The 57,671-nt window shown below is 63.9% G+C and carries 40 protein-coding genes and 1 pseudogene (1 of these 41 cut by a window edge); 14 read left to right on the top strand and 27 right to left on the bottom strand.

The features are described from left to right. The 3 genes from ACYOEI_RS07510 to ACYOEI_RS07500 form a co-directional block, all read right to left on the bottom strand. A protein-coding gene (locus ACYOEI_RS07510; protein ID WP_462848755.1) for a glycosyltransferase crosses the window boundary here: on the bottom strand, positions 1-250 show its 5' portion. It extends 533 nt beyond the left edge of the window; the window shows 250 of its 783 coding nt (coding positions 1-250); its start codon is at positions 248-250; its stop codon lies beyond the left edge, outside the window. A 303-nt stretch (positions 251-553) separates the two neighbouring features. Further along, complete coding sequence (locus tag ACYOEI_RS07505) at positions 554-4,324, bottom strand: PVC-type heme-binding CxxCH protein (RefSeq protein ID WP_462848754.1); 3,771 nt, start codon at positions 4,322-4,324, stop codon at positions 554-556. 284 nt (positions 4,325-4,608) lie between these two features. Further along, a complete protein-coding gene (locus ACYOEI_RS07500) occupies positions 4,609-5,406 on the bottom strand; it encodes a glycerophosphodiester phosphodiesterase (protein WP_462848753.1) in 798 nt (265 codons plus the stop codon). On the opposite strand from ACYOEI_RS07500, the gene ACYOEI_RS07495 reads away from it, so the two are divergent. Beyond that, entirely contained in the window at positions 5,405-5,623 is a 219-nt protein-coding gene (locus tag ACYOEI_RS07495) for a hypothetical protein (RefSeq protein ID WP_462848752.1), read from the top strand. The genes ACYOEI_RS07500 and ACYOEI_RS07495 overlap by 2 nt on opposite strands. Positions 5,624-5,849: 226 nt before the next feature. Here ACYOEI_RS07495 and ACYOEI_RS07490 read toward each other — a convergent pair whose 3' ends face one another. Next, positions 5,850-6,500 carry a hypothetical protein gene (locus tag ACYOEI_RS07490; protein WP_462848751.1) on the bottom strand — a complete coding sequence of 217 codons (651 nt, stop codon included), beginning with the start codon at positions 6,498-6,500 and terminating at the stop codon, positions 5,850-5,852. Positions 6,501-6,738: 238 nt separating this feature from the next. Here ACYOEI_RS07490 and ACYOEI_RS07485 point away from each other — a divergent pair, with 238 nt between their 5' ends. The 7 genes from ACYOEI_RS07485 to ACYOEI_RS07455 all read left to right on the top strand — a co-directional run bounded on the left by ACYOEI_RS07485 (position 6,739) and on the right by ACYOEI_RS07455 (position 15,388). Further along, positions 6,739-7,098 (top strand): hypothetical protein, encoded by a 360-nt coding sequence (locus ACYOEI_RS07485; protein WP_462848750.1) that lies wholly within the window; start codon positions 6,739-6,741, stop codon positions 7,096-7,098. A gap of 192 nt (positions 7,099-7,290) precedes the next feature. Beyond that, positions 7,291-8,493 (top strand): S1C family serine protease, encoded by a 1,203-nt coding sequence (locus ACYOEI_RS07480; protein WP_462848749.1) that lies wholly within the window; start codon positions 7,291-7,293, stop codon positions 8,491-8,493. Between the two features lie 550 nt (positions 8,494-9,043). After that, positions 9,044-9,754: a hypothetical protein gene (locus ACYOEI_RS07475; protein WP_462848748.1), complete on the top strand. Its 711-nt coding sequence runs from the start codon at positions 9,044-9,046 to the stop codon at positions 9,752-9,754. Positions 9,755-10,140: 386 nt separating this feature from the next. Next, positions 10,141-11,109: an RpnC/YadD family protein gene (locus tag ACYOEI_RS07470; RefSeq protein WP_462848747.1), complete on the top strand. Its 969-nt coding sequence runs from the start codon at positions 10,141-10,143 to the stop codon at positions 11,107-11,109. A gap of 380 nt (positions 11,110-11,489) precedes the next feature. After that, positions 11,490-13,160, top strand: a complete 1,671-nt coding sequence (locus ACYOEI_RS07465) for a CRTAC1 family protein (RefSeq protein WP_462848746.1) — start codon at positions 11,490-11,492, stop codon at positions 13,158-13,160. A gap of 294 nt (positions 13,161-13,454) precedes the next feature. Further along, positions 13,455-14,873: an efflux RND transporter periplasmic adaptor subunit gene (locus ACYOEI_RS07460; RefSeq protein ID WP_462848745.1), complete on the top strand. Its 1,419-nt coding sequence runs from the start codon at positions 13,455-13,457 to the stop codon at positions 14,871-14,873. A gap of 86 nt (positions 14,874-14,959) precedes the next feature. Next, complete coding sequence (locus ACYOEI_RS07455) at positions 14,960-15,388, top strand: YidH family protein (RefSeq protein WP_462848744.1); 429 nt, start codon at positions 14,960-14,962, stop codon at positions 15,386-15,388. 320 nt (positions 15,389-15,708) lie between these two features. Here the strand turns inward: ACYOEI_RS07455 and ACYOEI_RS07450 are convergent, their stop codons facing one another. The 18 genes and pseudogenes from ACYOEI_RS07450 to ACYOEI_RS07365 all read right to left on the bottom strand — a co-directional run bounded on the left by ACYOEI_RS07450 (position 15,709) and on the right by ACYOEI_RS07365 (position 33,793). Continuing rightward, entirely contained in the window at positions 15,709-18,093 is a 2,385-nt protein-coding gene (locus ACYOEI_RS07450) for a phosphoketolase family protein (RefSeq protein ID WP_462848743.1), read from the bottom strand. Positions 18,094-18,146: 53 nt separating this feature from the next. Next, positions 18,147-19,409 carry an acetate/propionate family kinase gene (locus ACYOEI_RS07445; RefSeq protein WP_462848742.1) on the bottom strand — a complete coding sequence of 421 codons (1,263 nt, stop codon included), beginning with the start codon at positions 19,407-19,409 and terminating at the stop codon, positions 18,147-18,149. A gap of 46 nt (positions 19,410-19,455) precedes the next feature. Then, the gene (locus tag ACYOEI_RS07440; protein WP_462848741.1) at positions 19,456-20,349 is read right to left on the bottom strand and encodes a F0F1 ATP synthase subunit gamma; all 894 of its coding nucleotides are present in this window, start codon (positions 20,347-20,349) and stop codon (positions 19,456-19,458) included. Continuing rightward, entirely contained in the window at positions 20,346-21,905 is a 1,560-nt protein-coding gene (locus ACYOEI_RS07435; RefSeq protein ID WP_462848740.1) for an alternate F1F0 ATPase, F1 subunit alpha, read from the bottom strand. The genes ACYOEI_RS07440 and ACYOEI_RS07435 overlap by 4 nt, the downstream gene beginning before the upstream one ends. Continuing rightward, entirely contained in the window at positions 21,902-22,774 is an 873-nt protein-coding gene (locus ACYOEI_RS07430) for a F0F1 ATP synthase subunit delta (RefSeq protein ID WP_462848739.1), read from the bottom strand. The genes ACYOEI_RS07435 and ACYOEI_RS07430 overlap by 4 nt, the downstream gene beginning before the upstream one ends. Before the next feature lie 3 nt (positions 22,775-22,777). Next, a complete protein-coding gene (locus ACYOEI_RS07425; RefSeq protein WP_462848738.1) occupies positions 22,778-23,059 on the bottom strand; it encodes a F0F1 ATP synthase subunit C in 282 nt (93 codons plus the stop codon). Positions 23,060-23,093: 34 nt separating this feature from the next. Continuing rightward, positions 23,094-23,786 (bottom strand): F0F1 ATP synthase subunit A, encoded by a 693-nt coding sequence (locus tag ACYOEI_RS07420; protein ID WP_462848737.1) that lies wholly within the window; start codon positions 23,784-23,786, stop codon positions 23,094-23,096. Beyond that, complete coding sequence (locus ACYOEI_RS07415; protein ID WP_462848736.1) at positions 23,776-24,093, bottom strand: N-ATPase subunit AtpR; 318 nt, start codon at positions 24,091-24,093, stop codon at positions 23,776-23,778. The genes ACYOEI_RS07420 and ACYOEI_RS07415 overlap by 11 nt, the downstream gene beginning before the upstream one ends. Further along, on the bottom strand, positions 24,086-24,415 hold the full coding sequence (locus tag ACYOEI_RS07410; RefSeq protein WP_462848735.1) for an AtpZ/AtpI family protein: 330 nt from the start codon (positions 24,413-24,415) through the stop codon (positions 24,086-24,088). The genes ACYOEI_RS07415 and ACYOEI_RS07410 overlap by 8 nt, the downstream gene beginning before the upstream one ends. After that, entirely contained in the window at positions 24,405-24,797 is a 393-nt protein-coding gene (locus ACYOEI_RS07405) for a F0F1 ATP synthase subunit epsilon (protein ID WP_462849112.1), read from the bottom strand. Before ACYOEI_RS07405 ends, ACYOEI_RS07410 begins: the two co-directional genes overlap by 11 nt. Beyond that, complete coding sequence (gene atpD, locus ACYOEI_RS07400) at positions 24,793-26,343, bottom strand: F0F1 ATP synthase subunit beta (RefSeq protein ID WP_462848733.1); 1,551 nt, start codon at positions 26,341-26,343, stop codon at positions 24,793-24,795. Before atpD ends, ACYOEI_RS07405 begins: the two co-directional genes overlap by 5 nt. 43 nt (positions 26,344-26,386) lie before the next feature. Continuing rightward, positions 26,387-26,845, bottom strand: coding sequence for an RpiB/LacA/LacB family sugar-phosphate isomerase (locus ACYOEI_RS07395; protein ID WP_462849111.1), 459 nt, complete (start codon positions 26,843-26,845; stop codon positions 26,387-26,389). Then, positions 26,845-28,890 carry a transketolase gene (gene tkt / locus ACYOEI_RS07390; protein WP_462848731.1) on the bottom strand — a complete coding sequence of 682 codons (2,046 nt, stop codon included), beginning with the start codon at positions 28,888-28,890 and terminating at the stop codon, positions 26,845-26,847. The genes ACYOEI_RS07395 and tkt overlap by 1 nt, the downstream gene beginning before the upstream one ends. A gap of 13 nt (positions 28,891-28,903) precedes the next feature. Beyond that, a pseudogene (locus ACYOEI_RS07385) lies at positions 28,904-30,073 on the bottom strand (glycoside hydrolase family 130 protein); the annotation flags it as partial. Positions 30,074-30,105: 32 nt separating this feature from the next. Next, positions 30,106-30,849: an HAD-IIB family hydrolase gene (locus ACYOEI_RS07380; protein ID WP_462848730.1), complete on the bottom strand. Its 744-nt coding sequence runs from the start codon at positions 30,847-30,849 to the stop codon at positions 30,106-30,108. 57 nt (positions 30,850-30,906) lie between these two features. Continuing rightward, positions 30,907-31,899 (bottom strand): type I phosphomannose isomerase catalytic subunit, encoded by a 993-nt coding sequence (locus ACYOEI_RS07375; protein WP_462848729.1) that lies wholly within the window; start codon positions 31,897-31,899, stop codon positions 30,907-30,909. Further along, a complete protein-coding gene (locus tag ACYOEI_RS07370) occupies positions 31,892-32,803 on the bottom strand; it encodes a polyphosphate kinase 2 family protein (protein WP_462848728.1) in 912 nt (303 codons plus the stop codon). The genes ACYOEI_RS07375 and ACYOEI_RS07370 overlap by 8 nt, the downstream gene beginning before the upstream one ends. Positions 32,804-33,391: 588 nt before the next feature. Then, positions 33,392-33,793, bottom strand: coding sequence for a Na-translocating system protein MpsC family protein (locus tag ACYOEI_RS07365; RefSeq protein WP_462848727.1), 402 nt, complete (start codon positions 33,791-33,793; stop codon positions 33,392-33,394). Between the two features lie 509 nt (positions 33,794-34,302). Here ACYOEI_RS07365 and ACYOEI_RS07360 point away from each other — a divergent pair. The 4 genes from ACYOEI_RS07360 (at position 34,303) to ACYOEI_RS07345 (ending at position 41,508) form a co-directional block, all read left to right on the top strand. Continuing rightward, the gene (locus ACYOEI_RS07360; RefSeq protein WP_462849110.1) at positions 34,303-34,746 is read left to right on the top strand and encodes a Na-translocating system protein MpsC family protein; all 444 of its coding nucleotides are present in this window, start codon (positions 34,303-34,305) and stop codon (positions 34,744-34,746) included. Positions 34,747-35,762: 1,016 nt separating this feature from the next. Then, positions 35,763-39,107: an efflux RND transporter permease subunit gene (locus ACYOEI_RS07355; protein WP_462848726.1), complete on the top strand. Its 3,345-nt coding sequence runs from the start codon at positions 35,763-35,765 to the stop codon at positions 39,105-39,107. A gap of 84 nt (positions 39,108-39,191) precedes the next feature. Continuing rightward, entirely contained in the window at positions 39,192-40,637 is a 1,446-nt protein-coding gene (locus tag ACYOEI_RS07350) for an efflux RND transporter periplasmic adaptor subunit (RefSeq protein ID WP_462848725.1), read from the top strand. Positions 40,638-40,887: 250 nt separating this feature from the next. Next, positions 40,888-41,508 carry a hypothetical protein gene (locus tag ACYOEI_RS07345; protein ID WP_462848724.1) on the top strand — a complete coding sequence of 207 codons (621 nt, stop codon included), beginning with the start codon at positions 40,888-40,890 and terminating at the stop codon, positions 41,506-41,508. Between the two features lie 227 nt (positions 41,509-41,735). Here ACYOEI_RS07345 and ACYOEI_RS07340 read toward each other — a convergent pair whose 3' ends face one another. The 5 genes from ACYOEI_RS07340 to ACYOEI_RS07320 form a co-directional block, all read right to left on the bottom strand. Then, on the bottom strand, positions 41,736-43,514 hold the full coding sequence (locus ACYOEI_RS07340) for a TolC family protein (RefSeq protein ID WP_462848723.1): 1,779 nt from the start codon (positions 43,512-43,514) through the stop codon (positions 41,736-41,738). A gap of 47 nt (positions 43,515-43,561) precedes the next feature. Continuing rightward, the gene (locus ACYOEI_RS07335; RefSeq protein ID WP_462848722.1) at positions 43,562-45,268 is read right to left on the bottom strand and encodes a TolC family protein; all 1,707 of its coding nucleotides are present in this window, start codon (positions 45,266-45,268) and stop codon (positions 43,562-43,564) included. Positions 45,269-45,999: 731 nt separating this feature from the next. Continuing rightward, the gene (locus ACYOEI_RS07330) at positions 46,000-46,335 is read right to left on the bottom strand and encodes a hypothetical protein (protein WP_462848721.1); all 336 of its coding nucleotides are present in this window, start codon (positions 46,333-46,335) and stop codon (positions 46,000-46,002) included. Between the two features lie 110 nt (positions 46,336-46,445). Further along, the gene (locus ACYOEI_RS07325; RefSeq protein WP_462848720.1) at positions 46,446-48,113 is read right to left on the bottom strand and encodes an OprO/OprP family phosphate-selective porin; all 1,668 of its coding nucleotides are present in this window, start codon (positions 48,111-48,113) and stop codon (positions 46,446-46,448) included. Between the two features lie 528 nt (positions 48,114-48,641). Then, positions 48,642-50,399, bottom strand: coding sequence for an OprO/OprP family phosphate-selective porin (locus tag ACYOEI_RS07320; RefSeq protein ID WP_462848719.1), 1,758 nt, complete (start codon positions 50,397-50,399; stop codon positions 48,642-48,644). A gap of 1,002 nt (positions 50,400-51,401) precedes the next feature. On the opposite strand from ACYOEI_RS07320, the gene ACYOEI_RS07315 reads away from it, so the two are divergent. Both ACYOEI_RS07315 and ACYOEI_RS07310 read left to right on the top strand, forming a co-directional pair. Then, positions 51,402-54,743: an efflux RND transporter permease subunit gene (locus ACYOEI_RS07315; protein WP_462848718.1), complete on the top strand. Its 3,342-nt coding sequence runs from the start codon at positions 51,402-51,404 to the stop codon at positions 54,741-54,743. Positions 54,744-55,181: 438 nt separating this feature from the next. Then, entirely contained in the window at positions 55,182-57,455 is a 2,274-nt protein-coding gene (locus tag ACYOEI_RS07310) for a DEAD/DEAH box helicase (RefSeq protein WP_462848717.1), read from the top strand. Positions 57,456-57,671 lie beyond the last annotated feature (216 nt).

Genomic DNA, 57,671 nt, shown 5'->3' with positions numbered 1-57,671 from the left:
TGGCCAGCTCCGCGAAGATCGCCCGGACGGCGTGTCCCTTGCCTTGCGCCGGGACCTCGACGACCCGCACTCCAAGTCGTCGAGCGATGTCGCCGGTGCCGTCGGACGAGTTATTGTCGAAGACCAGGATTTCGGCTTCGGGCAAGGCGGCCCGCCACTGTTCGATCACCGTCGCGATCGCCGCCGCCTCGTTGAAGCAAGGGATCGCGACGGCGACTCTGGGGCTCGGCTCGACGGACGATGCAGGCAAGGTGGTTCATCTCGCGATCGGGGTGGGTCACGTCGCGCCGAAGGGCTCCGGCCCCGTGGCTCGCGAGGGAGATCGAGCCCCTCGGAGTTAGGGGTTCGCCCGTTTCGAGTCCCTCTTTACATCAGGAGTTTAACCCGCCTCTCGCGCTTCCACAAATCGGGCGACGCCGTCCTGTGCACAGAAGGCGGCGACTCGTGATTCCAAGAGAATCGGCCGGCAACCCCATCCTCGGGGAGATGCCGGCCGATCACGGACTCCTCTGTCTTCGTCAGGGGCGTAGCGACATCCCTCATGCCCCGGGCGTTAGAACTCGAGGGGGCGGTTGGCGACGAGGGTCGTCACGAGCGCGGCGTTCGGGCCGCCGACGACGCGAATGAGGAGGTCGGTCGAGCCTTTGGGGACTCGCAAGGTGACGGTCCGAGGCCCGGCCTCGCCGGCGTTCGGGAGCGTGAGCTCGCTCCCGTTGAACCAAACCCGGATTTCGGCTTTCGTGTCGAGCACGAGCCTGGCATCCTGCTCGAAGGGGGAGCGGACCGGGATGTGGACATAGGCGACGCGCTTCGGGTCATTGCCGACGATGGTGCTCAGGTCGGCCCGTCCTTCCGCGTCCGCGCCCGTCCGCCGCCAGGCGATCTTCTGCTCCTCGGGCCCGCGCAGGGTGGCCGTAAGGTCGACCTTCTCGCTCGGGTCGAACGCCAACGTCCCGTTCGACTCGGCCAGCGGGCCGATTACCTGGTACTGTCCGACCACGCTGACGGGTTGGCGGAGACTCGTGAGGAACGTGAGCAAGTCGACCAGGTCGTCGTCGCTCAACGACTCAGCCAGCCCCTCGGGCATGAGCGAGACGTCGCTCGAGCCTCGCTCTTCAATGTCACTCGGCCGGATCGTGACCCTCTGCCCTTCGGAAGTCTTGAGGACGAGCCGATCGGGGCCGTCCTCGACCGGGAGGCCGGTGTAGACCTGTCCCGACTTCGTGGCGACCACGGAGGACCGATAGTTGTAGCCGATCGCCGAGCTCGGGCTCAGGATCGAGCGGAGCAGTTCGTCCTTCCCGTACTTGGTGCCGATCGTCGAGAGGTCCGGGCCGACCCACTCCCCCTGCCCTTGCACGCGATGGCAGCGGCCGCACGCGGTTGCTGAGTTCTGTCCATCGAGCGTGGGGGTCGCCTTGAAGAAGACTTCGCGTCCGTGGTCGGCCTTGCCGTCGCGGCGGATCACCGAGGCGAAGCTGGTCAGGGGCCGGCCGGCCTTGGTCTTGGGGAGGGGGAGGACGCTCGCCGCCTCCTCGCGGACCTTGGCGTCGGGGTGGGTGGCGACGACCGTGCTCGCCTCCATCTTGAGGTCGTTGGGTAAGGTCCCTTCCTTCGCGAGACCGATCACCCGATGCCCCCCGTCCTTCAACCGGGCGAGCGTCTGGAGCGCGACGCGACGGAGGCCGAGTGGATAGTCCTTGGCGGTGACGAGCGAGGACATCCGCTCGCTCGGGTCGCCGATCAGGGGGAGGGTCCTTACGGCCGCGTCGGCGAGGCTGTTGGAGGACGTCTGCCCCTTGGCCTCGGCGATCAGGCCGTCGAGGATCGTGCCGAGGTCCGCCGGTTTGATCCGCCCGAGGGCCTCCACGGCGGCGACTCTTGCCTCCTCGGGGGCCTCCTGATCGCGGAGTCGGGCGAGGATCGCCTTGGCGTAGCGCGGGTCGCCGGTTGCGCCGGCGACCTGGAGTCCGGCCACCTGCGTCTCGGGGTCGTCGATCGCGGCCGCGACCACCTGGACGACTCTGGGAAGCACGCGTGCCTCTCGCCAGGCACCCTCGAGCTTCCTCGAGAGCAGGCCGAGGATTTGTCGACGCCGAGCCGGGTCGTTCTCACCCGTCAGGAGGTCGGCCAGGGCGACGGCTCCTGCCGGGTCGTTCACCTGCATCACGACGTCGTCGGCCGCTTGCTGCAACTCGGGGCTCTCGAGCTTGGGGGCCACCTTTCCCACGAAGGCAAGGACCTCGGGTCGATGGATTCGCCAGGCGAGGCCGAGTGTTTTGCTCAGGGCGGATGCGGGGAGGTCCTTCGAGCCCGCGGCGATGTAGGCCTCGTTTCGGTCGACGGGGAAGTACGGCGGAAGGGCGAGCTGGACGGCCTGCCCGGCCGTCTCCAGGTCGATCGCGCCGAAGAGCGTGCCGTCGAAGAGCTCGGTGACGAACGCCGAGTCGCGCGGCTCGATCGCCAGGCCGAGGGCTTCGAGGTACCAACGGTCCTGGCCGTCCCACATCCGGGCGAGGGTCTTCAAGGCCTCGCCGACGCGATTCGTCGGGAGGTTTCGGAACGCCAGGATCAACTCTCGCCGGACTCCCGAGTCGGGGTCCGCGGCCATCGGGAGGAGCGCCTCGAGGTTCTTCAAGGCTCGGGCTGGTCGCTTGGCCTCTTCCGCCTTGTACTCGACCTGGCCGTTTTCTCGATCGTCGCGGCCGAGGATGCGCACGGCCTGCTCGCGGATCTTAGGGTCGTTGTCGTTGAGGGCGTCGAGGGCGGCTTCGTCTCCGACGATCGCGTGGAGGACCCAGAGGGCCCTGGCCCGCTCGATCGGCTTGCCCGTCGAGAACAAGGAGACGAGCGCCGAGACGACCTCCTGTGTCTTCTCGATCCGGTCGGCCCTGGGGGCGGAATCGTCGGGATCGGTCGTCTTCAGGGCCGGATGGCCCTCGCGGGCCCGCTCGATCATGAGCCGACGCGCGGCGTCCTGCGAGGCGACGACCGGCGACTTCAGCAGGGCGATCAAGCCGTGGACGGTCGAGAAGTCGGCCCCAGGGGCCTTCGGCTTCGACCCCTGGGGGGTCACTCGGTAGATCCGGCCCGTCGTCTGGTCGCGGAAGCTGTGGCCGCCGACGGCGGAGTCGTACCAGTCGGCGACGAAGACCGAGCCGTCGGGGGCCGCCGTCATGTCGACGGGGCGGAACCACGGGTCGTCGCTCGCCAGGAAGACCTTGTAGTCCGTCCGGAACGCCGAGCCGTGCCGCGAGATCGGGAAGAGGTTGATCTGCCGGCTCCCTGCGTCGGCCTCGAGCACGGCCCCGCGGTATTCCTCGGGGAACAAATCGCCTTCGTAGACCATGATCCCGCAAGGGCTGCCATTGCCCGTGCCGACGAGCTTGGGGACATTCCCCGGGACATCCTCGCCCCAGTGCCGCGGGCTGCCCGGCGTCCGGTAGCCGTAGTGCCCGCCGTCCATGATCCAGATGACGCGCGAGCCTCGGTTACCGTCGTCGTCGTTGTCGCTGGTGAAGATGTTGCCGAACGCGTTCAGGCTCGTCTCATAGTTGTTCCGCTGGCGGTCGGCGAGGATCTCGAATTGCGTCCCGTCCCGGTTCACACGGAGCGTGTTCGCCAACTGGTTGGACGAGACGTGCCGGCCGCTCTTGTCGACGACGTCGAAGTTCTGGACCCGCTCGGAATGGTCCTGCTGGACCGAGCAGCAGCCGTCTCCGTGTGTGAAGTAGAGCTTGCCGTCGAGCCCGAGGACCATGCCGTGGACCCCGTGGTCCGAGTCGACGCCGCCGAACCCGCTGAGGAGGGGGTAGCGTTTGTCGGCCTTGTCGTCGCCGTCGGTGTCTTCGAACACGAGCAGGTCGGGGCTGTTGCCGATGTAGACCTTGCACCCGAGGTACTTGCCGTCTTTCCCGTATCGCTCCTCGACGGCCAGTCCCATCGGCACCGGGAAAATATGGTCGGCGAAGACGGTGACCTTGTCGGCCTTGCCGTCGTGGTCGGTGTCCTCGAGGATCTTGATCCGGTCGGCCTCGTCTTTCCGCTGGAAGTCCTTGTTACGGCCGCGGGAGAGGCGGTAGTTGAGGCCTTCCGTCACCCACACTCGCCCCTTCGAGTCGACATCCATGTTTGTGGGGTTGTGCACGAGCGGCTCGGCCGCCCAGAGGGTCGCCTCGAGCCCGTCGGCCGGCTTGAGCTTCCGGGCCGATTCCTCGGGGCCGACCTGGGCGAGCCCGACGCCCGGCCTTGCGAGCGCCAGGGCAAGGCAGCCGAGCGCCGTCCAGGCGACGGTCCTCGGTCGCGGCGAGTGATGTTGCGGCATGGGGATCAACTCCTGTTCGAGCGGCGAAGCGTATCCGTCGGGGTGCAACCGCCGTCTTTCGACGCGATCGCCCGATGAGGAGGAACGGTCATGGAGGGACGACGACCCGCCTCGATCGGCCCAAAGCACACATTGTGGCGGGCGCCGAGGGGGCCGTCCAGCCACTTGCCCGGCCTAATCGGCGGGCAACGACGTCGTGACAGGGCGACGATATTGGATTTGTTGAAGTAAAGGTTGAAAGCGTGATGTGTTGTATTGGTAAGTCGACGTGTCGGTGTCCTCGGTCATTTCTGGAGTTGGTCTTTCAACCCGGCCGCTTTGTTCGACGTGACTCCGTCGACGCCCGCCTCGATCAGTCGCCGAGCAATGGCCGGGTCGTCGACCGTCCAGGTGTAGACCTCGAGCCCGGCCGCTTTGATGCGGCGGACCTGGTCGCGATCGAGCGGTCCCTGGTGCGAAAGGTCGAGTCCGTCGGCCCGGATCGATTTGGCCTTGGCGATCAACTCATCAAGACTGGGCTGCCACTGCCCGGTCGTCTTGTCCTTGCGGAAGGAGGACAGGTAGTAGGCCTTGATCTGGGGCAGCTCGCGCTTGGCCTCGGCAACGGCGTCGGCCTGGAAGCTGATGATGGCCAACTGTTCGGGCCGCTTCTTCGAGGCCTGCACGGCTTTCACGAGGGCTGGGACCGCTTCGGGGCCAACCTTGATCTCGATGAAGCAACGGGATCCGTCCGGGATCGTCGGAAGGACGTCTTCGAGCGTGGGCATCTTCTCGCCGGCCCATTTGGGATCCTTCCAACGGCCGGCGTCGAGGCTGCGGAGCTCTTCGAGAGAGCTTTCTTTGATCTCCTTCGAGACGCCCGTCGTGCGTTTGGTGTTGGGGTCGTGGCTCACGACCAATGCGCCATCCTTCGAGAGATGGACGTCGAGTTCGATCGCGGCGACGTTCCGCTCCCAGGCCAACCGGAAGGCCGCCATGGTGTTCTCGGGGGCATCCGCCGACTCGCCCCTGTGGGCGATCCATTCGACGTCGCCCGCGGTCGCCAACGCGACGGCCAATCCGACCATCAATCCTGAGAACATGAAAACACTCCGGAAGTCTGGGTCGGGGGAACGGCCGCCACCCGTCGGGGGATTGATCCGCGACGGGTCTCGACGGGGGGCGGGGCCCGCTTCGAGTCTCCGGCTCGCGAAAGGCTCCCGCGACTACGGCTGGGATCTCGGCGGTTGTTGCAGGATCCGGGTCGCCTCCGAGCCGGCCGAGCCATTCCTGGCGGTGCTCGGGCCGGGCGAAGGTTAGCACATCGCTTCGATAGTACTCAACCTCCCGGAGCCAGCGACGAAGGATCGCGTCCCTCACCTCGGGCACGAGCACCGGGGCCTTGGCGCGGAGGAGATAGACCGGATTCGTATGCGCCTGGCGGTCCGGCTCGCCTTCGGCCTTACGTCCGACGACCCTCGCCGCGACCCAGACGCTCTCGCGTGCCGGGACCTGGGCCGACAGGGACAGGCGTCGTTGCTTGTCGTCACCGGCCTGCGAAGCAACCACTTTCCCATTGACGACCAACTCCAACCGCGCGAGCGGCCTCGAGGAGGAAGTTCCCCACCGAGAGATCCTCGGCCTGTAGCCAACGGAGGAAGACGTCGTCGTCTCCCGGGGATCGCGCCAGGTGGATGTGATCGTCCCCCGACATCCAGTCCCCCTGCCCCACGCCCGCGACCGGCTCGAGGACGAGCTCGACGCGTCGGCGTTCGCCGGCAACGAGCGAGAATGTGGCCGTCGCCGGCGCCGTCGCGAAGCCTCGGTAGGCCTCGAGCCGATACCGGCCCGCCGGCAGGTCATACTCGGCTCGGCCGTCGAGCAGGAGGAAATGGGATTCCCCGCCCAGCGTGACCTCGAGCGTCTTCGGCCTGCCCTCGCCCCGATTCCAGAGCCGTTCGCGATAGAACAGGTCGACGCGTAGTGGCAGCAGCGACTCGACGGGGCTCGGTCGGAAAGGGTGATCGTCCTTGAACAGGTAGAGACGCGCGGGCACGATGGCCTTCGTGTCGGCCCGGGTCGTGACGACTTCCAGCTTTGCGTCGAGGGTCGGATCCTCCTGAGACCCGACCCAAGCCGCTGCGGTCACCACCGCGAACGAGGCCAAGGCCATCGAGGGAAGACTTCGTCGACGCATCCGGGGTTCCTCCGACGCAGAAGGGGAGAGAGACGGCCGCGATTGAGTTCGGCGATGCTATTCGCCGGAATAAAGCGAGGGCCCGCGCGAATGACCTTCCAGGATAACCAGGCCTTTGGCGGAACCCTCGGGATGTCTCCCGGGACCTGGTAGGCTCCGCCCTCCCCGATTCGCATCAAGCGGCCGGGACGAGCCTGCCCAATGCCGCGACGGTGTCGACAAGAACCGTCCTCGATGGGTGAGCCATGCCCGAGACGGTTCCCGAGACGAAACCCGTGACACCGCCGCCGAAGAAACCGGGTGGCCCGATCTCGCCGACGGGGCCTCCGGAACCGCCGGGACGTCCTCCCGGCCCTCCCCCACCTCTCTACCCCCTGGCCCTCCCTCGCCGCCCGGTCCGGCCCACGGCCTGGGCCTTGTCATCCCCCCTAGCCGCCCCCCGGGGCTCTCCTCCCCCGCCCTCGCCCTCGCCCTCGCCCTCGCCCTCGCCCTCGCCCTCGCCCCCGCCCCCGCCCCCGCCCCCGCCCTCGCCCTCGCCGAGGCCCGAGCCGAGGAATCCCCCGAGGCCCCGGCCCGGGCCTTGGCGACCGGGCCCTAGCCCGACGCGCGACGATTCGTGGCCTCCATGAAGACCACCGAGCGTCTCTTGGGCGGGATCCCCGGCGGGCTGCGTGGTCTTCGTGGCTTTGCTCTCGACAGAAGGCGTCGTGCGTAGAATGAATAGGGCGTGCGGGAGAAACCTCGCGGAGGCTTCCGGAGGTCCTGATCGACGAGTAGGGGGCGAGGTCCGATGCCGAAGTCGACGTGGAAGACATTCCTGGCCCATCTCGCGACGGTGGCGACGACGCTTGCGATCGTGGCAGTCTTCGAGGGAGACTGGTCGTCGTTCCGAAGGAGAACGCCCCTAAACCAGATCCCTAGACCTCCCCGACCTCAAGCCCAGGCACCGGCCCGCGCCCCGTCCGCCAAGTACGAACTCCCCAAAGTCGAACCGCCAAGCTTGCCGGCCGAGGTCCTCAAGGGCTCGGACGCCGACGAACAAATCAATATTCGCGTGTACGCCGCGGTGAACCGGAGCGTGGTCAACATCACGACCGCCTCCGACGCCGGCGGCTTCTTCGGGGACGAGACGACCGGCGGGACGGGCTCGGGGTTCGTGATCGACCGCAAGGGGCACATCCTCACCAACTATCACGTCGTCGAGAACGCCGAGTCGGTCCAGGTGACGCTGTTCGACGGGACGACGCACGAAGCGCAGGTCATCGGTTCGGATGCGTCGAACGACGTGGCGGTCGTGCGCGTTCAGGCGCCGGCCGCGAGGCTCTTCCCGGTCCCGCTCGGCGATTCCTCGAACCTGGTGGTCGGCCAGAAGGTCCTCGCCGTGGGTAACCCGTTCGGCCTGGAGCGGACCCTCACCACGGGCATCATCAGCAGTCTCGACCGTTCGCTTCGCGCCAAGAACGGCCGGATGATCAAAGGGATCATCCAGACCGACGCGGCGATCAACCCGGGGAACTCGGGGGGGCCGTTGCTGAATTCGCGGGGCGAAGTGATCGGCATGAACACGGCGATCATCAGTCAGGTCGGGCAGTCCGCCGGGATCAGTTTCGCGGCGCCGATTAGCGCGATCCGGCGGATCCTCGCGCCACTCATCGAGCACGGCCGCGTCATCCGCGCGGACCTGGGAATTGCGAGCGTCTTCACGACTGGCGAAGGGCTCCTCGTACGTGGCCTGGTCGAGGACGGCCCCGCCGAACGTGCGGGGATCCAGCCGATCCGGGTGAAGCTCGTCCGCTTCGGCGGGGCGATCATCCGCAGGCTCGACCCCGAGTCGGCTGATGTGATTGTGGCCATCGACGGTAAACGGGTCGAGAACGTCGATGAACTCTTGACGGAGGTCGAGGCGCACAGCCCCGGGCAAGTCGTGCGCGTGACGGTCCTCCGCGGCGGGCGTTCGATCGAGGTCCCGGTCACGCTCGGCCAGTCGTCGTGATGCCTTCGGATGGGTCGCCGAGCGGGGTGTTTCCCCCGGCGGCGATCCGATTCACTCAAAGCCGGCTCCGCAACGGATGCAGGCTTGGCCATGCGGGCTGTTGGGGCGGCCATACCCTCGGCAAGCCCGGCCCGCAACGTGGTCTTCTCGCTGGTTGAATTAACCGTGCCTCCGCCGGATCTAAGGCGCAACGCTGTGGGCGCAAGGCGGCACCACGACCATCGTACGTCACGGTCCCCGTGCGACCCTCCTACGCACCCTTTCACGCCAACATTCCGACACCATAGGCCGTTCACTCGATGAAGTCGCTAAACCTGCCTGACGGGCGACGATCGATTTGTTTCAAAAGGATTTTTGAATTTCAAAATTGATGCTTTTACGTGTGGCGATCGTGGCGAATTGAGGACAGGGAAGCGATTTCGTTCGAGTGAGCCTAGACTTGTCGGCTACAGCATGGCCTTGCAACCGGATCAATTATACAATCGATGACTTCCCCATCAGATCCAACTTCGCCATTGATTCGAAACCAGGTCGTGAAAGGCGGGTTTCCATGGGCAGAACGAATGCGGACTCGGGCGGGATCGTCGGTTTCGGCAGTCGAGGGGAGTCCGTCAGGACCAAGAACTGGTTCCTGGCGATGGTGGTCGTTACCTCGCTCTCGGTCGGCCTGGCCGTGGCGTCGCTGGTCGGCTCGATGAACAAGTCGCCACAGACCATCTCGCCGCCTCCGGCGATTCCGAGGGCGCTCGAGCCGCTTGCCTGGACTCCGCCCTCGGCTCCTGTGGCCTGGACTCCACCATCCGCTTTGACCCCGGTGCCCGCGATCGACCCGAACGAGCCGATCAGGTCGGCCAATATCGAGTTGATCACCGCGAGGCGGATCAGGATCCTCGGCCGCGACGGCTCGTTCATCGAGATCGGCGAGGACTCGAAAGGGCTGTTAGGTATCACGATTGGCGACGATTCGTCCGCATACTCGCACGCGAAGCTGTTCATGGGAAAGGACGGGATGCCTAGCCTCGTCATGAGCGATGGCGAATCCTCGTCCGGATTCGTCTCGATCGGGATCACGAAAGAGGGCTCGAGCCTGGAACTCGACGAGAAGAGCGGGAACAGGGCCTTGATCGCCTCGACGAACGCCGGCACTCACGTCATTCTCGGCAAACCCAAAGGAAACTCCGCGGTCCTCACGGCGGACGATCCGTCTGTGGTCTTGATGGGTAAGGATGGACAGCGGAAGAAGATCGACCTCGGCCAATGACTTGGAGGTTTCGCCGATGACTCTGGCGAGATCAATGGCAGCTCAAAGTCGGTTCGTGTATCGAAAGCGATGAATTGATACCGGTACCGGCAGGCACGAAGGTTTGGTGGGTGACAGACGACAGGGTGACCGAGCAGATTAAAGCCTCGTGTCAAGACGTGTTGTGGCGAGCCAGGCGGAGGGATCCGCCTTCAAGGGCCCGAGCACAAGTTCTGCCAATTCGGGTTTTACAAAGCGGAGTTTTGGACTGGATCCTTCGCTGTCTGGGGACCCTTGGGTCTCAGGCCCGGTCGTTTTCCTTCATCGTTGTTCAGGTGTTCGCTCGCATCGGATCGATAATACCTCGGGTTGATCTGCGGAGGGGTCGAAGCGGAGACTCCCGGGGTATGCCAGTGACCGTCAACGTGTTTGACCAGGCCTCTCGGTTCGCGGTCCAGGCCGATCCGATCGGGTTCTTCCGGTGGCTGGCCCCGGGCCTTGATCCGACGCTCCGGTTTGAGGGGTGGCTGGACACGAGGACCCTGCCGTTTCCCGGTGACCCGGATCGTATCTGCGACACCGTCGCCCATCTTCGGGGGCATGGAGCGACTTCCCCGAGTTGGGCCGTTGTGACCGAGTTCCAGGCCGAGCCCGAGCCGGAGATGCTCGACCGACTTCTCGAATACCTGGCGCGTTTGCGCCGGGGGCTCCGTCATGGGGCTCAGCGACGTGACCGATTCAAAGTCGTGGCGGCGCTCGTCGGCCTGACCGGGGCCCCGCAGCCCGGAATGCTCGAGATGTCGCTGCCAGGGCTCTCCGTCCCGTCCCTCAGCTTTCGCGCCATCGTGAAGACCCTCCGCGACGAAGATGCCGCGAGCACCCTGCTCGACATTGCCGAGGGCCGTACCTCGCGCGGCGCCTTGTCCTGGGTCTCGCTGATGCATGGGGCGGGCGAGCCGGGTATCATCGAACGTTGGAAGCAGATCGCCGACGGAGAGCCGGATCTCGCGGCCAAGGCCGCCTATGGATCCATCGCACTCACCTTCGCGGAGCTGGTGGGGCGTGAGTCGACCTGGCGCGTGGGATTGGAGGGATGGAATATGCGAGAGTCGACGTTTGTTAACGAGTGGAGGGCCGAGGGAAGGGCCGAGGGAAGGGCCGAGGGGAGAGAGAAGGGGAAAGAGGAGGGGAAGATCGAAGCTGCGCGCGAGACCCTACTTCATCTGGTCGAGCTCAGGTTTCCATTGCCCCTCCCTGAAGAGTTCACTGCGGCGGTCCAGCGTCAGAAAGATTTGAGTCTTCTCGAACGTTGGTTTGATGAGGCTGTATTCGCGAAAACCCTCCAGGACTTCCTTAAAGCGATCCGGCCGTTCTGATGCCCCTCACGAATCCGAGGCGGAGCTGGTGGGCGAAAGTCGACCTGGCGAGTGAGATTGGAGGGTTGGAATATGCGGGAGTCGACGTTTGTCAATCAGTGGAGGGCCGAAGGTCGGATCGAAGGCAGGGCCGAAGGTCGGATCGAAGGCAGGGCCGAAGGTCGGATCGAAGGCAGGATCGAAGGTGAAATCGAGGCTACGCGTAACGCCCTTCTACGACTAGCCAGGCTCAAGTCGCGATCGCCTCTCCCGAACGACTTCAGTACGGCCGTCGATCGGCAACGGGATTTGGAAGTCCTCGCGCGATGGATTGACCAGGCCGCTCTTGCGACGACGTTTGAAGAGTTTCTCGATGGGATCCGGCCGTTCTGAGGCCTCGCATGATCTCGACGATTTGGTCTGTCGTCCAAGGCCTTTGCCAAGGGGCACGCCTCATCAGCCTCTTGGCCTTTGGTCCTTCCGTCGTCCTGGCTGGGCCCCCAGAAACAGAACCGATCAAGTTCGCGGATGTCGCCGAGGCCTCGGGGATTACGTTCCGATTTGAGGCCGGCTCGCGAGGGCGACATGACCTCCCCGAGATCATGGGCGGCGGTGTTGCTCTGATCGATGGAGATGGGGATGGCTGGCTCGACATCTTGTTCTGCAACGGTGGGCCGATCGTACCCGAGCGAGCACAATCCGATCCCCCTGGCCGGTACTATCGAAACAACCGCGACGGGACCTTCACCGACGCCACCCGGAGCGCGAACGTTCCGGGGCCGAGTTATGCGATGGGCGCGGCCGTAGGGGACTTCGACGCCGACGGACGCGACGACCTGTTCGTCACCGGCTGGCGCGACCAGCGGCTCTACCGTAACAAGGGCGGGGGCCATTTCGAGGATGTGACCGAACGGGCGGGGGTCGCATCGGGCTTCTGGAGCACGTCCGCAGCCTTCGCCGACCTCGATCGCGACGGAGACCTCGACCTCTACGTCGCCAACTATCTCGACTACGACCCGGCCAAGGCCCCGTTCTGCTCGGCCCCCGACGGCCGTCGCGACTACTGCGGGCCCGAGGATTTCCCCGCCCAGCCCGACCGGCTCTATCGCAACAACGGCGACGGCACATTCTCGGATGCTTCGGTCGAAGCCGGGATTGGATTGCCCGAAGGACGAGGCCTGGGTGTCCTGATCGCCGACCTGACCGGTGATCGCGGGCTCGACATCTTCGTCGCGAATGACGGGACAGCGTGCCGGCTGTTCGAGAACCGGGGTGGCCTGCGATTTGAAGACGTCGGCCTTGCCGCCGGCGTTGCGTTCGACGGCCAGGGGCGGCCGCTGGCCGGCATGGGGGTCGCGGCCGGCGACCTCGATGGTGACGGGCGCCTCGACCTGGTGGTCAGCAACTTCCTCGATCGCTCGACGGTGGCCTTCCGGTCGCATGGGGACGGAATTTTCGCGGATTCGTCGGCCGCGCTCGGCCTCACCGCCGCAACCCGGAGCGTCCTCGGGTTCGGCAACGCGGTCGAAGATTTCGACGGCGACGGCCGACTCGACCTGTTCCAGGTCAACGGTCACGTCCTCGACCGTGCCCGCCTGGGCATTCCCTTCGCAATGCGACCGACCCTCCTCCGCAACGTCGGAAGACGCTTCGAGGAGGCTTCCGACCACGCGGGCCCCTGGTTCGGTCGCCCGATCCTGGGCCGAGGGCTGGCGGTCGGTGACCTCGACCGTGACGGCCGGCCCGACGTCGTGGTCAATGCGCTCGACGCCCCCGCGGCCATCCTCCGCAACGTGACCCGTGGAGGTCGTCGCTTGATCCTCGAACTGGCCGGGCCCTCGGTCGGTGCCCGCATCCTTGTCACCTCCGAGGGACATACCCAGGTGAAGGATCTCGTCGGAGGGGGGAGCTACCTCTCGGCATCGGATCGCCGAGTGTTTATTGGAGTAGGTGTGGCACGTCGAGTCGAACGTCTCGATGTCGCCTGGCCGTCGGGTCGGATCGAAACCTGGTCGGATCTCGAAACCGACCGACTTCAGAGACTTGTGGAGGGGAGCGGAGTCCCCCGATAATCGACGCGTGAACGATGCGATGGTGTCGCCCATCCCTCACGAGAACGTCCGTCTGGCGGGTGGTCCCTCGGAAAATCCTCCCGATCGCGATTCAACCTGTTCTATCCTAGCAAAGCCGGGGCGAGGTGTTCTCATGAGCATTGCCCTCTCCGCGAGATCGGTCGGCGAGGGGAGACCCTTCGCGCAAGCCCGTGTCATCCTCAAGGAGGCCAGGTGTCTGGAGAGAGGATAGGGATCAAGGTGCCGCCGGTTGTCAAATACACTGCTCCTTTGCTTAGCGGAGGTCGATCGAACGTGTCCACCGAAACCGAGTCGGCTCCCGGTCGCCCGCCCAAGGTTCCTCAGGGACATGGGTGGCTCCCGATTGGCGCGTTCCTCGTGGTCATCGCGGCGGGCGTCGCCTGGTGGTCCCGATCGCCCTCGACCAAGTCTCCTGGCGTCGAAGAGTCGGCTTCGGGGGCTTCGGATGACGGCCAGGAGCGAATCCGGGTCGACGTCGTCCACCCCGAGCCGGGGGGCCTGAAGCGGACGTCGACCCAGATCGGGTCGGTCCATTCGTTCGAGTACGCCACGCTCTATGCGAAGGTCTCGGGCTACTTGAAGTGGCAGCAGGTCGACATCGGCAGCCTCGTGAAGAAGGGGGACGTGCTCGCCGAGATCGACGACCCGGAGGTGGTCAAAGAGGCCGACCGTTCCGCGGCGGCGTTGACGCAGGCGAAGGCCGCGGTCGGGCAGGCCGAGGCCCGCGTCGAGACCGCGCAGGCCGACGTCCACGCGACCGAGGCGCTGATCTCGAAGGCCCGGGCCGACGTCGCCAGCTTCACGTCGAAGCGGCAGTATCGCGAGAAGGAGCTTGCCCGTTACCGCGAGCTGCTCGCCCGCCAGGCCGTGCCGCAACAGATCGTCGACGAGTATCAGGATCACTTCCAGTCGGCCGAGGCCGACGAGCAGGCCGCGCGGGCGGCAGTCGTCGCGGCCCAGGCCCAGATGGAGGCGGCGAAGGCCAGGGTCGATCAGAGCAAGGCCGACCTCGCCGAGTCGAAGGCGAACGTCGATGTCACCGCCGAGACGCTCGCCAAGTCGCGTGTGCTCGTCGACTACACCAAGATCCTCTCCCCCTATACCGGTGTCGTCACCCTCCGAACCTTCCACGTCGGCGACTTCATCCGATCCGCGGCCGACAGCGCCGGCCCCCCCCTCCTGTCGGTGGCCCGGACCGACAAGATGCGAGTCGTCACCTACATCCCGGATCGCGACGTCCCCTACACGGACATCGGGGACGAGGCGATCGTCACCCTCGACGCCCTCCCCGGCACGCCGTTTCCGGGCAAGGTCTCCAGGTTCTCGTACACCGAGGAAGTCCAGAGCCGGACGATGCGCACCGAAATCGACCTCGAGAATCCGAAGGGACTGCTCCGGGAGGGGATGTATGGTGTCGCGACCGTGATCCTCGAGTCCAATACCTCGAGCTTGACCGTCCCCACGCTCTGCCTGACCGGGAGGGTGGAGGCGGGCAAATCCTCGGTCTTCGTGGTGAAGGACGGGACGGCACGCGAAGTGTCGGTCAACCTGGGGACCGACAACGGGATCCGGGTCGAGATCCTCAAGGGACTGTCCCGAGAGGATCAGGTGATCACAACCAAGGGGGCCGTCGCCGACGGTTCCCCGGTGATGGTCGCGCCGGCCGCGTCGCCGGCGCCGGCCGGACGTTGACCACGAGCGTCTCCGACGCGGCCAACACAAGGCTTTCCCGCGGCCGTCCGGCATCACAGGAGTGTGTCGGGGGCGGAGAGTTCGTCATGCCCGAAGCAGACCGCCTCCCTGCCCCAACCTCACGTTCCTCGACCAGGATTCGTGACCATCTCGCCAACGAGCGGACTTTCCTGGCCTGGATCCGCACGGCCCTGGGATTGATCGGCCTCGGGTTCGTCCTCGCCCGGATGGGACTCTTCCTCAAGCAACTCGCGGCCGTCGGTGCCCCCGAGCACTCGCGAGGGATCCGGGCTGGACACGAATTCCTCCTCGCCGGGGTCGTCTTCCTGATCCTCGGCACCGTCTTCGGCGGAGTGTCGGGATGGACCTACCAACAGGTCTGTCGAGCCATCGACGCCGATCGCTTCGAGCCCGCCCGGCGCCCCATCGTCGCATTGACCTTCATCGTGGTGGTCGGCGGCCTTGCGATTGTGGCCTTGGTCGTTCAGGGCACGCTCGCCCGGGGGGAACCCTGACACCGTGTGCCCGGCTCAACTCGCAAGACACTCCCGGACCACAGTATGAGTCGGCCGAGCCGGCGCCTCATCGGTTGGTTCTTGAAAACCTGGATCCCCAGCTTAAATTTTTTGCCGCTAGGGTTTACATTAAACATCTTCTCGTACATTCAGCAGTGATGGCAAAGCTCAACCACTTTCTGTCCTTCATGATACGCGCGGATTCACATTGCCGTTTCTCTTGAACCCTTCCGGGTTCCGGCGATGATCGGAGCGGACAGAGGACAGTCCGGCCATCGACAACAATTGTCGGCTTTCGGTATGTCTCCCTGGTTTCGCATTCATTTGAGGTTAACCCATTTCCATTCCCGGATTTCCGGCGTATCCACGCCGTGTTCTTCGATGTATCGCCTGTGCTCGACGAGCTTGTCCGCGAGTTGCTGCTTGAGGTAGGTCCCCTTGGTCCCCATCTGAGGCAGGCGATCGATCGTATCCATCACCAGGTGGAAGCGATCCATCTCGTTCATGACCGTCATGTCGAAGGCCGTCGTGATTGTACCCTCTTCCTTATAGCCCCGGACGTGCAAGTTGCGGTTGGCCCGGCGGTACGTCAGCCGGTGAATCAGCCAGGGGTAGCCGTGGAAGGCGAAGATGATGTGCTTGTCTTTGGTGAAGAGCGAGTCGAAATCGGTGTCGCTCAACCCGTGCGGGCTCTCGGTGTCGGGCTGCAGCTTCAGCAGGTCGACGACATTGATCACCCGGACTTTGAGATCGGGAAGGTGCTCGCGGAGGATAGAAACGGCGGCCAGCGTCTCCAACGTGGGGACATCGCCGCAACACGCCATCACCACATCCGGATCTCCGCCTTGATCGTTGCTCGCCCATTGCCATATGCCGATCCCTTGCGTGCAATGCACGACGGCGGCGTCCATGGTCAGCCACTGGGGGGCATCGTGCTTGCCGCACACCACGAGATTGATGTAGTTCAGACTGCGCAGGCAATGATCCATAGTCGACAGGAGGCAGTTGGCGTCGGGCGGGAGGTAGACACGCACCGTCTCGGACTTTTTGTTGATGACGTGGTCGATGAATCCGGGGTCCTGGTGAGTGAATCCGTTGTGGTCCTGCCGCCACACGTGTGAGGTCAGGAGGTAATTCAGCGAGGCGATAGGCCGCCGCCAGGGCAGCTCCAGGCTCATCTTCAGCCACTTGGCATGTTGGGTGAACATCGAGTCGACGATGCGGATGAACGCCTCATAGCTGTTGAACAGCCCATGACGTCCGGTCAGCAGGTATCCTTCCAACCAGCCCTCGCACTGGTGCTCGCTGAGCATCTCCATGACGCCTCCGCCGGGCGCGAGGAACTCATCGCTCTCCACCGTCTCGGCTTCCCACTGCCGATTGGTGACCTCGAAGACGGCTTCCAGCCGATTGGAGATCGTCTCGTCGGGGCCGAAGATCCGGAAGTTCCGCGGGTCCTCGTTCAACCTGATCACGTCACGAAGAAATCGAGCAAGCACATGAACATTTCCGGACTCGACGGCGGTGGGCGACGGCACGCTCACCGCGTAGTTGCGGAAGTCCGGCATGCACAGGCCGCGCAGCAGTTTCCCGCCGTTGGCGTGGGGATTGGCGCCCATCCGTCGGTCGCCCTTCGGCGAAAGCTCGGACAGTTCGGGTACGAGCCGGCCACGCTCGTCGAAGAGTTCCTCCGGCTTGTAACTTTTCATCCAGCTCTCGAGCTGCTTGAGATGCTCGGGGGGACTCGAGGATGACACGGAGAGCGGCACTTGGTGTGCCCGGAACGTGCCCTCGACCGGAAGGCCATCGACGAACTTCGGCCCGGTCCAGCCCTTGGGCGATCTGAGGATGATCATCGGCCATCGCGGGCGCGTGGTGTCGCCCCGTACGCGGGCGAGATGCTGGCTCTGCCGGATCTCCTCCACCACCTGATCGAGGGTGGCGGCCATCGCCCGGTGCATCGTCTCCGGCTCGTCGCCCTCGACGAAGTGAGGCGTCCAGCCGTAGCCGAGGAGCAAGTGCTCGAGCTCATCGTGGGTGATGCGTGCGAGGACCGTCGGGTTGGAGATCTTGTAGCCGTTGAGGTCCAGGATCGGCAGCACCACGCCGTCGCTGACCGGGTCGAGGAACTTGTTGGAATGCCACGCGGTGGCCAGCGGACCGGTCTCGGCTTCGCCGTCGCCGACGACGCAGGCAACGACGAGGTCCGGGTTGTCGAACGCGGCCCCGAATGCATGACTGATCGAGTACCCCAGCTCGCCCCCCTCATGGATCGACCCCGGCGTCTGCGGCGAGACGTGGCTGGAGATCCCGCCCGGGAAGGAGAACTGCTTGAACAGCTTCTTCAGCCCACCCTCGTCCCGGCCGATGTTCGGATAGACCTCGCTGTATGTCCCCTCGAGGTAGACGTTGCCCACCACGGCCGGCGCACCATGTCCCGGGCCGGATATGTAGATCATGTTGAGGTCGTGCTGCTTGATGATCCGGTTCAGATGCGCGTAGATGAAGTTCTGTCCCGGAGTCGTGCCCCAGTGTCCCAGCAGCAGTTGTTTGACATGTGACAGCTTCAGCGGCTCTCGAAGCAAGGGGTTGTCACAGAGATAAATCTGGCCCACGGAGACGTAATTCGCGGCCCGCCAGTAGGCGTCAATCTTGCGGAGCTCCTCCGGGGCGAGCCCGACCTTCTCGACTTCGGCGTCCAACATCGGTTGGCTCCTTCATCAGGTTCGATCGGTCTGAATTCGTGGATGACGAGAAGTCATGAAGAGAGGGCCGTGAGACGAGCCGCGGCCCTGGCGATCATCAACTCCTCGTCGGTGCGGATGACCCGGACCTTGACCGCACCGTCGTCGGTCGAGATCAGGAAGGCGCCGGATGCGTTTCGGCGCTCGTCCAGGGCAATGCCAAGGAATTCCAGGTCCGCGCAGATCCGGCTGCGGATCTCGGGTGCGTTCTCACCGATCCCACCGGCGAACACCAGGGTGTCCACGCCGCCGAGCGCGGCGGCGAAGGCGCCGATCCACTTCCTTGCGTGGTAACAAAACAGTTCGATCGCCTCGGCCGCCCGGACATCGGTACCCTGCCTCGCTAGGAGGTCGCGTACGTCGGAGCTCGTCTCCGAGACTCCGAGTAGGCCGGATTTGTGGCTCGTGAGGTTATCGAACCGGTCGGAAGTCATCCCCTCGGCCTGTGACAGGAACCGGACCAGGCCCGGATCGAGGTCACCCGTACGCGTCCCCATGACCAGCCCTGAGGCCGGCGTGAAGCCCATGGTCGTGTCGATCGAGAGGCCGCCGCGGACCGCCGCCAGGCTCGCCCCCGAGCCGAGGTGGGCCAGGATGATGCGGCCCCGGGCCTCCTCCGGGCCGGCGATCCGGGCCAGTTCCTCCATCAGATACGCATACGACAGGCCGTGGAAGCCATAGCGCCGGACCCCAACGGCCTCGTAACGCCGCGGGATCGGCACGATCCGGGCGACACGGGGCATGTCGTGGTGAAACGCGGTGTCGAAGCAAACGACCTGGGGTAGGTCGGGCGCGCGCTTTCGAAACGCCTCGATCAGGTCGATCTCGCCCGGCATGTGATCCGGGTCGAACGAGCGGATTTTGCCCAATCCCTCGATCAACTCCGCCGTGACGCGTTCGGGCTGATGGTAGCAACTCCCGCCGTGGACGACACGATGTCCAATCGTGGCAATCTCCCCGAACCCGACAGAGCGTTCGAGCCAATCGATTAGCAGGTGTCCGGCCGACTTCAGGTCCGGGGCATCGACCCGCAGGTCCTCGTCGCGACCGCTCTCGGACCAAGCCACGACCCAACGCGCATCCGCCTGCCCAATCCGATCGACTCGGCCGGACAGCAGCCGAGAAGACGGATCGGTCCGTTCGAATAGCGCGAACTTGAGGCTCGACGACCCACCGTTGATCGTCAGGATCCGACGACGCCCAACGCCCTCGCCCCCGACACTCTTGGCTGCGGAACCATCGGGGACGTCGTTGACGCGAGGTTGTACTTCGTCCATAAACTTGATCTCGACTCTTTGGCGTATCATACCGGGCCTTCGGATCTCAGCGCGTTTTCTCTTGGGACAAGGACTCATAGCCGGACAGGACGTCGAATAATTCCTCGTCAATGGAAGTCTGGCGCAGGCGGCGGAACGTCTGATTCAGGTTCTCCGTCAGGTCGTCGATATTCTTCTCCGCGCGCTGCATGGCGGCCAGGCGGCTCGCGTTCTCGGCTGCCAACGATTGGGCGCACGCCTTGAAGAGCGAGACGAAGAGATACTCCCGGACGAGCGCCTCAAGCGTCCTGCCACCGTCACCGATCACCTCGGGCAGGTTTCTGGTTGGCCAGGGTAGATGGGCCAGCCTGAGTCCCCAGCCTTCATCCAGGGGCAGGAGATGTTGATTCATGGGTTCATAAGTCGCACCGGGCCGGGGTCGGTTGTGGAAGAGGTAAAGTTCACCGATCTCGCCCCCGCCTTGATGCGCATCGCTTTCGACGAGAATTCGCCCGACGAGCGGGGCGATGGCGCCCACGGAAGTCGGCAGGGTGAAGAGGCCCAACGACGTCAGGCCGGCGTCCGCCAGCCTCGCCTGTACGCGCTCGCCGACGGCCCAGACTTTCTTTTCGCCGGGCAAACGATCGAGCGTTTTCGCGACATAATCCACCAGCACATCATTGAACTGGCCGACGAGTCCTTGATCCGAGCCGAAAACGATGGCACTCACCACCGTCGCTGAGGCGTGCGCCACGCCAACGCGCTCGTCGGAACGCTCTCGATCCCGAAGGCAGACAGCCAGGCCCAATTCCACGGTGCGATCGTAGTCCCCCAGCGCCAGCACGGACTTCTCGTATTGCCCGATACTCGAGGCGGCCAGGGCCTTCATCGAGCGGACCACCGATCTCAGATCGCCCGCTCCGCCGATCTTGCGGCGCAAACTCGCCAGGGTATCGCTCATGGCTTCCCCTTGGCTTTGGGATCGGGGGCCGGCAAGAAGGGCGCGATCGCTTCGCCGACGACTTTCAGAATCGCCCCGCGATCCTCGTCGCTCAGTTTGTCGTTGGAGGAGAAACGCTTACGAACCTCGGCCGGGACGACCGCAACCGCCTTTCTCAAGGCTTGCTCGGCATCGGGCACCTTGGCGATCGGGACACTGTCCAGCAGACCCGCGGTCAATGCCTCGAGGATGACGATCTGTTCGTCGACGGATGCCGGCTCAAGCTCCGGTTGGATCAGGACTGCCCGGATTCGATGGCCATGATCGATGATCTTGCGGGTGTTGTCGTCGAGCCGTGTGCCGAACTTGGCGAAGGATTCCAGCTCGATGAACTGCGCGTACGCGAGCTTGAGGTCGCCGGCCACCGCCCGGTAGACCGCGCGTTGCGCCTTGCCGCCGACGCGAGAAACGGACTTGCCGACATCGACGGCGGGAAGCACGCCGAGTTCAAATAATGTCGGCGACGTATAGATTTGGCCGTCAGTGATTGAAATGAGATTGGTCGGGATATAGGCCGAGATATTCTGCGCCTCCGTCTCGATGACCGGCAAGGCGGTGAGCGAGCCGCCGTGAAGGTCCTCGCGGAGATGGGTCGCACGCTCCAGCAGCCGCGAGTGGATGTAAAAGATGTCGCCGGGATAGGCTTCGCGACCGGGCGGACGGCGTAGAAGCAGCGAAATCTCGCGATAGGCGCGGGCGTGGTGGGTGAGATCGTCGTAGACGATGAGGACGTTTCGGCCCGCTTCCATGAAATGCTCCGCGATGCTGGTCGCGGCGTAGGGCGCGATGAAGGCTAGCCCGGGCGGGTCGTTGCCTTCGGTCACGACGACGACGGTGTAATCCATCGCGCCGTGCTCGCGCAGCTTGGCGACCACTTTGGCGACGGCAGACCCACGCTGTCCAATGGCGCAATAGACGCAGAGTACATCCTGGTCGCGCTGGTTCAGGATGGTGTCGATCGCGATGGCGGACTTGCCGGTTTGCCGGTCGCCAAGGATCAGTTCACGCTGGCCGCGCCCGATCGGAATGAGCGCATCGATGACGATGATACCGGTCTGCAACGGTACGGTGACGGGAGCACGGTCCATGATCGGCCGGGCCGGCCGCTCGATCGGCAAACGCAGGCCGGAGTCAACCGGCCCCTTGCCATCGAGGGGCCCACCCAGGGGGTCGATGACGCGCCCGATCAAGCCATCACCCACCGGCACGTCCATCACACGACCCGTGCGCTCGACCTCGTCGCCCGCGTGCAGATGCTCGCATCCTCCCAGGAGCACGACGCCGATCTCGTCCGAATCGACGTTGAATGCGATGCCATAAAGATCGCCGGGAAACCTCACCAACTCATCGAAGCCGACGCCCGGAAGGCCCGACACCATGGCGATGCCGCTGGAGACCCTGGTGATCGTACCCACCTCGCGCGGCGACAGTTGCGGGGAGAACACCTCTAACGTCCGGCTGAGACCCGCAAACGCCTGGTCGAAGACGGTGTGCAGGCGATCCGTTGCGTTGTTCATGAGGCTACCTTCGGGGCCGACGACGCCGCTTTACGGACGTTTCTGGCGTCGGCCTTCGGCGCTGCCTTGGACTCGCCGTTCGCCACGGGCTCGGCCTTTACGGCCGGCTTTGCGGCCGCGTTCAAGAGCTCCCCGGCGCTCTTTTCCAGCGTCGAAAGATAATCCGCGATGCTCCAGGCGATCTTGAGACCATTGGTGGTGAGTTCGATACCGCTGACCAATTCGGGCGCGGTGGCGAACTGGACTTGCGCGTCCGGGGCGAAGGTTTCCTTGACCGCGCTTTCGATGGCGGTCCGCTGAGCGGGGGACAGATCGAATGCGCTACGCACGCTCACCTTGCGGTTCGACGTCTTGAAAGAGGTCGCCAACGGCTCCTTGGCCTCGCCGCTCAGGGCGCGCACGCGGTCGACGAATACGTCGCCGATGCGTTGCTCGAGGCTTGCGTCGGCGAGGTCCGTCAGAGTTCTCCGCGCGATGGCGAAGACTTCCTTATGGGTCCAGCGGGCGATGTCCCGACTGAGGTTCTTCTGTTCGATTAACAACGCCTCCTGGCGGTTGGCACGCAACGAGTCGGCATCCTTTCGTGCCTGGTCGAGCAGCCGATCACGTTCGGATTTGGCCTCGTCCGTGGCCTTCTTCAGGAGCACGGCACGTTCCTTGTCGAAGACGTCGTTCTTCTGTTGGAAGCCGTCGCGATCCTTTCGCGCTTCCACCTGCGTCGCCTCGGCCGCCGCGAGTTGAGCCGCGATCCCTTTCTCGCGTTCATCGATGGCGTTCAGGATCGGCTTGTAAAGGAATCGCTTGAACAACCACACCAGGATGAGGAAGTTGACGACTTGGGCGGCGATCGTGAACCAACCGTTGAGCATGGCTCACTTCCCCGTGGCTTGGGCGATGACGTGGTTCCAGAACGGGTTGGCGAAGATGAGGATCATCGAGACCACGAAGCAGTAGATCGCCGTCGACTCGATCATCGCAAGGCCGACGAATAAGGTCCTCGTGATGGTCGAGGACGCATCGGGCTGCTGTGCCAACGAGGTCAGAGCCGACGCGACCGCCCGCCCTTCCGAAAGCGCGGGACCCATCGTGCCGAATCCGGTGGTGATTCCGGCGATGATGATGGACGTCATCGCGATCATGGTCATGCTGTCCATGGTGGCTCCGTCTGTCATGTCAGTTCAGTCGACATTAGATCGCAACGGGTAGGGGGTGTGGCCTGCGCCCTCGCGTGGCGGCGGCGATGTAGACGGCCGTCAGGATGCTAAAGATGTAGGCCTGCACCATGCCGGTGAGCAGGCCGAGGACCGTCATGATGATCGGGAAGATCAGGGGGGTAATCGTGAGCAAGATGCCGACGATCATCGTGCCGCTCATGATGTTGCCGAACAGGCGGATGGCCAGGGCCAGCGTGCGCGAGAGCTCACTGATGATGTTGAACGGCAGCATCAGTAAGGTCGGCTCCAGGTAGGACTTGAGATATCTGCCGAACCCTTGCTCCTCGATTCCGAAGAACGGCACGGCGACGAAGACGCAAATCGCCAAGGCCGACGTCGTCGAGAGCGAACCGGTCGGGGGTTCGTACCAGGGGAGAATCGTGCAGAGGTTGGAGACTGCGATGAATAGGAATAAGGTGCCGATGAAGCTGAGATACCTTTCCGGTTGGTGCAGGCCGACCTCCTCGATCTGCTTCTGTATCGAGGCGACCACGATTTCCAGGAAGCCTTGCCAACGAGAGATCGCCCCTTCGGTCACGAGCTTGCGAGTAATCAACTTCGCCCCGACGGTCATCGCAATCATCAAACCCCAAGTGGTGACGATCGTGCTATTGAGCACGAGAAACCCGTGTCGCCAGTAAACCAGCTCATCCGGGCTAAGGCGCAATGCCGGTCTCCTTTTCCAGTTGAGCTTGTTCGTCCGCCTGCGCTCGCGTGAGCCGTTTCACAACAATGAGACGCGCGATCACGAATCCAAACAAACAAATGATAAGGCTTGCAAGATGCGAGCGGGCGACAAGATAGAATCCGGCCAGGACCACGCTGATTCGGAGCAGCACGCTGCCGAGGAACCAGAACGCCGGCCTCTCGGACGACAATCCCTTCTGGACTGTCCACCAGAGGCCTCCGAAATAAAACCCGCCGAGCAAGCCTCCGGCCAGTAGGGCGAGCGCAAGAGTCGGGAGGTCACTCATCTCCTTCCTCCTGCATGGCCTTGGACTCCGAGTTGACCCAATGCCAAGCGTTGAGACAGCCGAGGATCAATCCCACGAGGAGCAGCATCAACGTCCATGAGTAGGAGCTCGGAAAATGCGTGTCCACCCAGATCCCTAACGCCGCACCGCCCAGGGTAGGAACGACCACCGACCAACCGATCAAACCGGACATCCCCAGGCCGAACCAAACGCTCCTGTCGGCTCCCCGCCGCGACTTCACCTTGCGCGCCGCCTGTGCCCCGATCTGTCGGCCGAAGTTCGATTCCCGGCTCGCCTGGTTCGAATTCGGTTCATCGTCCATGTTGAAATTCCATGAATCGGTGGATGAACCCGCTCTCCATCTTCGCCAGCACCGAGCGGGCGTTCCGCTCCTGATCGTCCAGGTTGAGGAACTCCCGATTCACCGCTTCGTGGAGCGTCTCGAGGCCGGTCCCGCCGATCGCATCTCGCACCGAGACCAGGACATCCATGCCGGCCTTGACCAACACCCCTTGATCGACGGCCAGAAAGACCTCGCCGTCCGCTTCCGTTTCGTAGGTCAGGATCCCCGGCACTAGGGCTGCCGCGCAATCGAGTCGGTGCGGCAGGAGTCCCAGGGAACCGGCGAGCGTCTGGGCCACGATCCGTTCCACCCCCTTCGCCTCGACGAAGACCCGGAATGGTAGGAGGATCTTGAGATTAATGGGAGTTGACTCCTTGCCCGACCTTGGGTTTTGGTTTCCCGACCGCCTCGGGGCTCGATGGACCCTTGGGTTGGGGACCCGGACCGGAATCGGCGAGCGTTTTGGCTCTCGCGTTTTCCCGGGCCTCGTCGATCGACCCGATCATGTAAAAGGCGCCCTCGGGCAAATCCTTGAATTCATCGTTCAGGATGCGCTCGCAGCCGTCGATCGCATCCTTCAGGCTGACCACCTTTCCCTCAATGCCACTGAACGCCTCGGTCGCGAAGAACGGTTGGGTGAGGAACCGCTCCAGTCTGCGGGCGCGCCCGACGACGCTGCGGTCTTCGGGCGAGAGTTGCTCCATCCCGAGCATGGCGATGATGTCCTTGAGATCCTCATATTGCGCCAGCGTCCTGCGGATCTCCTGCGCCAGGAGGTAATGCCTCTGGCCGATTATGGACGGTGTCGCCATCTTGGAGTTGGATTGCATCAGGTCGATGGCCGGAAAGAGTCCCTCGCTCGCCCGCTTGCGGGAAAGAACAATCGACGCGGAAAGGTGCGAAAACGTGTGCACGGCCGCCGGATCCGTCATATCGTCCGCCGGCACATAGACCGCCTGGATCGACGTGATGGCGCCCGTGTCGGTATTGGCGATGCGCTCCTCGAGTCCCGACAGTTCGGTACCCATCGTCGGTTGATAGCCCAGGCGCGAAGGCATCTGACCCATCAGGCCGGATACCTCCATGCCCGCCTGAATGAAGCGAAAGATGTTGTCGATCAAGAGCAGCACGTCGCGGTGTTCATCATCCCGGAAATACTCGGCCATCGTCAGGGCCGCCAGGCCTACGCGGAACCGGGCGCCCGGGGGCTCGTTCATCTGGCCGAACAACATGACCATGTGCGGGAGCACGCCGGCTTCTTTCATGTCATGGTAGAGTTCTTCCCCTTCGCGGCAGCGCTCGCCGATACCGCAAAACATGCTCACGCCGTTTTGTTGGCCGACCATATTGTGAATCATCTCGGTGAGCAACACCGTCTTGCCCACGCCCGCGCCTCCGAACAGTCCGGCCTTGCCGCCACGCTCCAGCGGCACCAGCACGTCGATGACCTTGATGCCCGTCTCGAAGACTTCGGACTTGCTCGAGCGAATGGCCAGGGATGGCGGGTCTCGGTGGATGGAACGCCACTCCACATCGGCCGGCGCCGGTTGCCGGTCGATGGGGTTGCCGAAGACGTCGAACATCCGCGAAAGAATCCCCCTTCCGACCGGCACCTTCAACGGCCCGCCGGTGTTCTCCACGGCCATGCCCCGAGCGAGGCCTTGGGTGGGATTTAGCGCGATTCCGCGAACATGGTGGTCATCGAGTTGCATCAGCACCTCGATTGCGACCTTCGTCGCCTCTCCTGCGTGCAGCAACGAATAGATGGGCGGCAAGCTGTCCTCAAACCGTACATCGACCACACTTCCACGCACTGACGTGATGAGTCCGCGGTCCGGGTGCGTCGTCCCTTGATTTTGCGTCGTAGATCGACTAAATCCCGGAGTGTTGGCCCGGCCGGTCATCATGCACGTCCCTTCTTCGCCGCGGTATTTCCCTCGCAGGAACTTGTCATGGTCCCACTTCCCGCTTCTCCAGCATCTGCACTTTTGCGAGGCGGCGTAGATGGCGTTCGGCGCCGCTGAAACGGGCGGATAGAAAGGTCTCGACCAGTTCCCACGCGAGCGCAGTGCCGACCACCTTGCCCCCCAAGCAAAAAACATTCATGTCGTCATCTTCGACGCCCTGATGGGCGGAGAAGACGTCATGGATGAGCCCGGCTCGCACACCGGGAACCTTGTTCGCGGCGACAGAAGCTCCAACTCCGCTGCCGCAGAGCGCCACTCCGCGTTCAACTTCTCCCGCGGCGACGGCCCTGGCCATAGGGATGATGAAGTCAGGGTAGTCGTCCCCGGGGTTTAACTGGTGAGCGCCGAAGTCCACGACCTCGTACCCCGAGCCCCGTAGCGAGTCCGCCATCTGCCCCTTGAGGGAGAAACCTCCATGGTCCGCGGCGAGGCCCACCCGCATCATGTTTTCTCCTTGGCCTGCCGGAGCAAGGCATGAGTTTGCTTGCAGACATTGTCCACGGTGAAGCCGAAATGCTGCATGACGACCGGCCCTGGGGCTGATGCCCCGAAAGTGTCGACTCCGATCACGGCGATCTGGGGACCGACATAGGATCTCCAGCCGAGCGAGGCGCCGGCCTCGATGGCCAGCAAGGGCACTCCCGGGGGCAGGACCTGGTCCCGATACCGGTCGGGCTGCATCGAGAAGACGTCCGGACTCGGCAGGCTCACCACCCTCGCCTGGACGCCCTCGGTCGCCAATCGGTCACGCGCCTCCAGCGCCAGATGTACTTCGGAGCCCGTCGCGATCAGGACGAGGTCGGGCCGTGCAGCCGTCGGAGAGTCGGCGAGGATATAGCCGCCGAGCGGCACTCCCGCCGATAGGCCCGGATACCGGGACAGGTCGAGCACGGGAAGCCCCTGGCGTGTCAACACGAGGGCAACGGGCCCGTCCCTCCGCTCGATGGCGATCCGCCAGGCAATCGCCGTCTCGTTGGCATCCGCCGGCCGGATGACAACCATGCCGGGGATCGATCGCAATCCCAACAGCTGTTCGACAGGCTGATGGGTGGGGCCGTCTTCCCCCATCGCGATGCTGTCGTGGGTGAAGACGTAGATCACCGGCAGGCCGTTCATGGCCGCCAGTCGCATCGGAGGACGCATGTAGTCGCTGAAGATCAAGAAGGTGGCGCCAAAGGGGATGAGGCCGCGGTGTAACGCCATGCCGTTCAGGATCGCCCCCATCGCATGCTCTCGGATGCCGAAATGCATGTTGCGTCCTGCCCGATTCTCCGGCTCAAAGTTCCCCGCCCCTTCCATGTTCGTGTGGGTGCTGGGAGCCAGATCGGCCGATCCTCCCATCATTTCGGGCAGCCGAGTGGCCAGGAACTCGATCGTCTTTCCCGAAGCGATACGGGTCGCCATAGGGCCGTCCGCAGTGCCGAAGGTCGGGAGGTTGGCGTCCCAACCGTCCGGTATCTCCCTGTGCATGACCCGCTGGAACTCTGCGGCCAGCTCAGGGTATTCCTCCGCATGAGCCCGGAGACGCGACTCCCATTCCGCTTGCGCGGTACTTCCCCGCGCGACCGCTTCCCGGAAATGCTCCAGGGCCTCCTCGGGAAGATGAAAGGGGGGGGACACCGGCCAGCCCAACCCTTCTTTAGTCAAGCGGACCTCCTCCAGACCGAGCGGCTCGCCGTGGGCCGCCGCGGTGTCCTGCTTGTGAGGACTCCCGAAGCCGATGTGGGTCCGAACTTGAATTAAGGAAGGCCGGCCCCGTTCTTCCCGGGCGGAACTCAGCGCGGCGGCGACCGTGTCGATGTCGTTGCTCTCTTCGATCCGCTGGACGTGCCAGCCGAACGCGGCGAAACGGGCCATCCGGTCTTCGGTGAAGGCCAGCTCCGTGCTACCTTCGATCGTGATGTGATTGTCGGCGTAGAGGACGATGAGCTTGCCCAGACCCAGGTGGCCGGCCTCCGATCCGGCCTCGGAAGAGATTCCTTCCTCCAGGTCGCCATCGCTCGCCAGGACGTAGGTGTAGTGATCCACGATGAGGTGACCCGGTCGGTTGAAGCGCGCGGCAAGGGCCACCTCGGCGATGGCCATGCCGACGGCGTTCGCCAGGCCCTGACCCAGCGGTCCGGTGGTGGCCTCGACGCCGGGGGTCTTGCCGTATTCCGGGTGGCCTGGGGTGCGGCTCCCCCACTGGCGGAACTTCTCGAGTTCCTCCAAGGGTAAGTCGAAGCCCGTGACGTGGAGTAGTGCGTACAGGAGCGCGCATCCATGCCCGGCAGAGAGGATGAAGCGGTCCCTGTCAGGCCAATGGGGATCACTCGGGTTGAACTTGAGCGAGCGATCCCAGAGCGCGTAGGCCATCGCCGCCGAACCCAGGGGCAGGCCGGGATGCCCCGACTTCGCCTTCTGCACGGCGTCGACGGCCAGGAAGCGGAGTGTGTTGACGCAGAGCTCGTCCAGCTCGGGCGGGGCGATGGTGGCCGCGGATGTCATTGTGGTGAGGAACCCCCTGGGTCGTGATCGGAACCTCACGGCGCCCCCCGCTCGAGGAACTGCCGTCGATCGGTCGTGAGCCTTGGGATCGGGGCGAATCGGCGAGCGCCCCAGTCGGTAGGAATTCGGGTACATCGAGGCGAGCCACGCCGATCCGGTTGTCGGCCATGCCGTAATAGACGTCGCATCGATCGGGCAAGCCGAGATCGTCGCGACGGTCGATGGCGGTAGGGAACACGACGTTGGCGACGGTCCCGATTCGCTCCTGTGGCGAATCCGGCGTGAGCACCGGCTCCGTGGAACGATAAAGGATCTGACGCGGAGTCGTGTCAGACAGGACCAGCACGCCCGCGGAATAGCATAATTTGTGGGCTGCTGCGTTCGCTCCATGCAGCTCGTGGACGCCGTGGTAGATCACCATCCATCCGTGCCGGGTCAGGGTCGGAGGGGTGCCGCCGCCGATCTTAAGCGCCTCCCAGGGTTCCACCGGGCTCGCCAGACGGTTGTGCAAGGTAAAGTTGCAGAGGTTGTAGGGCTCGTCGCCGGGCCGATCCAGCGGGCAATAAGAAATCCATATGCTTTCTCGATTAACATCCACAAATCGGGACGCTGGCTGACAGGCGGTCTCTTCGGGGCGAGTTCCCGAAAAGAGAGGCCGGTGGAGGAGGGCCATAGCCGGTTTCCCCTCGGGGTCCGGGATGGCTACGGGGAAGATGCTGGCGTCCTTGTTGTCGACTCCGTCGAACTCGATTCCGTGATACGGGAGGAAGGTCGCCAGCCCCAGACGCTGCCAGTGGAACAGGTCTTCCGAGATCGCCAGCGCGATCCGAGGGCCGTTGGGCGAGAGCGCCGTGTAGGTCATCACGTAACGCTTGATGTCTTCGCCGAAGGTGATCCGCGGATCTTCACAGCCGCCGCCGCCCGGCCGCAGTTCGTAATCGGCTTCGGGCTCAAGGGCGATGCCGAGACGCTCGACGCCCACCGGATCGCCGTCCTGATTGAATTTGACGCGGGCGATGCCGATGCGCGAGTAATTTCCCTTCGCCACCAGCCTCGGGAAGAGATAATAGTGCCCATCCGGGCCGCGAACCCCTGCCGGGTTCAAGACCCCTTCGACTTCCTGGGCATTGCCCGGCTCCGGCTCCATTATCAGCCCGAGCCGACGCATCGAGAATCCGCTCATCGTCCCTCCTCGAAAGCTCACGCTCGGTCGGCTCAACGGAGGCACGCGATGATTGCTTCGACGACCCGTTTGGTCTCTTCCGGGTCCCGGACTCGGATCGAAACGCAGCCGGCTTGCTCGGCCGGATAATCGTTGCCTCCGGGGAACAAGGCATCCCCGATGAAGATCATTTCCTCGATGGCGATCCCGAGGATGCCTCGAAGCTTCTTGATCCCGTAAGCCTTGTCGATCCCGGGTTTGGTGACGTCGATGGACGTCGCGCCGCCCAATCGGACGGAGAACTCGGGGAGCATCGTGCCGAGGATGGCTTTCATCCTCTTGCGCTTGGCGAAATCCGGGTCCCATTTCACCTTTTCCTTCAGGGGTGCTTCTTGGCCCAATCCTGAGAAGGTGATTTGACTTCCGCGATCCTCGATCACCTCGCCCCAAACCTTCTCGGGCTCCATGCCCGATTGCTTGATCGCCGCATTCAAGGAACCGATGATCTTCTCCTTCTGATCGGGGGTGAAATCCTCGGCGTAAAGTCTTTCCCAACCGTTTACATATTGATAAAACTGGGTCCCACACGTAGGTAGAAGAGAAAGATTGTTAAGGCGTTCGTCGACGGCAAGGTGTGAGACGACTTGAGTCTGAAATTGAGCCCACTTGCCGCCGGAAATCACGGCCACCTTGGTGACGAGGAGCAGCCTGTTCAAGATTCCCGCCATCTCGTCATCGAGAGATGATTTGCTCTGTGCAAGTGTCCCATCCAGGTCGAATACGACGAGCTTTTTCATCCCTCCGGTCTCCGTATGCGAGTCCCTGACGACCATCGCGGACCGAGCCGGCCGCCATTATTCCGGCAGCGCGACTTCCAGTATCGTGATGGCGTTAGCCGGGCAGAGGCGACACTCCCCCACCTCCGCCGGCAAGAGCACGACGTCCCCGCGGCGGATAGGATATTCGTCACCTCGGTATTCCAGGTTCCCCTCGCCCACGACACAGACCAGCACTCGCGGCAGGCCCGTCGCCCCGACCGCGAACGGCGACCCACCTGTGTGCCGCCACACCGAGAAGTGTTCGCAATGAAAGAGACGCTCTCGCCGAGCCGTTGACGCCTCGTCCTCCACCACCGGCACCACCGGGCCGATCGCGATCTGCCCGAAATCGATACTGGCCATCGCTTGCTCGACTTGCAGGGGTCGAGGCTTGCCCGTCTTCGGGTCGGCGCGATCCCAATCGTAGAGGCGAAACGTGACGTCGCTGTTCTCCTGCACTTCGAACACCACGAGGCCGCTGAGAGTATGAACGGTCCGGGCGCGGAGGAAGACCGCATCGCCGACCCTCGGCGTGAAGCTTGGTAGGAACTCGGCCACGGAGCGACTCGCCAGCGCCCGCTCCAAATCGGCTCGGGTCGTGCCAGGTTTCAGCCCCGCATAGATCCGGCTCTCCGGCCCCGCCTCCAGCACGACCCAGGCTTCGGACTTGCCCGTCTCGCCGGCCGGGATCAAGTCGCGCTGTCCATCCTCGGGATGCACCTGGACCGAGAGCCTGTCGCGTGCGTCGAGGAACTTGAGCAACACGGGGAACCGTCGGAACCGACGCGCGAGTCTACCGAGCAATCCCTCCGGAACTCCCTCAAGCAATTGCCGGATGGTCGACCCCTTGAGTGGTCCGTCGGCGACCTTGCTGAGATGGTCGTCACGATCGCTCAGGAGCCACGCTTCGCCGATGGGTCCGTCGCCCGGCAGCGGTGCGGTGAGAAACGCGGAAAGGCTTCGGCCGCCCCAGAGTCGGTACTGGCAGATCGGGTCAAATCGCAACGGATACAACGGCGCTTCAATCATCTGATGTCTCCGCGTGAGTTCTCGCGGCGCCGTCTTCGGCTAGTTGCTTCGTTGCGTCGTCCTCGGCATGCTGACCTCGCTTCTTCGCGGAGTGATACTCTTTGCGAATGTGCTCGATGTCCACGGAAGGCGGCGGGAACGTCAGCTTGAGTCCTTCCAGATGCTCCACGACGATCCGGGCGACGGCCAGGTTCCTGAACCACTTGTGGTCGGCGGGGATGATGAACCAGGGGGCATGCTCGGTACTGCAACGGGACAGTGCATCCTCGTAAGCCGCCGTGTAGTCGTCCCAACACATCCGCTTCCCGTAGTCTGACTCGCTGATCTTCCATTGCTTGGACGGGTCGTCGAGCCGATCCTTGAAGCGCTTCAGTTGCTCGCCTTTCGAGATATGCAGGAAAAACTTGAGGATTTGGGTGTTGTCCTCGACGAGGCCTTCCTCGAATGCGTTGATTCGCGCGTAGCGGCGGGACCAGATCTCTTTCGGGACCAGATCATTGACGCGGGCGATCAGGACATCTTCGTAGTGTGAACGGTTGAAGATGGTCACTTGCCCGCGGGCGGGCGTGTCGCGATGGATACGCCACAAGAAATCGTGCGCGAGCTCCTCGGAATTGGGTTGCTTGAACGCCGCAACCTTACAGCCCTGGGGATTCATCGATCCCAGGATGTGATTGATCGTCCCATCCTTACCCCCCGCGTCCGGCGCCTGCAGGCAGACCAGAAGCGAGCGCCGACCATCGGCATAGAATAACTCTTGCAGTTCTCTCAACCTCCCCCGATAGTGTTCGAGGTCCTTGGCCGCCTCCTTGTGGCCCTCGTGATGGTGCTTGAACTTCGTGTCAATGTCGTTGAGCTTGACCCTCGTCCCGGGCTGCACTCGGAAACGTCCTGAATAATTCATTTCGCTCCTCCCGCTTCATTTCCTCAGGGAGGTCCACGTCTTTGACGTCGACGACGGAGACTTCCCCCCCAAGGCTTGGAGTACCCATCAATGTTCACTTACAGACCGCAGACCACCTTGTCTCTCTCCGTCAGCAGGCCATCGAGTTCCGCTTGGCTCAGCGTTCTGTGCAAGGTCGTCGAGGCTCCTGGGAGGTGGCGAACAAAAATCGGGCATCTCCAGTTCGGAGCGCATCGGGTCCATGCCCCGGAAACAGAGCACGGCATGAACTCGGACCGAGACCATGTCTCGGGTAAAGACGTCCTCGGGATCGATGACTCTCGTGATGGTCCGGAGGGCGACCCGCATTATGCGATCGACCGGCAGAAGACCAGGATCAATCCCGGTCTCTTGAGATTCGGCACGTCCCTGCCCGGCCGGAACACCTCACCGCGCTCGTATTCATTCAGTAAAAGAGTGCAGATAAAAATGTACGTACCGGAAAATCCTGGAGCGATTGCCAAGGCAAGTGCCGCGATCTCGAAGATTCCCACGAGTGAAACTCCCACTGAGTGCACGGCAGGGATATCCCGATTCGGATCACGAATCTCATGGTCGAGCCCCGCTCCAGGTTTCCGTAGGTGAGCTGCCGTCCAGCAAGAACACCTGCACGACGGTGCCGGTCGTGAACGCCTGCATGACCGCGCCACTCTCCGGTTCGACCTCCGCAGTCGCCTCGCGTACATACATGCCGGTGATACGCTTGATCTCCTTCCGAAGCGAGTCGGAATCGCTTGCGAACAACTGCCGGTGGTACTCCTGAACCTGGGCGGCGCCCTCAGGAGTCTTTGCAAGGGCCTTTTCGGCCGGCGACAAAGCCCCGTGGAGTGTAACCACCAACGTGTCCTCACTCAGGATCACGGACACCGCTCTGGGTGCGTGTCCTGTTCTCTGCTCCTGGAACCTGCTTGCGGCCTCGGCCACTTGCTGCGCCGTTGTAGATTTCGTCATGACCGTCGAACCAGTCCTTTGTTGTCCCGTCCGATATCACCCCCTCGGTCGCGGCACGAAGTCTTGAAGTGACCGCCCACTCTGCTTACCGAGGATGCAAGGAGCTACTCGGTGGCGGCCTCGCGGAGACGGCAAGCCCTAGCCGTTTTTGCCGATTCCGGGTTTGCGCTGGGGCTGTCGGATGGCGTCCGAGGGATTGCCCTTACCGAAACTCCGGAACTTTGAGCCTTCCTCTCAGGCATGAAGTGTCATCGGAAAGCGATGCACTGCATTCTCAAAGGCAAAAAAAAACCGACGTGCTCGAACGCCGTAGTGGGACGCTCGAGCACGTCGGGTTACCTTTAACGGACCCCCCGGCCAGGCCGGGTTGTCCCTTAACAAGTCATCCAACGATTACGAAGCTTTAGCCTGACGACCGCTAGCGAGGAAGTCAAGTGCATTTCTTTGCCGAGTTTGATATGATCCTCCTCAGGCCGCCCACGACACGAGGCCCCTTATGCGCCGTGGCGATGTCCCCCCAGAGTGCCTTTGCGAATCCTCTACGGGCGACGGACCCCATGGTTGAGGCTTTCATGAAAACGCAGGGTGAGGTCGAGGCAGCCGTCTGCGAAGGGATCCGACGCTTCGAGCAGGAATACATGGGCCGCGGGCCCAAGAATATTCATTCACATATAATCATTGACTGTATTCTCGTCCGCCTCCAGGGCGTTTTGACCGCCGCCGAACAGCATCTTGTCAAGACGCTCCCGGCCGAAAAGGGGAGGGAACTCCTCAAGCAAGTCCGGACCCATCTTATCGAGACGGCGCGGCCGCTCCTGGAGAAGTTGGTTCTCGAGGCCACGGGCGTCAAGGTGGTGAGCCTTCACCACGACATCAGCACCGTCACCGGAGAAGAGGTCCTGGTCTTCGCCCTGGCCGAGCCACCCCTCCTCCGTGAGATGCGTAAAAAATAATCGCTCACGTAACGGAGCGAACGTTTGACCAAGCAAATCGGTGCTTGAGCGTGCTCTCATAGGCTGTGCATTGTTCGGCAGAGGTCGACGTAAGTCCTTATTATATGGTCGGCCTGAGCGTCGTTCCAAGACGATCATCTGGGATCGTCCCAAACCACCCGCGGCAACTTGTCACTGGTCAGTAGCGAACGATTGACTCATGCCTGCGCAAATATTGAGTTTCTCTGGGGATAGCCGTCCTGGACCGCTCCTGACTTTGTTCCGTAAAGTGTCGAGTTTGTACACTATTCCCTTCGCCCTATTTTGGGACGATCCTTATTCTTGGCCATTTCGATCGGAGATAACGTCTTGTCTGGGAATGGGTTCGGCTGAGTCAATCTGGAGTGTTGAAAACGTTGATAGTGAATCAATCCGACTTGATCTCTTTAAGGAACGTCTTACACTAAATAGCTGATGAGGATCAGAAGTTGCGCGACCCGCGAGGGATCAACGGTGTCGCGCCGGGTGATTTCAGGGGCTGTCCATGCATTCTTTTACGAGTGTAATGAAGCCTCTACTCCTATTGCTGATCCTCCGCGTCCTGGCATCCCCGGTCGCGCTGCGGCCCGATCTTCCCAAGACGGCGTCGCAGGATCGTTTCGTCGTGCGGATGTGCATGTGGCCGGCACAACGGCCCAATCGGCCCTTTCTTTCGACGATCCTCGTGCAAGAGAAGGGTGGCGATCCGGGCTCGGCGGTCGCCTGCGTCCGGTCGACTGGGCTTTGGCTCCTCGCTTCGGACCCACTGACGAGGTCATCCCGCCTTCATTTCCCAGCCTTCGCGTCGAGGATCCATTCCTCGATCCATCTGTCCGACTGCCCGCGTTGCTGATCGGTCACATCCCGCCGAATTCCCCCCTGCCATAATTTCCCCCCCCGATCTCTTCGCATCACGCCCCACGTCCTACCTGAGGCCACGTGCGCGCCCGCGTAGGCTCGCGCGCCCGCATGTCCGCGTCGTTAGTGGAGGTCTATCTGTGAATGGCCTGATCCGTGCGTCGCTCGGAAACCCGTACGCCGTCACCGTCTTTTGCTTGACTCTGGTGATGCTCGGCGGGGTTTCAATTTATATGATTCCGATTGACATTTTGCCCGTATTCAAGAGCCCTGCGGTGCAGGTGCTGACGTTCTACTCGGGCATGCCCGCCTCGAGCGTCGAGAAGGACATCACGAACCGGATGGAGCGTTGGGTCGGCCAGGCCAACGGCACGTCCCGGCAGGAGTCCCGCTCGATCGTCGGGGCGAGCGTGGTCCGCGACTTTTTCCGGAGCGGCGTCGACCCGAACGGGGCCTTGACGCAGGTCAATTCCCTCGCGCTGGCCGCCGTCCCGAACCTTCCACCAGGGACGCTCCCGCCGGTGGTGCTCCCGTTCGACCCCACGAGCACGACGCCGGTCGGGATCGTCGCGGTCGACAGCCCCGAGGGGACGCAAGGGGAGTCGATCCTCTACGACGTCGGACGATATGAAGTCCGCAACATGATCATGAGCATCAAGGGCGCCGTCGCGCCCGTCGTCTACGGCGGCAAGATCCGGGCCGTGATGGCCTACCTCGACCGCCAGAAGCTCGAGGCCCGCGGGCTCTCGCCGCTGGACGTGATGAACGCGATGGACAAGTACAACGTGTTCCTCCCGACCGGCGACGCCAAGATCGGCGACGTCGACTACGCCCTCGACTCGAACTCGATGTTCGACTATCCGAACGAGATGGGCGACATCCCCCTGCACTCGAAGATCGGCAACATCTCCTATCTCCGCGACGTGGCCACGACCAAGGATGCGGCGTTCATCCAGACGAACGTCGTGCGGATCGACGGCCGCCGCGAGGTCTACATCCCGGTCTTCCGCCAACTCGGGTCGAGCACACTGGCCGTCGTCAACAGCGTCCGGTCGAAATTGGGCGAGTTCACCGACAGGCTCACCCGCGGCGGGATCGAGCTGAAACTGGTCATGGACCAATCGATCTTCGTCCGCCAGGCGATCTCGAGCCTCGTTCAGGAAGGCGTGCTCGGGGCCATCCTCTGCTCGCTCACGATCCTCATGTTCCTCGGCGAGTGGCGGATGACGGCGATCGCCGTCATGACGCTCCCGATCTCGGTCCTCTCCGCGTGCATCTTTCTGAATTACACGGGGCAGACGATCAACGTCATGACCCTGGCCGGGCTCACCCTCGCGATCGGCCCGATGATCGACAGCGCGATCATCTGTCTCGAGAACACTCACCGACACCTCGGCCTGGGGGCGTCACCCCGGGAGGCGGCCTATCTCGGGGCCAGCGAGGTCGCCCTCCCGGAACTCGTCTCGACGCTTTGTACGTTCCTGGTGCTCGCCCCGCTGGCCCTGATGCCCGGCATGGGCGAGTTCCTCTTCTTGCCGCTGACGCTCGCGGTGGCCTTCGCGATGTGCTCGGCCTACATCCTCTCGAGGACACTGGTCCCCGCCTGCAGCGCCGCCTGGTTGAGCGGCCACGGCCACTCTGAAGGGGAGGATCATGAGCCCAAACCCAAGGGATTCCTCGGCCGAGCCTTCGCCCGTTGGGAAGGAACGGTCGATGGGATCTTCGCCGCCTATTCGCGGCTGTTGACGGTGGTGTTGCGGAATCGGCTCCTGGTCATCGGCCTCGGCTTCGGAACCTTGGCGATGACCCTCGGGTTGATGTGGCCGATGATGCGCCGGGATTTCTATCCCGAGGTCGACGCCGGCGCCTTTGATATGTACGTCCGAGCCCCGAGTGGGACCCGAATCGAACGGACCGAGGAGAAGGTGGCCGAGGTCGAGGCGTTCATCAAGAAAGTCATCCCCGAACATGACCTGGAGCTGTTCGTCTCCGAGATCGGGGTGAACGCCGACTGGTCGGCCGCCTACACCCCCAACTCGGGACCGATGGACGCGGTCATCAAGGTCCAACTCAAGGAGCATCGCACCCACTCGGCACAAGAATATGTCCACATGGTCCGAACCGGCGTCGCCAAGGATCCCCGCTTTCGCAGCCTCGACTTCGGCTTCGACGCCGGCGGCCTGGTCCGAGGTGCGATGAATGAAGGGAAGTCGACCCCGATCAATATCCGGGTCACCGGCAAGAATCAGCGGACCGCTCGGGCCATCGCCGAGCGGATCCGCGCCAAGTGCATCCGCATCGATGGCGTGGTCGACGCACGGATCATCCAGCGCCTCGACTATCCCGAGTATGTGATCGACGTGAACCGGGCCAAGGCCGCCGACCTGGGGCTAACCCAGGAAGACGTCATGAAGAACGTCGTGGCGGCGTTCAATTCAAGCATCCAGTTCAATAAGAAGAACTTCTGGATCGACCCGGTCGGCGGCAACCAGTACTTCGTCGGCGTGCAATATCCCGAGAACGACATCAAATCGATCAAGACGCTTTTGAACATCCCGATCACCGGCGCGGACCAGCGCAAGGCGATCCCGCTCAGCAACCTCGTCACGCTCCGGAGGACCACCGTCCCGACCGAAGTGACCCACGACAACATCCAGCCGACGATCGACCTTTCGATGGGCGTCCATGGACGCGACCTCGGCCACATCTCCGAGGACGTGACGAAGGTCATCGACGAGGAGGGCGAGAAACAGGAGGACGGGAGCTGGGCCCCCTACGACCCTTCCTCGAGCCGCAAGACGCCTTTGAAGGGGTCGAAGATCGTCCTCAGCGGCGAATACTCGAGGATGCAGGAGACGTTCTACAACCTCGGGTTCGGGCTGATCGGCGCGTCGGTCCTGATCTACTTCCTGATGGTCGGTCTCGACAAGTCCTGGATTGTCCCGCTGACCGTCATGTTGATCGTCCCGCTCTGCCTCATCGGGATCTTGCCTGCGCTCTATTTCTCCGGGACCGCGGTCAACGTGCAGTCGCTCCTGGGCTTCATCTTCGTGGTCGGCATCAAGGTCGCCAACACGGTGCTCATGACCGACTTCGCCCAGGAGCTCCGCCACGCCGAGGGGCTCACGCCGACCGAGGCGATCCATAAAGCCGCCTCCATCCGAGTCAAGCCGGTCACCATGACGGCGGTCGCGGCCTTCTTCGCGCTCATCCCCGGTGCGATGGCGCTGGAACGCGGGAGCGAAGCGAATGCCCCGCTCGCGCGTGCCATCCTCGGAGGTCTCCTCGCGGGCGAGCCGGCCACCCTGTTCGTGCTCCCCTGCCTCTACTCGCTGATGGTCCGAGACCCCAAGGGAGGCCCGGTTCACGGCCACGGACACGAGGATCACGTCGAGGACGAATCGGAGCCCCATGCTCCGAACGATTCGGCCGAAGCGTCGCTCCGGGAAGACTTCGACGACGGCGGGATGCCGGAATCGCTTTGAGGACCAACGACGCGGAGGCCGGCAGGTGCCGGCCTCCGGTGACGCTCGAACAGAACGCTTTCCGCAGTGGGGAGATCCGCACACGTGACGACCACACAACCGAAGACCAAGACTCCAGCCTCTCCGCCGAAACCGAGACCGAAACGTAAGAGCCAACTCTGGCTCCTCTTCACCGGCATGGCCGCGGTGGCCGTGACCTTGACGTTCTTGGGGCGATACTCCCAGTCGAAGGGGGCGAAGGCCGCGACGGATCACGGCCACGCCTCACACGCGTCGTCGGACGGCCACCCTTCGGAGGACTCGATCGCGGTCGGGACCACGCACCTGTCGCCGGGGGGGATCCAGAGGACCTCCACCCAGATCGGGTCGGTCCAGGCGTTCGAGGAGGCGGACCTCTTCGCCAAGATCTCCGGCTACCTCGCGACGCTCCACGTCGACTACGGCGACCGCGTGAAGCAGGACCAGTTGCTCGCCGAGATCGACGACCCCGAGGTGATCAAGGAGGCCGAGCGGGCCGCCGCCGACGTCCAGCAGTCCAAGGCCGCCGTGGTCCAGGCCGAGGCCTTCATCGACTCGGCGAAAGCGGACCGCGACGCCGCCGCGACGTCGATCGAACAGGCGAAGGCCGAGGTCGATCGCTATGTCTCGATGCGGAGCTTCCACGAGAAGAAGTTCGCCCGATACAAAGACCTCGTCCAGAGGAAGGCCCTCCCCCAGCAGGTCGCCGACGAGGAGGAAGAGGCGTACGAATCCGCCCGAGCCTCGGAGATCTCCTCCCAGAAGGCCGTCCTCAATGCCAGGGCGCAGTTCACCGCGGCTGCGGCCCGCGTCAAGAAGGCCGAGGCCGACCTTGTCGAGGCCAAGGCCAACGTCATGGTGGCGGACGCCAAGCTCGACAGGGCCAAGGTCCTCGTCGGGTACACCCGGATCATGTCCCCCTATGACGGCGTGATCACCAAGCGGAATTTCTTCCGCGGGGCCTTTATCCGCTCCGCGGCCGAAGGGGGCATGGTCCCGCTCTTGACGGTGGCCCGCACGGACAAGGTCCGCGTGATCACCCAGGTCCCTGACCGAGACGTCCCATTCACGAACGTCGGCGACCCCGCCGAGGTGACCCTGGACGCGCTCGGCAACGAAGTCTTCAAGGGCAAGGTCTCCCGCTTCGCCGAGACCGAAGACCCGACCTCCCGGACGATGCACACCGAGGTCGACCTGCCGAACCCCAAGAACGAGATCAGGGCGGGCATGTACGGGATTGCCAAGCTGATCCTCGACAACTCGACCAAGTCGGCGACCCTCCCCGCCTCGGTGCTGGTCGGCGAAGCGAAAGGGGGCAAGGGCGACGTCTATATCATCAAGGAGGGCAGAGCCAAGAAGACCCAGATCGTGATCGGCGCCGACGACGGCCTCAAGATCGAGGTACTGAGCGGCCTCTCGCCTAATGATGAGGTCATCGTGGACACGGGTTCAGTCGCCGACGGCGCCCCCGTGCGTTCGCGATCGCAATCCGGCGAGCATCCCTCTACGTGACGTGGCGATGACAGGAGTCGACCCCAGACGGACACGACCGATTGCGCGGGTTGGTGAGTTGAACGCGAGGTTGTCTCATGGGGCGGTCGGTTCGGGCGTGACGACTCTCGGGGACGTCCTCCGAGCCGTCGTCTCGTAAGACTGGAGATATCCAAAGATCCCGACCGATCGTAGCAAGAACGGCGAAGGTGGAGTTCGCGATCTTTGCCCGGGGCCATCGCCCTCTCTTGATATGCATGGAGGCATGTGGATGTCCGAAAAACAGAGGCGATGCCGTCCCTGCCTCGAAGGCCTCGAGGACCGCCTGGCCCTGAGCCGGATGGGTGGTACGGTGGCGGCGGCCGTGGCCCCGACGCCCGCCCAGCAGAACACGCTCAACGTGCTCCAGGCATTCACCCAGGCGTATGAATCTCGGGCCGGCCAGCCCAATTACAACGCCTCGTTGGACCTGAATCACAACGGGCAGATCGGCCAGGATGACGGGCGGCTCCTGCTCCGCAACCTGACGCCGGTGAGCCCGAGGATTCCCTTGAAGCTCTACCTGACACTCGCACCTCAGGATAATGTGCGAGGAAACGTCTCCACAAATCTTGGCGGCAACACCTATAACAAGAACCCCACCATCCTGGGCCACACGACCCCCGGGGCGCTCATCTTCACCGGCACCGGGACGCTCGACCTCAAGCTCCGGGGCCCCGCGGCCGTTGCCGATGCCAAGGGGAATTTCGTCCTGAGGCCCGAGATGACCGACGGCATCAATCAGTTCGATGTCCAGGTCGTCGACGCCTACGGTCGGCAAACGCTCCGCGCCTACCCGATCGCCTGGCTCGGATTCGCCGCATACAGCGACGCCCATCCGAAGAAGACGTGAGCGATCCGTTGATGTGAGATTTGCGAGGGGGGCGGGAGGCCAGATCGGCCATCCCGCCCCCTTTCGTTTCCGACGGTCGCAATCGTCTGCCCTCGTGCGGGGCGGATCGCCGACAATTGTTGCCTCGGACTCGAATACCACAACGACCTCGGCGATCCGCCTTTCCGCGTGATCGTCGAGGTCGTGGTCGAGACCGATCGATCGATCGGGTTCGTCCTCCCCCAGCGTTATCTCAAGACCCGGCCGTTGGCGGCCGGAGGGTGGGGAGGCGGTCCGGGCGGGCCCAGCGGCATCCCGTGACCCGAGGCGAGTGGCGGGAGCATCGGCGACGCGATCGGGGCCGGGGGGATGGGCGCATTTGCCGGCCCACCCAATGGTGGAGGTGAGCCGAGAGCCACGAACAATCGAAACTCGGCCTTGTTGTAGTCCGTCACGGCGCGGATCCGGTCGACCCTCGCGTTGTTGAGCAACTCGAGGCTATTCACGACCTCGATCGGCCGCCCGACGGTATTCTGGATCCGCTCAAGGTCTTCGCGAAAGCCCTCTTCGGCACTCGCGAGCTGCCTGGTCGTGACGTCGACTTTCTCGCGGGCCGCGGCGGCCTCCGCATGGCGGGCGCTCACCTCGCTCCGGATTTCGGAGATGGCTCGTGACCGTTCGCCGACCGCCTCGCCGATCTCCGCCCGGCGCTGCTTCTGGAGCATGAGGTTGCCGACCCCCAGGTTCCTGAGCGTCCAGAAGGCCTGGACGTCGAAGTCGGTTCGCCCGCCGAAGTCGGTGAGCTGGCTCCCCACGAGATTACTGCCGCCGCCGAACGCACCGCCGCTGAAGCCGAGCCAGAGGGTGGGGAGGAGGGGGCGGAAGCGTTCCTGCCGGAAGCGTGCCTCCGCGACCCCAATCGCGGCGTTCCTCGCCCCGATCTCGGGACGACGGTTCAGGGCGATCTGGATCAACTCCGGGACCGGCGTGCTCGGATCGACGATCGTGACCAACTCGACGCCCGGGGCGATCGACCGGAGTCGGACCGCTTGGTCGAGGTGGAGTCGCTGCGCCAGCCTCGCCGAGGCGACGGCCACATCCTCCTCGGCCCGACGCACCTCGAGCTCGATCAGGCTTAGCTCGGTCCGGGCCCGCTCGGCGTCCGCCTCGTTGCCCTGCTTCGCGTCGGCGTAGGCTCGCGTGAGGCGGGCGACTTCCGCCTCCTGGACCGACGACTGTTGGCGGACGCGGAGGTCGGCCTCGGCGGCCATGAGCTCGAAGTGGAGCGCCGAGACCTCGCCGAGGATGCTGTTGGCCGTCGCCGAGGCCGTGAACGTCGCCCCTTCGACTCGCCGACGGGCGGCGAGCGGCTCGAAGATGGCGTCGGTCAAGGGGCTGTAGATGTTGATGGCCGGGATGTCGATCATGCCGGCCGCGAAGGCCCCGGCACCGCCGCCGAAGTACATCGAGCTCAAGTTCAGGTTCAGGACACGCCCCGACGACCGCTCGAGGTTGCCGGTGTGCTCGCGCAGGTTGAGCCCGACGTTCAACGACGGGAAGAGCAACGCCCTCGCCCCCTGGAGGGTCGCGAGCGCCTCGCCGACTCGCTGGCGAGCTTCGGCGATCAGCGGGTTCTCGACCTCCGCCAGGCGAAGCGACGTCGTGAGGTCGATCGGATATTCCCGGACGACCGGGATGACCGGGGGCAATACTCCGGTCGGCCCTTTCACCGAGGCGTCGATCGCCGCCGCGACGGCGCGCACCTTCGGATCGACCTCTCCCGCCGTGTGCGGCGAGGTAGTCGGCGGGGGTGAGCCCGCCCGGACCTTGGGCAGGTCCACGGTCGGACCGGGTGCGCCCGAGGCCACGGTCCCTCCCGAGGGGGTGGTCGGGGGCGCGGACCAGTTCAGATGCGACGTGGCGCATCCGGAGAGCGTCGTCGCCAGGAAGATCGAGGGATAGAGCAGCGAGGTTGCGAGCCCCGGTCGCCCCCATCCTCGAGGTCGACCACTCGTGTCGTGGGCCATGGGCCTGCTCCGAATCTGGGACCCGATTGGTGAGTTCGCCGGGTTCATCAACGCCTCGCCGTGCTGTCGGTGGAGGGCCGTCCGGGGGGATTGGCCCGGACCTGGCGTCGACCCTCATCCGTGCGAGGACCCGAGGCCGAGGCGGGTTGAGCGGGGACGGGGACGCCGCCTTGAGGCAGTCTTGGATCCACCTCCATGGGTTGGCCAGGAGGCGTGACGCCCTCGGTCGGCACCGGGTGCGCCAGCGCGTTCGCTGGCGGCTGCCCGAGCGCGACGTAGAGCTCGAACTGGGCGCGGTCATAGTCCACGATCGAGTCGAGATAGGCGTACCGGGAACGGGCCAGCAGCCGGAGGCTGTCGACCGTCTCGATCGCAGGAGCGACCGTGTTCTTGATCCTCAAGAGGTCCTCGCTGAAGCCCGCGGTACCGCTCCTGACGGCCCGCTCCGCGATCCCGATCTTGGCGAACCGGGCATGGGTCTTGGCGTACGCTTCGGCGACCTCGGCGCGGACCTGGTCGAGGATCGCAATCTCCTGGTATCGCGTCACGCCGAGTCGTGCCTTGCCCAGGTTGATCAGCGCGAGGTTCCCGACCCCGAGGTTCTGGAGCGTCCAGTAGGCCATGACGTCGAAGTCCGACCGACCGCCGAACCCGCCGAAAATCGGGCGGACGAGGTTGCTGCCGCCGCCGAATCCACCCGAGCTGAACCCGATCAGGATCGTCGGGGAGAATGGCAAGACCCTGGCCCCTTCGAGCGCGAGGAACGCCTCGCGGATCGCCGCCTGCCGCTCCTTCAACTCGGGACGTTGGAGCAGCCCGAGTGCAATGAGCTCGGCGACGGGCATCGGATCGGGGACGATCGGGTGGGGGACGACGAACGAGTCGGTCGGATGCAGGCGGACCGACGGGTCGATGTTCAGAACGTAGCAGAGCTGGGCCGACGACGTCAGGATCGCCCCTTCGGCCGACTTGATGTCGGCCTCTCGGGTCTGGAGCTCGGTCAGGGCCCGGTGGGCGTCGGCGTACCTCCCCTGCCCCGCCTGGGCGTAGGCCGCGGTCAACTCGGCGACGCGCCTCGCCTCGTTCCGCACCTGAATCGCGACGGCGCGGCGTCCTTCGGCCCGGAGCAGCTCGGAGTAGGCCAGGGTCGCCTGGAGGAACGCCTGGTTCCGGATCGCCAGCGTGGCGAACTGGCGCTGGGCGACCACCTGACGCGAGGTCAGGTAGGCGAAGACCCCGGTCGCGATGTTCCCCTCGAGCACGACGCCCGGGACCGTCACCGTGCCCGCCGCGACGGCGCTCGCACCGGCCCCGACGTAGACGGACGAACGGCTGACCGACAGGACGTTGCCGTTCGACTGTTGCAGGTTACCGGTGTGGCTGTCGTAGTTCGTCCCGTAGTTGATCGACGGCAGGATCTGGGCCGCGGCCAACTGGCGAAGCGCCTCGGACTCGACGACACGCTGCCTCGCGATCAGGAGCTGAGGGTTCTGGACCCCCGTCAATTGGAGCGCCGTGTTCAGGTCGATCGGCCGGACGTTCGGGTCGAGGATCGTCGGTGGAGACGGGGGGATCCGAATCGAATTCGCGTCGCTCCCATTGGGCTTCACGACGACTCCCGAAGGGGCGTCGGGATCACCGGCCCCCGGGCCGGGAATCGGGGAAGCCGACGAGGCGGCGTCGTCCGGCGGTTGGGCGGCGGCTCGGGCAACGTCGAGGGTTCCGACGAGAAGGCCCGCCGAAACCGTGATCATCCTGATCCACGAATGAGTATCCTTGCTCATCATTGCCTCGCTCCGTTACGGAAGGCCGAGGGATCCCCCTCGTGTCGCTTGTATCGACGGATTCGATTGTTCTCGAACAGTCGAGATAGCACAAAATCGAGAACAGTCACGATGTTACGTCGAGGGTGAGCCGGATAATCGGAATAACCGGCGTGTGCGATGCAGGTCGTGCGGGAGCTCCCGCAATTTCCGATTTTGCTGAGAGACAAATGCCGTCGTGTTTCGGCCGTCGCGACGCGGGAGCCGACCCGCGACCGCCGCGCGAGGACAAGGACTCCGGGCGTCCGAAGCTGCGGTTGTCCACGATCGCCCGGGGCCACGGGCGGACCGCCGTCGCCGCGACGACCTCGGACCTCGGAGGGAGATACGAGGCCCGGTCCTCCCGGGAGCCATTGGACCCTACCTTCGACCGTCAACGGGTCAGGCGTCGAGGTGAGAAGGTTAGGTCAACTGCCATTTGATAAATGTAAGCAAGTGGGCTGTTAGGAGATCGCGGCACTCGGCCCGGACGGCCCTCACCAGGCTGTAAGGTGCCGAGAGTGATCGACCCCGGAAGAAGCCGAACCCCCCGATCGATGGGGGCGACTCCCAGCTTCGGGAATGATCCACAGATCGCCTGGAATGCGAGAGGGCCTGGCGCCGGGGATTCGGCCGCGGCTCCGACGACCTGGTTCCGGGATCGAGGCCCTGAGGGGGAAGGATCAGCAGCGAAGTGGCGGAGGTGGGCGATAGGTGATCGAGATTGGGGAGAACTGCGGTTTCGTCTCGAGGAGGATGACTTCGAGGGAGAGTTGGGTAGAAGGACCTGCCAGGGGAGGCTTCGTACCGCCACCGTCGATCGAGGCCTCCACGCGGGGGGACTGGGGAGTCGCTGGCGAGGCCGAGCGTGTCCTCCCCCGCGGTCGATTGACCTGCTGCGAGGGCGAGAGGTCGTCCTGCGTCGAGCCCCCGAACACGCTCGGCTTGGGCACGGTCGGGACGGTGGCTGCCGCGATCAGCAGGAATGCGAGCAACACTCTTGTCAGATTGGCGGACACGCTTCACTCCGACGACTTGGACGTCCAATCCTATGGATTAATATCGACGACACGATTCGAGTCAAGTCCTTTCCGGGCTCGTCGGACGTGTCCCTGCCTCCGGCATCAGATCAGAAGAAGAGCTGGCACCTCACCCAGAGGAGGTCGATCGACGTGACCCGACTGCCGGGTCCGTTGTAGACCGGGGAGCCGAAGATGGAGTGCTGCCAGTCGAAATAGATCTTGGTGTACTTATAAGGATACCAGTTGAATCCGACGTCGAAGGTCTGCGCGCTGTTGCTCCAGAGGTTGGGGTCCGCCAGGCCGTGCGTGAAGACGTTGTCGGTGAGGCTCAGGACGCTGTAACGTCCGTGGACCTCGAGGGCCCCGATGGAGACGAGCTTGCCGTTCTTGATCGAGAACGGCTTCTTCGGTTCGATGTCGACGCGGCGCTTGATCTGTTCGCCCGTCAGGAAGAAATAAGGCTGGATGAAGAACCCCTGCTGCCCGACGTGGACGCGCTGGTTCCGGGCCCCGACCAGCGAGTAGTCCTGGAAGCCGCCATCGTACTGCGCGAGGATGTTGAAGCTCTTGTAATACCAGGCGAGCCAGGCCGACGCATGGGCCCTCGGGCCGTTCTCGACGACGTTGCTGTTGAACGCGAAGAACGTCGGCGAGAGGCTCCGCACCGTCGCGTTCGAGGTGTTCGCCGACTGGTCGTTGGCCGTGGTCAAGATGCTCGGCTGGATCGTCGGGTTCGACTCGTTACCGAAGTCATATTCTCCGCCGATGTTGAGGAAGTTGAGGGCGGTGAGCTTCTTGGAGTTCTGGAAGGGCCGGATGTTGAAGAGGGTATAGAGATCCTGACCGCTGTTGGAGTCCCCGAAAGAGCGCCGGGGTCCGTTGAAGAGCCCGATGGAGTACTCCGCCCGCTTGTCGAGGATCTGGCCGTGCTCCATCACGCCGACCTCGCGGTTGCCGGACAGATTGCTCGTGAAGAGCGACCGCTCGGGGGCGATCAGGTCGCCTTCGGTCATCTGATAGTACTCATACGAACTAGGCGTCTTGAATCGCCCGATCCGCGTCTGGAATCTCGGGTCGGGATTGAAATTGATGAACGCGTCGAGGATGTCGAGGCTGCCATAACCGCGATTGACGTCCGTGTAGTACTCGACGTACTTGCTCGCCCGGCCCGTGAAATACCAACGTTGCCTGGGTACGAAGAACTGATCCTTCAAGGGGCTCTGGCCGCCGATCCCCGGGAAGAAACGATATTCCGCCTGGGTCAGGTTGTGGAACTGGAGCTGGAATTCCTCGTCGTCGGTCTCGAACCTCAGCCCATTCCCCATGGTGACCTTCACCGACCGGTTCTCGCCCGCAACCCCGCGACGACCGATCGTCCCCTCCGCCCCACGCCCCGGGCCTCCACCTCGTGTCGTGTCTCCGCCGGCCGTGTCCGACCTACCGCTCGGGCTATACGGCGTCGAGCCGACGCGGTCGCCGTCGGTCCCTCCGGCTCCCCCTCCTCGGTTGTCCCCCGCATTCGTATCGGTCCCGCGTCCGATCGTGCCTTCGGGCCCTTCCGGGATCTGGTCACCATCCGGGTCAGGGCTTCCTCCCCCACCTCCGCCTCCAGCCTCACTCGCGGCTCCATCGCCGTCGACGGTCGCCAGCTTGGGTGAGGGGTTCGCTACCTGGACCCGCTTCTGCAAGTCCTGGAATTGGCGAGAGAGGTCGTCGTAGCGGTCGTTGTGCTGCTTCTGCATCGACTGATACTGTTCGAGGATCTTGCGGTTCATCTCCTCGAGATTACGCAGACGTGTTTCGAGCTGGGCCTCACGCGAGGGCGGAGACGGAGGAGACGTTGGGATTGTCACGGATGGTGGCGGAGGAGAGGTCGTCGTAGCCGTCGAGCCTTCTTGCGCACGGGTGCCCGCAACGCAGACGACGAGGATAAGGGAGAGAATCCCCGCGTAAATTCGGCCGGCACGAATCGTCATTACCGCTCCGCGTCCAAAACATCATCGGGGGAATGACCATTCCCATCGACCACCGGCACTGTGGGAGTTTGAGGATTCTTTGGATTGGGGTGAAAATAGGGTCATGAAGGAATACGGTCCGGCCGACTCGATCCTCCTGGTCGATTTGATCGAGAATCCCAGCTCCGAGACCTAAGCGCGGAGGCCGATCCAGAGATTGGTTCCACCGCGAAACGTCGGTGCCGGCCCGCGTTTCCCACCATCGCGATCGATGACCGCTCCACCGACTCTACAAGTCGAGAAGAATCGCCTGGGGTGGAAGGTAAGCCATGACTTGCCGCACGGAGATCAAAAGAAGAGCTGGAGCCTGGCAAGGAAAAGGTTGTTCGAGAGCGATCGCTTGCCGGGGGCGTACTGGACGGGGTTGTTGAAGTCGGCGTGTTCCCACATAAACATGAACTTCAGGTACTGGGTCATATGCCAGTTGAATCCGACGTCGGTCAGGGCGATGCGGTTCGCCCAGAGGTTCGGGTCGGCGAGGCCCTGGGTGAAGACCTGGGGGTTGATGTCGAGGTACTGGAAGCGGCCGGTGAGCTCCCAGGCGCCGAGGCCGAACTTGCCTTTCCTCAGGTCGAACGGGTGGAGGGGTTTGACGACGCCGTATCCGCTCCGCGTCTCGCCGGTCAGCAGGTAGCCGCTCTCGACGTAGAAGCTCGAGATCGGCAGGTGTGTTCGCTTGCCCGGGCCGCTGGTGAGCGAGTAGTCCTGGAAGCCGCTGCCCCACTCGCCGGTGATGGCCAACTGCTTGTAGAACCAGGCGGCGTGGAGGTCCCAGAACGCCATCTGGCCGTTCTGGCGGACGTTGTTGTTGAAGTTCAAGAAGGGGATCCCGGCGACCGCGTTGCCGCTCGTCGCGACGATCGTGCGAAGCGTCTGGGGGATGGGGGCCTGGAACTGGTCGCCGGCGAGGGCCGAGCCGCCGATATTGAAGTTCTCGAGCGGGGAACCCTCGGAGTTGCCGAACGGCTTATAGTTGAGGAATCCCGCGAAGGTTTTCCCGTCTTGATTGGAGATGTATCCGTTGCGGGTCCCGTTGAAGATCCCTTGTGCATAGTCCAATTTCTTGAAGAGTCGGCCGTAGGCCATCACGCCCGTGTCGCGGTTCAATCCGAAGTTGTTGAAGAAGACCGAGCGCTCGGGCATGATCAGGCCCTGGATCGGCTTCACCATGAAGTCGTAGGTGAAGGGCGTCTTGAATCGCCCGATCCGGAGCTGGAGCCTCGGGTCGTAGTTGAAGTCGACGAAGACGTCGAGCAGGTTCACGGCGTCGAATCCGTGGGCGAGCGAGACGAAGTAGCCGATCGGGCGAGTAATCCGGCCGCTGAACATGTACCACTGCCGGGGGATGGCGAACGTGTTGTGGACCGGGTTCCCTCCCAACGGGTCGTATCCCCGATAGTCGACTTGAGTCAGGTTGTGGAACTGGAGGTAGAACTCTTCGTCGTCGGTCCGGATTTCGAACCCCGGCCCGAACTTCACGCTCCCTTTGCGGTCTTCGAGGGTCGCCGGGGAGTCGAACCGCTTCGAGGGCGCGGGGTTCGCCGGGAGCGATTGGCCCGGCGCGGCCGGCCCCCCCGCCATCGAGGGCGTGACGTTGGAGGCGGCGGATCCGATGTCGCCCGACGTCGAGGTGCTGCCCGGCAGGTCGTCGCTATTCCCCGTCCCTCCCGCCCCCGACGCGGCCCCTTCCCCGGTCGCCCCGCCCGTCGCGTCCCCAGCCGGGGGATTGTCGTCCACGCCCTTGGGCGTCGCCTGCTTGGTCAAGACATCGATCTGGCCCGAGAGTTTGTTGACCATCGACTCGAGCTGCTGGATCCGGGCCTCGAGCTTCGCTTCCCTCGAGGCGGCCGCGGGAGGGGCCGCCCCGTTGGGCGCGGGCGGAGTCGGGGTCGTCGGACCTGGTTGCGGCGGGGCCGGCGTCGAGCTGGCCGGTTCCTGGCTCGGGATCGCTTGGGCACTCGCGTTCGAAGTCGCGGACGAAAACAGGCCGAAGGCGATCCCGATGGAAAGCCAGTAGGCCCATCGACTTCGAACGCGAAATTGCATGGATTTCTGCCTCTCCTCGTGCGGCGAGACCTTCCGCCTCGCGCAGCGCGACACTTGGACCGTCGTTTTATCGTCCTCCGACTCTGACGACTGAAGTGAATTTGAGGATTGCTCACGTTGCGGATCGAGTCTTGAAGTCGTGCATTCGAGCAAAGCGGCCTGCGGTCATCTCGTTGTGTCGGGGAATTCCGTCGAGATCAGACCGGGATCCACGCGCCCCGAATTGTCCCGGACGAGGTCGACGCCCAGCCCGGACGCCGGGATGGTCTGTCCACGAGGGACGCGGAAGAAATCGGTCCCCAGTGTTGGAGACGTTGGATCCCGGGCCGTTGCCCGAGGCGACGTCCCCGAATCCGTCCGCCCCGAGTGCCGGTCGAGAGCACAGCCGGCCCCGAGAAGGGTGGCCACAGCGGCTCCCCAGGCGGCCCAACTTCGGCCTTGGGCGTTGCATCGGTTCATGCTCCGACCTCTCCTGATCAGTTGACTCTCGGGTGTTTCCTTCTTCAGCCGCCGACTGGTTTCGGTTCTTTAGCGGAGGCACGACCCCAATGATGCTCAGGACGCCTAGGAGATCGGCCGATGTCTGCCCCCGTCGACAGATTTCGTCGTTGGGCGCCTGAGCTCCACAACAAGGTTTCCGGTCGGGTCCGGATTCCAACGCAATCGGCCGGTCCGCGAGCGAATCACTCGCTCCCTTCCTTGCCGCTCACGTGCGAGCGCGCGACGATAGTCCCGGTCATTTAGTCGCGATCTCCTGTCTGACACGGATCTTGACGGGCTGCGTCGAGGGCACGCGGTGGTCGCGTCCTCGGTCGGTCTCGGCAATCGGTCCTAAGCTCGTTAAGTCGTCGATCGTCGCGCTGCTATTGGTCTCGTCGTCGCGGTTGGAGTTTGGCCGTCCCTCGGTTGTCCCCGATCGTCACGAGCCTTGTCGGGGTGGGACCCGAATGCCGATCGACCCTCATCCACGAAGCCTGCCCCCATTGAGGAAACCGAGGTGCCATGAACGGTCTCATTCGCGCGTCCCTCAAGAACCCATACGCCGTCACGGTGATGTGCCTGACGCTGGCGATGCTCGGGGGCGTCTCGATGACGCTGATCCCGATCGATATCTTGCCGGTGTTCAAGAGCCCGGCCGTCCAGGTCCTGACCTTCTATAGCGGCATGCCGGCCGCGAACGTGGAGAAGGACATCTCGAACCGGATGGAGCGCTGGGTCGGCCAGGCGTCCGGGATGTCGATGCAGGAGTCGCGCTCGATCATCGGGGCGAGCATCGTCCGCGACTACTTCCAGAGCGACGCCGACCCCAACGGTGCCCTGACCCAGGTCAATTCGCTGGCTTTGGCGGCGGTGCCGGATCTTCCCCCAGGTTGCTTGCCGCCGGTCGTCATGCCCTTCGACCCGACGAGCACGACGCCCGTCTGCATCGTCGCGGTCGACAGTCCCGACGGGTCGCAGAACGAGTCGATCCTCTATGACGTCGGCCGATACGAAGTCCGGAATATGATCATGACGATCAACGGCGCCGTGGCGCCGGTCGTCTACGGCGGCAAGGTCCGCGCGGTGCTCGCCTACCTCGATCGCGAGAAGATGCAGGCGAGGAACCTCTCGCCGCTGGACGTGATGGAGGCGATGGACAAGTACAACGTGTTCCTCCCGACCGGCGACGTCAAGATCGGCGACATCGACTACGCCCTCGACTCGAACTCGCTCTACGGCTATGCGTCCGAGATGGGCTCGATCCCACTCCGCTCGGCACTAGGCAACACCGCCTTCCTCCGCGACGTGGCGACTCCGAAGGACACCGCCTTCATCCAGACGAACATCGTCCGGATCGACGGGAAGAAAGAGGTTTACATCCCCGTCTACCGCCAGCTCGGGGCGAGTACCCTGAAGGTGGTCGACGCAGTCCGCGACTCGCTCTCCGACTTCACCGATAGGCTCACGCGCGGGGGGATCGACCTGAAGCTGGTGATGGACCAATCGGTCTATGTCCGCCAGTCCATTTCAAGCCTCGTGCAAGAAGGCGTCACGGGGGCCATTCTCTGCTCCTTGACGATCCTCCTCTTCCTCGGCCAGTGGCGGATGACGGCGATCGCCGTCATGACTCTCCCGATCTCGGTCATGTCGGCGGTCATCCTGCTCAACCTCACGGGCCAGACGATCAACATGATGACGCTGGCGGGCCTGACCCTGGCCATCGGGCCGATGGTCGACAGTGCGGTGATCTGCCTCGAGAACACGCACCGCCACCTGGGCGAGGGCGTCCCCCCCGCGGAGGCGGCCTACATGGGGGCCAGCGAGGTTGCGCTGCCGGAGCTGGTCTCGACGCTCTGCACGTTCCTCGTCCTCTCGCCGCTGGCCCTGATGCCGGGCATGGGGGCGTTCCTGTTCCGACCGATGACGTTCGCCGTGGCCTTCGCCATGTGCTCCGCCTACCTGCTCTCGAGGACGTTGGTCCCGGCCTGCTGTGCCCACTGGCTGAAGCCCCACGCCGAGCCCCATGCCGAAGGCGAAGCCGGCTCGGAGGACGGTGAAGACGGCCGCACACCCCGCGGCAGCCTCCTGTCCCGGGCCTACACGGGTTGGATGGGCCTGATCGACGGGTTCTTCGAGGGCTACGCCCACCTGCTCGACACGATCCTCCAGCACCGCGTGAAGGTCGTCGTGCTCGGCTATGTCATGCTCGCGGTCACCCTCGTCGTCTCCTGGCCGGTGCTCCGCCGTGAATTCTTCCCCGAGGTCGACGGCGGGGCCTTCGAGCTCTTCGCCAGGACCCCCAGCGGCACCCGGATCGAGGTCACCGAGGCGCGGGTCGCCAAGCTCGAGCAGTTCATCCGCAAGAACATCCCCAAGCATGATCTCCAACTGATCCTCAGCGAGCTCGGCGTCAACGCCGACTGGTCGGCCGCCTACACGCCGAACTCGGGCCCGATGGACTCGGTCCTCAAGATCCAGCTCACCCCCGACCGCACGAAGTCGGCCCAGGAGTACGTCGCGATCCTCCGCGAGAAGATCATCAAGGGCCATCAGTTCGACGACATGGACTTCAGCTTCGACACCGGCGGCCTGATCAAGAGCGCCTTGAACGAGGGCAAGTCGACGCCGATCAACGTCAGGGTCACGGGCAAGAGTCCGCAGGTCTCCCTCGCCATCGCCCAGGCGATCCGCGAGAAGGTCGTGAAGGTCGACGGCGTCGTCGACGCCCGGATCATCCAGCGCCTCGACTATCCCGAATACATCATCGACGTCGATCGGGCCAAGGCCGCCGACCTCGCCCTGACCCAGGAAGACGTCATGAAGAACGTCGTCGCGGCGTTCAACTCGAGCATCCAGTTCAACAAGGACAATTTCTGGATCGACCCCATCGGCGGCAACCAGTATTTCGTCGGCGTGCAGTACTTCGAGGAGGACATGAAGTCCATCGAGACGTTGATGAACGTCCCGATCACCGGGAAGGACGAGAAGAAGACGGCCGTCCCGCTCAGCAACCTCATCACCTTGCGCCGGTCGACCGTCCCGACCGAGGTCACGCACACGAACATCCAGACGACCATCGACCTGACCCTGGGCGTGCAAGGCCGCGACCTCGGCCACGTCTCGGACGACGTGACAAAGGTCATCGAGCCCTTTGGAAAGAGGGTCGAGGGGGCGCACGGGACCTGGCAGCCTTACAACCCATCGTCGAAATCCAAGGAGATCGTGACCGGCTCGAAGATCTCCCTGAGCGGCGAGTACTCCAAGATGCAGGAGACCTTCCGCGACCTCGGGATCGGGCTCATCGGGGCCTCGATCCTGATCTACTTCCTGATGGTCGGGCTCGACAAGTCGTGGATCGTTCCGCTCACCGTCATGCTGGTCGTCCCGCTCTGCTTGATCGGGATCATGCCGATGCTCTACTTCACCGGCACGGCGGTCAACATCCAGTCCCTCCTCGGGTTCATCTTCATCGTCGGCATCAAGGTCGCGAACACCGTCCTCATGACCGACTTCGCCCAGGAGCTTCGACACTTGGAGGGCCTGACACCGACCCAGGCGATCCGCAAGTCGGCCTCGATCCGCGTCCGCCCCGTGACCATGACCGCCCTCGCCGCCTTCTTCGCCATGATCCCCGCCGCGTTCGCCCTCGAGCGCGGCAGCGAGGCAAACGCTCCTCTGGCCCGCGCCATCCTTGGCGGCCTCCTCGCCGGCGAGCCGGCCACGTTGTTCGTCCTTCCCTGCCTCTATTCGCTCATGGTCCGCGACAAGAAGGGACATGCCCCTGGCCACGGCACCCCCGAGCCGAACGGAGACGGAGGTCATCCTCCTGAGGCTGACCCTCATCGTGAGGAGGGATGGGCGTAACGCCCGTCCGAGAAGACTGACCACGGCGTTGGTCTGGCATTTCAAGGGAGTCCCGAGCAGATTATTCGGGACTTCTCGCTGACCCTTACCGAACCCTATCGGGAAGGCGGCTTTATCACAAAGGTACAAAGAAACATCAAAGCAGGTTCGAGGAGGATCGAATCCCTCCGATTCCTCCTCTTTGTGTCCTTCGTGGTGAACTTCTCGCGCGGTGAGAATCCGGTAGAGCTCAGCGAGGAGAGTCGCCCCTGCGATTCTCGTTGAAGGGCAAACGGGTTTCGGAAAAACGTGAGACTGGTCACACTGGAGAGGGCTTCGCGTGGGGGGCCGATTCGGAGTGGGGCGTCTGGTCCGGATCTCCTGGTCATTTCGTGGGGCGGGCGGACGCTTGCCCCATGTGAGATAGTCCTTGTCCACCTGCCTGGGAGAATGCGGCCGATGTCGTTGGAGATTCCGACGCGCGACGAGTTGTACGTGCGGTATGTGGACCAGTTGCCCTACGAGCCTTATCCCGTCCAGGATCTCGCGCTGGCGGCCTGGTTCGAGTCCGAGCAGGGCGTCCTCGTCTGCGCGCCGACGGGCACGGGCAAGACCCTGATCGCCGAGGCGGCCCTCTTCGAGGCGCTCCATACGGGGAAGGCCGCCTACTATACGACGCCCTTGATCGCGCTGACCGAGCAGAAATTCCAGGAGATGCAAGACCGCGCGGTCGAGTGGGGCTTCCGCCGCGAGGACGTGGGGCTGGTCACCGGCAGCCGGAAGGTCAATCCCGAGGCCCCGGTGCTCATCGTCGTGGCCGAGATCCTCCTGAACCGGCTGCTCAACCGGTTCGACTTCTCCGACGTGACGGCCTGCGTCATGGACGAGTTCCACAACTTCGCCGAGACGGAGCGCGGGATCGTCTGGGAGCTGTCGCTCGGCATGCTGCCCAAGCACGTCCGCCTGCTCCTGCTCTCGGCGACGGTCGGGAACTCGGCCGAGTTCGTCGGCTGGCTGGCGAGGCAGCACGACCGCAAGATCTCGCTGGTCGAGGGGACGGAACGCCGGGTGCCGCTGACCTACGAATGGGTGCCCGACAAGTTCCTGAACGAGCAGCTCGTCGTGATGGCGGCCGGCGACGAGGAAGGGCCTCGGACGCCCGCCCTGGTCTTCTGCTTCGACCGCGAGGAGTGCTGGAGCGTCGCCGAGAACGTCATGGGCAAGGATCTCAACCTGTCCGACGAGAAGAAGAAGGAGCTCCACGACCGGGTCAATGCGCTCGACTTCAGCCAGGGAGCCGGCCCCAAGCTCAAGCGATTGCTCCATCGAGGGGTCGGCGTCCACCACGCGGGGCTCGTGCCGAGATATCGCCTGGCCGTCGAGGACCTCTTCCAACGCAAACTCCTCCCCGTCGTCGTCTGCACCGAGACCCTGGCGGCCGGTATCAATCTCCCGGCGCGATCGGTAGTGCTCTCGACACTGGTGAAGGGCCCCTTCGGCGCCAAGAAGCTGATCGACTCCAGCATCGCGCACCAGATCTTCGGCCGGGCCGGTCGGCCGCAGTTCGACGATCGGGGTTTCATCTACGCCCTGGCGCACCCCGACGACGTCGACATCCTGAGGTGGAAGGTGAAGTATGACGCCATCCCCGAGGACACCCGCGACCCGGGACTGATGAAGGCGAAGAAGGCCCTCAAGAAGAAGAAGCCGAAGCGCCGCGAGACCGAGCAATATTGGGTCGAGGGGCACTTCAACCAGCTCAAGGTCGCCCCGCCCGGCAAGCTTTATAGCAAAGGGCCGCTCCCCTGGCGGCTGCTGGCCTATATGCTCGAGGTCTCGCCGGAAGTCGAGTTCATCCGCGTCGCGGTCCGCAAGCGGCTGATGGACGAACCGCGGATCGTCGCGGGCGAGAAGGTGCTCGACCGGATGCTGCTGGCGCTGCACGACGGCGGATTCGTGACCCTGAGCCCCGAGCCTCCGCCGCCGCCGGAAGCCGGCCAGCCCTCGACGCCTTACACGCCGACCCTGGCCCAGCCGACGCCCGCGATGGGGAAACTGCTGGCGTTCCGGAGCATCCATCCCCTCTATGGCGCCTTCTTGACCGATATCCTGGCCGGGGCCGATGCCGTCGAGCGCGTGCAAGCCATGGAGAGCGCCCTGGACGTGCCCGGCCCGGTCCGGAAGCGTCTCCGAGTCCCGCTCAAGCTGCTGGAGGCGGGCGCCCTCGCCACCTCGAGGCTCGATGCCGAGCTTATCCAACGCGGGCTAATGTCCGCGCAGGTCGAGGAAGAGGAGGAGGACGACGACAAAGAGGATTGGGAGAAGAGGCCGCCGACCTTTGCGGACAAGCTCCGGTCGTATTTCGACGCATGCTACCCCGACATCACCGACGTCCGCTCGCACCCGCTCTGGTGCGTCGGGGAGTTGATCGAGTTCGGCGGCAACTTCAACAAGTTCGTGACGACCCTCGACCTCACCAAGCAGGAGGGGATCATCTTCCGCCACATCCAGCGGATGATCATGCTCTGCGACGAGTTTGAACGGGCCTGCGCCGTGATTGGCGACGCCGATCCATCGATTCTCGTCTGGCGGACCGAGCTGCACGAACTGGCCGCAAAGCTGACCGAGTCTTGCCGGGCCGTCGACCCGACCAGCACCGATCAATTGATCTCGAGGATCAGCGAGCCCGACATGATCGAGACCGAGGCGAAGCTCGCGGGCGGGCCGACCTGAGGGCAGACGGTTGAGAAAAGACAGGTATGCGGGAATCGGGCCGAGCAGCCACCCGCGTACCTTTCCACGGGCCGAGCGAACGCCGGATATCAAACAACGATCCGAGATGACATGGCGTTGGCCTTTGCTACGGAGAGGAGATGGGGATTCTTTAGCCACGGATGGAACACGGATAAATCAAGAGGAATGAAGGATTTCTCGACAGGTGACGCAGAT

The sequence above is a fragment of the Singulisphaera rosea genome (assembly GCF_054877945.1).
The sequence above is the reverse complement of the archived record's forward strand: the minus strand, read 5'-3'. Positions and strand labels throughout refer to the sequence as shown.

Excerpts from the sequence above, each read along its gene's own strand:
- ACYOEI_RS07505 (WP_462848754.1), bottom strand. The coding sequence starts at position 4,324 with ATGCCGCAACATCACTCGCCGCGACCGAGGACCGTCGCCTGGACGGCG.
- ACYOEI_RS07495 (WP_462848752.1), top strand. The coding sequence starts at position 5,405 with ATGAAAACACTCCGGAAGTCTGGGTCGGGGGAACGGCCGCCACCCGTC.
- ACYOEI_RS07500 (WP_462848753.1), bottom strand. The coding sequence starts at position 5,406 with ATGTTCTCAGGATTGATGGTCGGATTGGCCGTCGCGTTGGCGACCGCG.
- ACYOEI_RS07490 (WP_462848751.1), bottom strand. The coding sequence starts at position 6,500 with ATGCGTCGACGAAGTCTTCCCTCGATGGCCTTGGCCTCGTTCGCGGTG.
- ACYOEI_RS07480 (WP_462848749.1), top strand. The coding sequence starts at position 7,291 with ATGCCGAAGTCGACGTGGAAGACATTCCTGGCCCATCTCGCGACGGTG.
- ACYOEI_RS07475 (WP_462848748.1), top strand. The coding sequence starts at position 9,044 with ATGGGCAGAACGAATGCGGACTCGGGCGGGATCGTCGGTTTCGGCAGT.
- ACYOEI_RS07470 (WP_462848747.1), top strand. The coding sequence starts at position 10,141 with ATGCCAGTGACCGTCAACGTGTTTGACCAGGCCTCTCGGTTCGCGGTC.
- ACYOEI_RS07465 (WP_462848746.1), top strand. The coding sequence starts at position 11,490 with ATGATCTCGACGATTTGGTCTGTCGTCCAAGGCCTTTGCCAAGGGGCA.
- ACYOEI_RS07455 (WP_462848744.1), top strand. The coding sequence starts at position 14,960 with ATGCCCGAAGCAGACCGCCTCCCTGCCCCAACCTCACGTTCCTCGACC.
- ACYOEI_RS07450 (WP_462848743.1), bottom strand. The coding sequence starts at position 18,093 with ATGTTGGACGCCGAAGTCGAGAAGGTCGGGCTCGCCCCGGAGGAGCTC.
- ACYOEI_RS07445 (WP_462848742.1), bottom strand. The coding sequence starts at position 19,409 with ATGGACGAAGTACAACCTCGCGTCAACGACGTCCCCGATGGTTCCGCA.
- ACYOEI_RS07440 (WP_462848741.1), bottom strand. The coding sequence starts at position 20,349 with ATGAGCGATACCCTGGCGAGTTTGCGCCGCAAGATCGGCGGAGCGGGC.
- ACYOEI_RS07435 (WP_462848740.1), bottom strand. The coding sequence starts at position 21,905 with ATGAACAACGCAACGGATCGCCTGCACACCGTCTTCGACCAGGCGTTT.
- ACYOEI_RS07430 (WP_462848739.1), bottom strand. The coding sequence starts at position 22,774 with ATGCTCAACGGTTGGTTCACGATCGCCGCCCAAGTCGTCAACTTCCTC.
- ACYOEI_RS07425 (WP_462848738.1), bottom strand. The coding sequence starts at position 23,059 with ATGGACAGCATGACCATGATCGCGATGACGTCCATCATCATCGCCGGA.
- ACYOEI_RS07415 (WP_462848736.1), bottom strand. The coding sequence starts at position 24,093 with ATGAGTGACCTCCCGACTCTTGCGCTCGCCCTACTGGCCGGAGGCTTG.
- ACYOEI_RS07410 (WP_462848735.1), bottom strand. The coding sequence starts at position 24,415 with ATGGACGATGAACCGAATTCGAACCAGGCGAGCCGGGAATCGAACTTC.
- atpD (WP_462848733.1), bottom strand. The coding sequence starts at position 26,343 with ATGATGACCGGCCGGGCCAACACTCCGGGATTTAGTCGATCTACGACG.
- ACYOEI_RS07395 (WP_462849111.1), bottom strand. The coding sequence starts at position 26,845 with ATGCGGGTGGGCCTCGCCGCGGACCATGGAGGTTTCTCCCTCAAGGGG.
- tkt (WP_462848731.1), bottom strand. The coding sequence starts at position 28,890 with ATGACATCCGCGGCCACCATCGCCCCGCCCGAGCTGGACGAGCTCTGC.
- ACYOEI_RS07380 (WP_462848730.1), bottom strand. The coding sequence starts at position 30,849 with ATGAAAAAGCTCGTCGTATTCGACCTGGATGGGACACTTGCACAGAGC.
- ACYOEI_RS07375 (WP_462848729.1), bottom strand. The coding sequence starts at position 31,899 with ATGATTGAAGCGCCGTTGTATCCGTTGCGATTTGACCCGATCTGCCAG.
- ACYOEI_RS07370 (WP_462848728.1), bottom strand. The coding sequence starts at position 32,803 with ATGAATTATTCAGGACGTTTCCGAGTGCAGCCCGGGACGAGGGTCAAG.
- ACYOEI_RS07365 (WP_462848727.1), bottom strand. The coding sequence starts at position 33,793 with ATGACGAAATCTACAACGGCGCAGCAAGTGGCCGAGGCCGCAAGCAGG.
- ACYOEI_RS07360 (WP_462849110.1), top strand. The coding sequence starts at position 34,303 with ATGTCCCCCCAGAGTGCCTTTGCGAATCCTCTACGGGCGACGGACCCC.
- ACYOEI_RS07345 (WP_462848724.1), top strand. The coding sequence starts at position 40,888 with ATGTCCGAAAAACAGAGGCGATGCCGTCCCTGCCTCGAAGGCCTCGAG.
- ACYOEI_RS07340 (WP_462848723.1), bottom strand. The coding sequence starts at position 43,514 with ATGGCCCACGACACGAGTGGTCGACCTCGAGGATGGGGGCGACCGGGG.
- ACYOEI_RS07335 (WP_462848722.1), bottom strand. The coding sequence starts at position 45,268 with ATGATCACGGTTTCGGCGGGCCTTCTCGTCGGAACCCTCGACGTTGCC.
- ACYOEI_RS07325 (WP_462848720.1), bottom strand. The coding sequence starts at position 48,113 with ATGAACCGCAAGATCCTCGAACAGTATCAGTCGATGCAGAAGCAGCAC.
- ACYOEI_RS07320 (WP_462848719.1), bottom strand. The coding sequence starts at position 50,399 with ATGCAATTTCGCGTTCGAAGTCGATGGGCCTACTGGCTTTCCATCGGG.
- ACYOEI_RS07315 (WP_462848718.1), top strand. The coding sequence starts at position 51,402 with ATGAACGGTCTCATTCGCGCGTCCCTCAAGAACCCATACGCCGTCACG.
- ACYOEI_RS07310 (WP_462848717.1), top strand. The coding sequence starts at position 55,182 with ATGTCGTTGGAGATTCCGACGCGCGACGAGTTGTACGTGCGGTATGTG.